The 57,671-nt window shown below is 31.1% G+C and carries 60 protein-coding genes and 2 other annotated features (1 of these 62 running past the window's edge); of the genes, 7 read left to right on the top strand and 53 right to left on the bottom strand.

The genetic code is table 11. The features are described from left to right. The 7 genes from xseA to GC105_RS05045 all read right to left on the bottom strand — a co-directional run. Positions 1-373: the start of an exodeoxyribonuclease VII large subunit gene (gene xseA / locus GC105_RS05075; RefSeq protein ID WP_152802396.1), read on the bottom strand. 833 nt of this gene lie to the left of the window's left edge; 373 of the gene's 1,206 nt are visible here — the first part of the coding sequence; it begins with the start codon at positions 371-373; the stop codon falls past the left edge of the window. A 24-nt stretch (positions 374-397) separates the two neighbouring features. Beyond that, positions 398-808 (bottom strand): transcription antitermination factor NusB, encoded by a 411-nt coding sequence (nusB, locus tag GC105_RS05070; protein WP_152802394.1) that lies wholly within the window; start codon positions 806-808, stop codon positions 398-400. A 72-nt stretch (positions 809-880) separates the two neighbouring features. Further along, complete coding sequence (locus tag GC105_RS05065; RefSeq protein ID WP_152802392.1) at positions 881-1,243, bottom strand: Asp23/Gls24 family envelope stress response protein; 363 nt, start codon at positions 1,241-1,243, stop codon at positions 881-883. Between the two features lie 517 nt (positions 1,244-1,760). After that, positions 1,761-2,993 carry a serine hydroxymethyltransferase gene (locus tag GC105_RS05060; RefSeq protein WP_152802390.1) on the bottom strand — a complete coding sequence of 411 codons (1,233 nt, stop codon included), beginning with the start codon at positions 2,991-2,993 and terminating at the stop codon, positions 1,761-1,763. Between the two features lie 20 nt (positions 2,994-3,013). Beyond that, on the bottom strand, positions 3,014-3,205 hold the full coding sequence (locus GC105_RS05055) for a hypothetical protein (protein WP_152802388.1): 192 nt from the start codon (positions 3,203-3,205) through the stop codon (positions 3,014-3,016). A gap of 186 nt (positions 3,206-3,391) precedes the next feature. After that, positions 3,392-3,652: a hypothetical protein gene (locus tag GC105_RS05050; RefSeq protein WP_152802385.1), complete on the bottom strand. Its 261-nt coding sequence runs from the start codon at positions 3,650-3,652 to the stop codon at positions 3,392-3,394. A gap of 571 nt (positions 3,653-4,223) precedes the next feature. Further along, on the bottom strand, positions 4,224-5,474 hold the full coding sequence (locus GC105_RS05045; RefSeq protein ID WP_152802383.1) for a Y-family DNA polymerase: 1,251 nt from the start codon (positions 5,472-5,474) through the stop codon (positions 4,224-4,226). Between the two features lie 181 nt (positions 5,475-5,655). Between GC105_RS05045 and GC105_RS05040 the strand changes: the two genes are divergently transcribed. Both GC105_RS05040 and GC105_RS05035 read left to right on the top strand, forming a co-directional pair. Further along, entirely contained in the window at positions 5,656-6,210 is a 555-nt protein-coding gene (locus tag GC105_RS05040; RefSeq protein WP_152802381.1) for an RNA polymerase sigma factor, read from the top strand. Next, a complete protein-coding gene (locus tag GC105_RS05035) occupies positions 6,197-6,946 on the top strand; it encodes a hypothetical protein (protein WP_152802379.1) in 750 nt (249 codons plus the stop codon). The genes GC105_RS05040 and GC105_RS05035 overlap by 14 nt, the downstream gene beginning before the upstream one ends. Positions 6,947-7,075: 129 nt before the next feature. On the opposite strand, the gene GC105_RS05030 is transcribed toward GC105_RS05035, so the two are convergent. After that, the gene (locus tag GC105_RS05030) at positions 7,076-8,557 is read right to left on the bottom strand and encodes an MATE family efflux transporter (protein ID WP_152802377.1); all 1,482 of its coding nucleotides are present in this window, start codon (positions 8,555-8,557) and stop codon (positions 7,076-7,078) included. A gap of 1 nt (position 8,558) precedes the next feature. Beyond that, complete coding sequence (locus tag GC105_RS05025) at positions 8,559-9,005, bottom strand: MarR family winged helix-turn-helix transcriptional regulator (RefSeq protein ID WP_152802374.1); 447 nt, start codon at positions 9,003-9,005, stop codon at positions 8,559-8,561. Positions 9,006-9,211: 206 nt separating this feature from the next. On the opposite strand from GC105_RS05025, the gene GC105_RS05020 reads away from it, so the two are divergent. From GC105_RS05020 to GC105_RS05010, 3 genes are read left to right on the top strand one after another with little or no spacing between them, the layout of a single operon-like run. After that, positions 9,212-9,652: a MarR family transcriptional regulator gene (locus GC105_RS05020; protein WP_152802372.1), complete on the top strand. Its 441-nt coding sequence runs from the start codon at positions 9,212-9,214 to the stop codon at positions 9,650-9,652. A gap of 27 nt (positions 9,653-9,679) precedes the next feature. Then, on the top strand, positions 9,680-11,407 hold the full coding sequence (locus GC105_RS05015; RefSeq protein WP_343029956.1) for an ABC transporter ATP-binding protein: 1,728 nt from the start codon (positions 9,680-9,682) through the stop codon (positions 11,405-11,407). Further along, positions 11,404-13,272, top strand: coding sequence for an ABC transporter ATP-binding protein (locus GC105_RS05010; RefSeq protein WP_152802370.1), 1,869 nt, complete (start codon positions 11,404-11,406; stop codon positions 13,270-13,272). The genes GC105_RS05015 and GC105_RS05010 overlap by 4 nt, the downstream gene beginning before the upstream one ends. 88 nt (positions 13,273-13,360) lie before the next feature. Here GC105_RS05010 and GC105_RS05005 read toward each other — a convergent pair whose 3' ends face one another. The 34 genes from GC105_RS05005 to GC105_RS04840 all read right to left on the bottom strand — a co-directional run bounded on the left by GC105_RS05005 (position 13,361) and on the right by GC105_RS04840 (position 43,756). Continuing rightward, a complete protein-coding gene (locus GC105_RS05005; protein ID WP_152802368.1) occupies positions 13,361-14,119 on the bottom strand; it encodes an exodeoxyribonuclease III in 759 nt (252 codons plus the stop codon). Between the two features lie 63 nt (positions 14,120-14,182). Beyond that, the gene (locus GC105_RS05000) at positions 14,183-15,595 is read right to left on the bottom strand and encodes a peptidoglycan D,D-transpeptidase FtsI family protein (RefSeq protein WP_152802366.1); all 1,413 of its coding nucleotides are present in this window, start codon (positions 15,593-15,595) and stop codon (positions 14,183-14,185) included. Next, entirely contained in the window at positions 15,588-16,847 is a 1,260-nt protein-coding gene (locus GC105_RS04995; protein WP_152802364.1) for an FtsW/RodA/SpoVE family cell cycle protein, read from the bottom strand. Before GC105_RS04995 ends, GC105_RS05000 begins: the two co-directional genes overlap by 8 nt. Before the next feature lie 3 nt (positions 16,848-16,850). Continuing rightward, on the bottom strand, positions 16,851-17,303 hold the full coding sequence (locus GC105_RS04990; protein WP_152802362.1) for an FHA domain-containing protein: 453 nt from the start codon (positions 17,301-17,303) through the stop codon (positions 16,851-16,853). Positions 17,304-17,577: 274 nt separating this feature from the next. After that, complete coding sequence (locus GC105_RS04985) at positions 17,578-18,132, bottom strand: SpoIIIAH-like family protein (RefSeq protein ID WP_152802360.1); 555 nt, start codon at positions 18,130-18,132, stop codon at positions 17,578-17,580. Between the two features lie 21 nt (positions 18,133-18,153). Next, positions 18,154-18,777, bottom strand: a complete 624-nt coding sequence (gene spoIIIAG, locus GC105_RS04980; RefSeq protein ID WP_152802358.1) for a stage III sporulation protein AG — start codon at positions 18,775-18,777, stop codon at positions 18,154-18,156. Between the two features lie 18 nt (positions 18,778-18,795). Then, positions 18,796-19,386 (bottom strand): stage III sporulation protein AF, encoded by a 591-nt coding sequence (locus tag GC105_RS04975; protein WP_152802351.1) that lies wholly within the window; start codon positions 19,384-19,386, stop codon positions 18,796-18,798. 11 nt (positions 19,387-19,397) lie between these two features. Continuing rightward, on the bottom strand, positions 19,398-20,591 hold the full coding sequence (gene spoIIIAE, locus GC105_RS04970; protein WP_152802350.1) for a stage III sporulation protein AE: 1,194 nt from the start codon (positions 20,589-20,591) through the stop codon (positions 19,398-19,400). A gap of 9 nt (positions 20,592-20,600) precedes the next feature. Then, complete coding sequence (gene spoIIIAD, locus GC105_RS04965; protein WP_207706938.1) at positions 20,601-20,993, bottom strand: stage III sporulation protein AD; 393 nt, start codon at positions 20,991-20,993, stop codon at positions 20,601-20,603. Positions 20,994-21,005: 12 nt separating this feature from the next. Next, the gene (gene spoIIIAC, locus GC105_RS04960; RefSeq protein WP_152802340.1) at positions 21,006-21,203 is read right to left on the bottom strand and encodes a stage III sporulation protein AC; all 198 of its coding nucleotides are present in this window, start codon (positions 21,201-21,203) and stop codon (positions 21,006-21,008) included. Between the two features lie 14 nt (positions 21,204-21,217). Further along, a complete protein-coding gene (locus tag GC105_RS04955; protein ID WP_152802331.1) occupies positions 21,218-21,739 on the bottom strand; it encodes a stage III sporulation protein AB in 522 nt (173 codons plus the stop codon). Then, positions 21,729-22,718 (bottom strand): stage III sporulation protein AA, encoded by a 990-nt coding sequence (gene spoIIIAA, locus GC105_RS04950; protein WP_246169729.1) that lies wholly within the window; start codon positions 22,716-22,718, stop codon positions 21,729-21,731. Before spoIIIAA ends, GC105_RS04955 begins: the two co-directional genes overlap by 11 nt. A gap of 167 nt (positions 22,719-22,885) precedes the next feature. Further along, positions 22,886-23,305 carry a CD1247 N-terminal domain-containing protein gene (locus GC105_RS04945; protein ID WP_152802329.1) on the bottom strand — a complete coding sequence of 140 codons (420 nt, stop codon included), beginning with the start codon at positions 23,303-23,305 and terminating at the stop codon, positions 22,886-22,888. A 157-nt stretch (positions 23,306-23,462) separates the two neighbouring features. Then, a complete protein-coding gene (gene efp / locus GC105_RS04940; RefSeq protein WP_152802327.1) occupies positions 23,463-24,020 on the bottom strand; it encodes an elongation factor P in 558 nt (185 codons plus the stop codon). A 247-nt stretch (positions 24,021-24,267) separates the two neighbouring features. Beyond that, the gene (locus GC105_RS04935; protein ID WP_152802325.1) at positions 24,268-25,131 is read right to left on the bottom strand and encodes a TIM barrel protein; all 864 of its coding nucleotides are present in this window, start codon (positions 25,129-25,131) and stop codon (positions 24,268-24,270) included. Further along, positions 25,131-25,676, bottom strand: a complete 546-nt coding sequence (locus tag GC105_RS04930) for a shikimate kinase (protein ID WP_152802323.1) — start codon at positions 25,674-25,676, stop codon at positions 25,131-25,133. Before GC105_RS04930 ends, GC105_RS04935 begins: the two co-directional genes overlap by 1 nt. Before the next feature lie 53 nt (positions 25,677-25,729). Continuing rightward, the gene (aroD, locus tag GC105_RS04925) at positions 25,730-26,482 is read right to left on the bottom strand and encodes a type I 3-dehydroquinate dehydratase (protein ID WP_152802321.1); all 753 of its coding nucleotides are present in this window, start codon (positions 26,480-26,482) and stop codon (positions 25,730-25,732) included. Positions 26,483-26,614: 132 nt separating this feature from the next. Beyond that, a complete protein-coding gene (locus tag GC105_RS04920) occupies positions 26,615-27,217 on the bottom strand; it encodes a hypothetical protein (RefSeq protein ID WP_152802319.1) in 603 nt (200 codons plus the stop codon). After that, the gene (locus tag GC105_RS04915) at positions 27,204-27,749 is read right to left on the bottom strand and encodes a PilN domain-containing protein (RefSeq protein WP_152802317.1); all 546 of its coding nucleotides are present in this window, start codon (positions 27,747-27,749) and stop codon (positions 27,204-27,206) included. Before GC105_RS04915 ends, GC105_RS04920 begins: the two co-directional genes overlap by 14 nt. A gap of 4 nt (positions 27,750-27,753) precedes the next feature. Further along, positions 27,754-28,836 carry a pilus assembly protein PilM gene (gene pilM, locus GC105_RS04910; protein WP_152802315.1) on the bottom strand — a complete coding sequence of 361 codons (1,083 nt, stop codon included), beginning with the start codon at positions 28,834-28,836 and terminating at the stop codon, positions 27,754-27,756. A 21-nt stretch (positions 28,837-28,857) separates the two neighbouring features. Further along, a complete protein-coding gene (locus tag GC105_RS04905) occupies positions 28,858-29,952 on the bottom strand; it encodes a type IV pilus modification PilV family protein (RefSeq protein WP_152802313.1) in 1,095 nt (364 codons plus the stop codon). A gap of 56 nt (positions 29,953-30,008) precedes the next feature. After that, entirely contained in the window at positions 30,009-30,509 is a 501-nt protein-coding gene (locus GC105_RS04900) for a prepilin-type N-terminal cleavage/methylation domain-containing protein (protein ID WP_152802311.1), read from the bottom strand. Next, a complete protein-coding gene (locus GC105_RS04895; RefSeq protein WP_152802309.1) occupies positions 30,485-30,856 on the bottom strand; it encodes a PulJ/GspJ family protein in 372 nt (123 codons plus the stop codon). The genes GC105_RS04900 and GC105_RS04895 overlap by 25 nt, the downstream gene beginning before the upstream one ends. Further along, on the bottom strand, positions 30,853-31,302 hold the full coding sequence (locus GC105_RS04890) for a pilus assembly FimT family protein (RefSeq protein ID WP_152802307.1): 450 nt from the start codon (positions 31,300-31,302) through the stop codon (positions 30,853-30,855). The genes GC105_RS04895 and GC105_RS04890 overlap by 4 nt, the downstream gene beginning before the upstream one ends. A 78-nt stretch (positions 31,303-31,380) precedes the next feature. Beyond that, entirely contained in the window at positions 31,381-32,133 is a 753-nt protein-coding gene (locus GC105_RS04885) for a prepilin peptidase (protein ID WP_152802305.1), read from the bottom strand. 226 nt (positions 32,134-32,359) lie between these two features. After that, the gene (locus tag GC105_RS04880) at positions 32,360-33,553 is read right to left on the bottom strand and encodes a sn-glycerol-1-phosphate dehydrogenase (RefSeq protein WP_152802303.1); all 1,194 of its coding nucleotides are present in this window, start codon (positions 33,551-33,553) and stop codon (positions 32,360-32,362) included. A gap of 13 nt (positions 33,554-33,566) precedes the next feature. Beyond that, positions 33,567-34,355 carry an HAD-IIA family hydrolase gene (locus tag GC105_RS04875; protein WP_152802301.1) on the bottom strand — a complete coding sequence of 263 codons (789 nt, stop codon included), beginning with the start codon at positions 34,353-34,355 and terminating at the stop codon, positions 33,567-33,569. A gap of 137 nt (positions 34,356-34,492) precedes the next feature. After that, a complete protein-coding gene (locus GC105_RS04870; protein ID WP_152802299.1) occupies positions 34,493-35,788 on the bottom strand; it encodes an NAD(P)H-dependent oxidoreductase in 1,296 nt (431 codons plus the stop codon). 1 nt (position 35,789) lies between these two features. After that, on the bottom strand, positions 35,790-36,155 hold the full coding sequence (locus tag GC105_RS04865) for a PTS glucitol/sorbitol transporter subunit IIA (RefSeq protein ID WP_152802297.1): 366 nt from the start codon (positions 36,153-36,155) through the stop codon (positions 35,790-35,792). Between the two features lie 123 nt (positions 36,156-36,278). After that, on the bottom strand, positions 36,279-37,250 hold the full coding sequence (gene srlE, locus GC105_RS04860) for a PTS glucitol/sorbitol transporter subunit IIB (RefSeq protein ID WP_152802296.1): 972 nt from the start codon (positions 37,248-37,250) through the stop codon (positions 36,279-36,281). Next, entirely contained in the window at positions 37,251-37,775 is a 525-nt protein-coding gene (srlA, locus tag GC105_RS04855; protein WP_152802294.1) for a PTS glucitol/sorbitol transporter subunit IIC, read from the bottom strand. A gap of 46 nt (positions 37,776-37,821) precedes the next feature. Further along, entirely contained in the window at positions 37,822-38,214 is a 393-nt protein-coding gene (locus GC105_RS04850; protein ID WP_152802292.1) for a transcriptional regulator GutM, read from the bottom strand. After that, complete coding sequence (locus GC105_RS04845) at positions 38,211-39,170, bottom strand: sugar-binding transcriptional regulator (RefSeq protein WP_193708285.1); 960 nt, start codon at positions 39,168-39,170, stop codon at positions 38,211-38,213. The genes GC105_RS04850 and GC105_RS04845 overlap by 4 nt, the downstream gene beginning before the upstream one ends. A 299-nt stretch (positions 39,171-39,469) precedes the next feature. Then, on the bottom strand, positions 39,470-43,756 hold the full coding sequence (locus tag GC105_RS04840) for a 2-hydroxyacyl-CoA dehydratase (protein ID WP_246169727.1): 4,287 nt from the start codon (positions 43,754-43,756) through the stop codon (positions 39,470-39,472). A gap of 159 nt (positions 43,757-43,915) precedes the next feature. Here GC105_RS04840 and GC105_RS04835 point away from each other — a divergent pair, with 159 nt between their 5' ends. After that, the gene (locus GC105_RS04835; RefSeq protein ID WP_152802286.1) at positions 43,916-44,692 is read left to right on the top strand and encodes a DUF7847 domain-containing protein; all 777 of its coding nucleotides are present in this window, start codon (positions 43,916-43,918) and stop codon (positions 44,690-44,692) included. Positions 44,693-44,777: 85 nt separating this feature from the next. On the opposite strand, the gene pheT is transcribed toward GC105_RS04835, so the two are convergent. From pheT to infC, 9 genes are all read right to left on the bottom strand, one after another. Further along, positions 44,778-47,171 (bottom strand): phenylalanine--tRNA ligase subunit beta, encoded by a 2,394-nt coding sequence (gene pheT / locus GC105_RS04830; RefSeq protein ID WP_152802284.1) that lies wholly within the window; start codon positions 47,169-47,171, stop codon positions 44,778-44,780. A 14-nt stretch (positions 47,172-47,185) separates the two neighbouring features. Continuing rightward, positions 47,186-48,208, bottom strand: coding sequence for a phenylalanine--tRNA ligase subunit alpha (gene pheS, locus GC105_RS04825; protein WP_152802282.1), 1,023 nt, complete (start codon positions 48,206-48,208; stop codon positions 47,186-47,188). 108 nt (positions 48,209-48,316) lie between these two features. Then, positions 48,317-48,525 (bottom strand) — a binding site (T-box leader). A gap of 111 nt (positions 48,526-48,636) precedes the next feature. Further along, the gene (locus tag GC105_RS04820; protein ID WP_152802280.1) at positions 48,637-49,404 is read right to left on the bottom strand and encodes a TrmH family RNA methyltransferase; all 768 of its coding nucleotides are present in this window, start codon (positions 49,402-49,404) and stop codon (positions 48,637-48,639) included. A 1-nt stretch (position 49,405) separates the two neighbouring features. Next, positions 49,406-50,062: a potassium channel family protein gene (locus tag GC105_RS04815; RefSeq protein ID WP_152802278.1), complete on the bottom strand. Its 657-nt coding sequence runs from the start codon at positions 50,060-50,062 to the stop codon at positions 49,406-49,408. Between the two features lie 13 nt (positions 50,063-50,075). Beyond that, positions 50,076-51,452 (bottom strand): TrkH family potassium uptake protein, encoded by a 1,377-nt coding sequence (locus GC105_RS04810; RefSeq protein WP_152802276.1) that lies wholly within the window; start codon positions 51,450-51,452, stop codon positions 50,076-50,078. A gap of 170 nt (positions 51,453-51,622) precedes the next feature. Next, a complete protein-coding gene (locus GC105_RS17445) occupies positions 51,623-51,748 on the bottom strand; it encodes a hypothetical protein (protein ID WP_281350077.1) in 126 nt (41 codons plus the stop codon). A 109-nt stretch (positions 51,749-51,857) separates the two neighbouring features. Then, the gene (gene rplT / locus GC105_RS04805; RefSeq protein ID WP_152802274.1) at positions 51,858-52,214 is read right to left on the bottom strand and encodes a 50S ribosomal protein L20; all 357 of its coding nucleotides are present in this window, start codon (positions 52,212-52,214) and stop codon (positions 51,858-51,860) included. Positions 52,215-52,241: 27 nt separating this feature from the next. After that, entirely contained in the window at positions 52,242-52,436 is a 195-nt protein-coding gene (gene rpmI, locus GC105_RS04800; protein ID WP_152802272.1) for a 50S ribosomal protein L35, read from the bottom strand. A gap of 67 nt (positions 52,437-52,503) precedes the next feature. Further along, the gene (infC, locus tag GC105_RS04795; RefSeq protein ID WP_343029961.1) at positions 52,504-53,037 is read right to left on the bottom strand and encodes a translation initiation factor IF-3; all 534 of its coding nucleotides are present in this window, start codon (positions 53,035-53,037) and stop codon (positions 52,504-52,506) included. A gap of 92 nt (positions 53,038-53,129) precedes the next feature. Further along, positions 53,130-53,263 (bottom strand) — a sequence feature (ribosomal protein L20 leader region). Positions 53,264-53,646: 383 nt separating this feature from the next. Here infC and GC105_RS04790 point away from each other — a divergent pair. Then, positions 53,647-55,158: an ATP-dependent metallopeptidase FtsH/Yme1/Tma family protein gene (locus tag GC105_RS04790; RefSeq protein ID WP_246169725.1), complete on the top strand. Its 1,512-nt coding sequence runs from the start codon at positions 53,647-53,649 to the stop codon at positions 55,156-55,158. 100 nt (positions 55,159-55,258) lie between these two features. On the opposite strand, the gene thrS is transcribed toward GC105_RS04790, so the two are convergent. Continuing rightward, complete coding sequence (thrS, locus tag GC105_RS04785; RefSeq protein ID WP_152802270.1) at positions 55,259-57,166, bottom strand: threonine--tRNA ligase; 1,908 nt, start codon at positions 57,164-57,166, stop codon at positions 55,259-55,261. Positions 57,167-57,671 lie beyond the last annotated feature (505 nt).

Here is a 57,671-nt window from a genome sequence, read left to right as displayed (position 1 = left end):
ACCACCCTTGATCATGAAGTTTTCTCTTTAATTCCTCAAATTGCAAGTAAAGACTTCCATCACCTTTAATTTTCATTTGTTGAACGTATAATTGATATTGTCCGCTCTTTTCATACAATGTCACATACCCTTTTATCTCAACTTCTTTTCCATCAACTGGAATAAAGTTTAAAGATGCTACATTACCTTTAAACATTACACATAAAATTCTGCTATCTTTATCCTTTAGGGAAAAATACAAATGACCTGATGTATGGTTTTTAAAATTAGAAATTTCTCCCTCAACTGAAATGTTATTTAATATTGCATCATTATTAAATATATTTTTTATATAATTATTTAATTTACTAACGCTTAAACTTTTAATATTCATATTCGTCACCAAAAATCCTTATATCTATTCTAAGTTCCTCTCAAACTTTGCAATCTTCTCTAAAACAGCATTAATGTATTTTATAGATTCTTGGTCGCTGTATTTAATAGTGAAATTAATTGCCTCATTTATTGAAACTGGTGGCGGAATATCTTTTAAATTCATAATTTCAAAAGATGCCAGACGCAGAATAGCTAACTCTATTAAATTCAACCTTTTTATATCCCAATTTACTAAATATGCATCTATAACATCATCTATTTGATCTTTATTCTTTAGGATTTCTATAATCATATCTTTTGTATATTTTAAATCAGCTTCCTTTAATTCAAATTGCTTAATATAATCTAAGTAAAGATTGTCTTCTTCACCTTCATGAAAACCAATCTGAAATATAGTTTTTAAAACTACTTCCCTTGCATAACTTCTACTCATCAAAATCCTCCTAGGTATAATATCCTAATAATTATACAACCCCTTAAAGTTAATCTCTAAAGGGCTTTCTACTTAACACTGTGCTACTTTTAATTGTACACCTTCTACATTCACATTAATTTGAACTACATTTAATCCTGTCATAATTTCAATAGAGTGTTTTACTTTCTTTTGAACATTATACCCTGTATCTTGAATTTGTACACCATACTTCACAATCAAATATATATCTACTACTAGTTCATTATTGTTTCTGGTTATTTTAACGCCCTTTGCCTGATTTTTTTTACCTAGTTTTTCAGCAATATCCTTAGTTAATCCTCCGACCATTTCGACAACACCATCAACTTCTAGAGTTGCTAAACTAGCAATTGAACCTATTACATCTTCAGATATATCTATTTTCCCTAATTCTTTTTCCGATTGATTCGCCATTATAATCCCTCCAATAATTTATTAGATTATAACAAATTTATCCTTACAATACAATAGTTCTTCATTCTACGCAGGTTATATATATTTAAGAATAACAAATAAATCAATAAAGTACTAAATTTAGAATTTACTATGGCTTTTCTCTTTATTTTCTTGAAAACAATTACAAGTGTTTTTTTTTGTTTAACAGTTGTAATCCTTACTATTGTACCTTATAATAAGACAATCACATACATAACTACTCTTTCTTATAGAAATTATACCCCTTTTATCTATAAGAACCACATCCCCAGTAAAGGCTATTGTAGATAGTCTTTACTTTTTTTATTGTCTGTCAAAGTCCTACTATTCTATACGATATTTTTTTCATTGCTATCTACCACCATAAGAACATGTTTGGCTAGTTTCTCTGTGCTTTTAAATTTTAGGCATCTTCAACATCCGCTTGACTACTATCTTCACCATATAAAAGATGCACTACATATATTAAATTGTAGTACATCTCCATTTTAATTTTTTATTCGTATATTGGAAACTTTTCACACAAAAATTTAACTTTATCTTGAGCAGCTTGTCCGTCTTTTTTGACTAAACAATCGTAGATTGCAGATCCTACTAATTCCATTTCTTCTTCTTTCATTCCCCTAGCAGTTACTGCAGGTGTGCCTATACGTATTCCACTTGTAATAAATGGACTTTGCGTATCAAATGGTATGGCGTTTTTATTGACTGTAATATGCACTTCATCTAGTACTTTTTCTGCTTCTTTTCCAGTTAACGAAATATTTCTTAAATCTACTAACATCAAATGGTTATCAGTTCCACCTGAAAGTAATTTAAAACCTCTCTTATTTAAAGTTTCACTTAAAGCTTTAGCATTTAAGACCACTTGCTTTTGGTAATCAACAAATGTATCTTCTAATGCTTCTTTTAAAGCGACTGCCTTTGCGGCAATAATATGCATTAATGGACCACCTTGGCTCCCTGGAAATACAGCTTTATCAATTGCTTTTGCAAACTCTTTCTTACAGAGTATCGCTCCTCCTCTAGGGCCTTTTAGTGTCTTATGAGTAGTTGTTGTAACTACGTCTGCACAAGCTATAGGGCTAGGATGAACTCCTGCTGCTACTAGTCCTGCAATGTGTGCCATATCTACCATAAATAAGGCACCTACTTCTTTTGCTATTTTACTTATCCTTTCAAAATCAATTGTCCTAGGGTAAGCACTTGCTCCTGCTACAATCATTTTAGGATTTGACTCTTTTGCTATTTTCTCTAACTCTTCGTAATCTAAAAGTTCTGTTTCTTTATTAATACCATAAGACACAAAATTATAATAGACTCCTGACATACTAACAGGACTTCCATGGCTTAAGTGACCTCCATGGGCGAGATTCATTCCTAATACAGTATCTCCTGGTTGTAGTAACGCAAAATATACAGCCATATTAGCTTGAACTCCTGAATGAGGTTGTACATTAGAATGCTCAGCTCCAAATAATTTTTCAATTCTTGCCTTCGCAAGACTTTCTACTATATCTACGTATTCACATCCACCATAGTATCTTTTACCTGGATATCCTTCTGCATATTTATTTGTCAAGTGATTTCCCATCACTTGTATTACTCTTTCTGATACTAAATTCTCTGAAGCAATTAACTCTAAATTTCCTTGTTGCCTTTTTAACTCTTTGTTCATTGCACTGTAAATTTCCGGATCAAAATCCTTGATTACCGTCGAAAAATCCATATAATTTTCTCCCCTTTACCCTAGTCGCGATTAGCTAATTCATTTGATATTTTGTGTAAACTTATAGCAATACTTTTTATATAATCTTCCGTTTTATTTACCTTGTCTCTCAAATTAAATAAAAACAAAGTAGCAGCTAATAGGAAGACAAAAGTCATAAAAGGATTTAAAAGGGTGGTTAAACTCGATATACCTAACATAAAATCATTCAATAAGTAAATCCCTCCTTGCATCGTAAATCCAAAGTAATTTTTAAATATTATCTCATATTAATTAGAATAAAAAAAGGGAAAATGCAGTTTTTTTATTCTATAACCGAATTATTTTAAATTTAATAAGCTCATTATACGTATTTCTTTGATAAAAATATATTTTTAACTAATACATTACTCTAATACTTATATTTTAAATAAATACCATTTACACCTATCTACTTCATACTTTAGTTCATATAATTTTTCGTTTCCACTAATAACACTTTGGCATCTATAAATATACATCTTATTTCCTGCCAATTTTTCTTGATTAGTATGGATAATTTTATCTACTTTTATTATCTGTTTCTCTTCACTATTTATAAGCTTAAATTTAATAGGAATAGGCATATCTACTTTTTTAAACCAAGCTATCATTTCTATTTCCTTTGCCACAACTTTCATAATTTCAACTCCATTTAAGTTTATCGCCCATCAACAGCACTAAGTGCTCCAATTTCAAGATGAAGAAAACCCTACTGAATAAAGCTTCACTTTATCCACGGCAATCGCATGAAAAGATATTTGGTTCTGCGAACCCTTTTTTTAAAAAAACATATTAAAGTAGCTAACTTTATAGAGTATTTTTAAAACATTAGCAAACGATAGCTTCGCTAAATTCAAAGAAGGAGAAGATTAACGTTAAGAATTTTTGACTGTTTGAGCGTAGCGAGTTTCAAAAATTTAGTTTATCCCGCAATAACAGGCACTAAGACTCCCACTTCATGATTTCAATATAAAAAATGATAATTAGGAGATTAATTGCCTGTAAAAGCCCGATTGGTTCAACTAATATTCAGTAGGGGATGAAGAAAACCCCTACTGAATAAAGTTTCACTTTATCTTCGAGTTCTTGTCGTACAGTTTGCGACAGCGTGTTTGCGTTTGTTTTAAACATACTCTTGCTCTCATCATGTATACGAGACAAATTTCTATTCCATCTTTTCTATGTTTTTTGCGATAGCCCTGCACTTTATCATAGAAGGCTTGACATCATTTGATATTCTTCTTCTCCTACTCCTCCGACAATTGGTTTTAAACCTGAATTGAGAAAGGCACCTCTTATAATTGACTCTCTTCCATATCTTTTTCTAATAGAATCTACAGTTTTATCTATTTTCCTATACTGATCTAGTAGATCTTCATCAAAGAATGATGTCTGATAAAATTCTTTCCCACATAGTTCACCTACTCTTACTCCTAAATGCCTAATAGGCTCCAATTTCCAAACTTCATCAAATAATTTTTTCACGTGTTTATATATCACATTAGTTGAATCTGTAGGACTTTGAATTTTACATTGATGAGAATAATGTAAAAAATCAGAATTTTTTATAGAAATGCTTATTAACTTTGCAAGAGCATTCTTGTTTCTTAATCGCATGCACACCATTTCAGCTAGGGATAATAATACTAAATTTGCTTCCCTTCTATCACTTACGTCATAATGCATTGTTGTAGAATTCCCTATACCTTTTTGTACTATATCTTCTTCTCTAACTAAAGTTTCGTCTAAACCATTAGCATAATTCCATATAAGAAACCCATGACTTTTTAAATAACTTTTCATATGGAAACCATCAGCTTTTGCTAAATCTCCTATAGTATTGATCCCTATATTTTTAAGTTTAGGAAGAGTTCTCCTTCCAACCATAAATAATTCATCTATAGGAAGTTTCCACATTTTGTCTTCTATCTCATTAGGAAATAAGGTGTGTATTTTATCTGGCTTTTCCAGTTCGGAAGCCATTTTTGCTAATAATTTGTTATTTGCTATACCTATATTAACAGTGAATCCTAGCTCTTTTTTAATTCTGTTGGATATATTGTATGCTACTTTTAGGGGATCTCCAAATAAATCCTCGCTTTGTGTATAGTCTACAAAGCACTCATCTATAGAATATCTTTGTACTAAGTGCGAATACTCCTTTAGGATAGAGTACATTACATTACTACATTTCATATAAAGTTCGTAGTTAGGAGGAACAATCAATAAATCTGGACATTTTTGTCTTGCACTATATAAAGTCTCACCGGTTTTTATTTCATATTTTTTAGCAGGTATAGATTTTGCTAAAATAATTCCATGTCTACTTTTAGGATCTCCACCCACTACTGAAGGAATATTCCTTAAATCTAATGAACTTCCATGTTGTAATCTCCAAGTAGCTTCCCAACTTAAATAAGCAGAATTCACATCTATATGAAATATAATTCGTTTTTTCATTTTAAGCCCTTCCTTCCTAGTTTATTATATAGAACATGCGTTCTTTTTACAATAGGAAAAAATGTACTTTAAAGATATACCCTTCTTTAGCATTAAATATTAAAATAATTTATTAGAAACGAAAACTATTTCTCTAATACGTGGGTATTAATAGTGAAAGCTAATGATGGAGGTGTACACAATGGATGATCAGATATTGCTTACCAAAATAATTAAACATAATGACAAAGAAGCTTTTGAAGAATTATACAATTTATATGGAGATTATGCACTGAGGGTAGCCACTGCCGTAACTGGGGATAGCTCCAAAGCCTCAGATGCAGTACAAGAAACATTTATTAGAATTTACTTCAATATTAAAAATTTTAAATTAGATAAACCTTTTAAGCCCTGGCTTTACAAAATTTTAATAAATGAGTGCAATCGCATATTAAGAAAAGGAGGTAAGATTACTTATATCAGTGATTATATTGAAAATAACGTTGAACTTTCTGAAGAAGATAAACATAATTTTGAAGAATATGAAGATTTATATGTTGCGATTAAAAACTTAGATTCTATAAATAAAACCCCTATTGTTCTAAAGTACTTAGGAGGTTTTAAAGAAAAAGAAATTTCGCAAATACTAAATATTAATATCAATACTTTAAAATCGAGATTACTAAAGGGTAGACAAAAACTCAAAAAAGTTCTGGAAAAGAATGATGAGAGGAGGAATACAAATGAAAGAAGATAAATTAGATAAAACTATTGTAGATATCCTTCATAAGCAAACTGAAAATACATCATCTCTTAAAGATGAAACCTTTAAAAATATTATAGGTAGAATTGATGAAATTGAAAAAGGGGGAAATAAAATGAAAAGAAAATCTAAAGTTCCTAAAATTGCCAGCTTAATTATAGTATCTTTAATTACCATAACTGCTCTTATAGCGACTACTGAGACCGGGCAAGCTGCTATTGGAAAAGTTAGAGAGCTACTTGCTCCAGAGAAAGAAATACAACAAGAGCTAGAAGGTCAAAAAGAAGAAATAAATCTAGAATTAGAAGAAAAAATGGACTATATCATTTATATAGATAAAAATTACTACTACATGGAATCTAAGGGATCAATAGATAAAATTTTGCCGATAGGATTTCCAGATGATTTACCTGAGGTGTCCATGATTATAGAACAACGTGAAAATGAATCACCTGATCAAATAGCAAATGAGTTGATGAAAAGTCTTACGTCTAAATTTGAAATTTTAGAAAGGCAGGATCTAGCCGAACCTATTCCTAGCGTCCTAGTATTTGGCCATGGAGGCTCAAGTTGGGATAGTGTTATACAAAGATACTATTTAGTAGACAATACCAAAGGAGGCACCTTTGTAATCACTCAAACTTACTTCTTAGAAGCCAGTGAAGGTCATGGAGTAAGATTCGACAATTTGCTTAAAGAATTTAAAATAATACCATCAGAAGAAGATTAGAGAAGGTAATTGAGACCTGTGAAAAAAAGTCTGTAAATATTAATAGCTTTCTAATAGGAAGAAACTCGGCTAAACACCTGACTTTCTTCCTATTCTTATTTCTAATAATTCTTAAAAAATATTCCTAATCTAATTACCACTATAAATTTCTTTTTCATTTATTACTTCTTTTTCATTTATTACTTCTTTTTCATTTATTACTTCTTTTTCATCTATTACTTCAGTTGTATCAGCCATCTCATTGTTTTGTTCTAGTTTTGGTACAACCATCCCTTTCCCTAAGTTTTTAATACAGAAACAAAACATAATCCCAGTTACTATAAAAGAGAAAAAATCTGCAAAAGGTGCAGCATATAATAAACCGTTTAATCCCCATAAGTTTGGAAAAACAATTAACGCTGGTATTAAAAATATTACTTGCCTCGTTAATGTTAAAAACAATGCAGATTTAGACTTGCCAATTGCTTGAAAAAAGTTTGATGCAATAATTTGAAATCCTACAATAGGTAATAATAAAAGCCATCGCTCTGATGCATATAAACTGAATTCTATTAATTCAGGCTCTTGATTAAATAGAGAAATAATTTGTTGTGGGAATAATTTAATTGCAATATATCCTAATGTTGTCATTATAGTAGCTACAGCTATGGCAATTTTAATGGTTGCTTTTACACGATCATATTTCTTAGCTCCAAAATTAAAGCTGATTATTGGCTGAGACCCTTGCCTAATACCAATAACAGGCATAAGAAACATCATCATCAAACTGTTAATAACGCCCATACTAGATACTGCAATATCGCCACCGTATAATATAAGGTTTTTATTTAGAATGATGTTTAATAAACTATTGGCTAACTGCATCCAAAATTCTGGCATACCTAATGTGGTTATTTTTCTCACTATATTGAATTTTAATTTCAGATACTTTCGTTTTAACTTATAATTACTTCGTTTCCCAATAAAATAAGCAACTACCCATATACAAGATATGCCTTGAGCTATTGCAGTAGCTAACGCTGCGCCAGACATACCCATATTTAAACCAAAAATAAATATAGGATCTAGTATAATGTTTATTCCTGCACCTAAAAGCATTGTTAACATAGCCATCTTAGGATTACCATCAGCTCTAATAAAATTATTCATACCCATACCTACTACTTGAAAGATACCACCAAAAAATATTATTCTCATGTATTCAACAGCATAAGGCATAATTGATTCACTAGTTCCAACTAATAATAAAATAGGCCTTAAAAAAATCTGACCTACAATCATAAATGTTAATCCACCAATAACTAGTAAAGTAAGCGCATTTCCAAGCGCCTGCTCTGCTTGATCAGGTTTCCCTTCTCCTAAACGTATAGAGAACAAAGTAGCTCCACCAACACCGAGTAGAATACCCATTGCAATAAGTATAATCATTATAGGAAAAACAATAGTAATAGCCCCTAGACCATACGAACCTAAATCAGCACTATTCCCAATATACATTCTATCTACAATATTATAAAATGCATTTACAAGCATTCCTACAATAGCAGGAACAGAGAACTTCACTAAAAGTTTTGATATTTTTTCTTCTCCTAAAGGATTGACATATTCCATGTTATAATCCCTCCAATTCATTTTTTAAATTTGTCTGTTCGACTTTATCTGACATTTTTTGAAGGACCGTTAACATAGTCTCTACGGTTTCTTTATCTAAATCTTTTGCTAAAAATTCACTCCAACATCTTGTTTTACGTATAATTTCTTCCTCATGAGATCTTGCTTTACTTGTTAGAAATATTCTGTTGATTCTTTTATCTAAACTATCCTTTTTCTTAATAACATAACCTTTTTCTTCTAATGATTTAATTGACCTTGTTGTGGCTGACTTATTTATATATAAATAAGCAGATAGTTCATCTTGTGATATTCCTTCATTTTTATAAAGATACAACAAAAACGGATGCTCAGCAGAAGTAATATTATATTCTTTCATACACTTGTTAATGTATACTTGAGACTGTCTATATAAAATAGATACTAACCGCCCTATACTCTTTTCCATATGTATTCTCCTTTCAAATCAACACAAAAAACAGTATAGTACAATATAGTTTACATGTCAACTAATTAAAGTCGTCAATATGGGGATACTAAATAAATTTTTTTATACTATTTTTTTAAAAATAGTTGACATTAACTATTCAATGAATATATACTTAGGTTGCCTAATAAATTAGTTGCCTACCAATATAAAGTGAGGTTAGTATAATGAATACAACACATGAAGAAATTACTCGTAAAGTAATGGATACTTTTCTTCGTTTCCGAAAACTACATCGACTACAAAAAAGCCCTGTTGAAGGCATGAAACACAGTGAAATCATGATATTATTTAGAATTAAAGAGCATGGAGAACACAATGGAGTCAGAATTTCAGAAATTAGCCATCGTATGCGAGTTACATCCCCAACTGTGACGCAGCTCGTAAATAAACTTGAAGAAGACGGCCTAGTAAAGCGAACTCTTGATCCAAATGATAGACGTTCTATCAGAGTTACTTTAACGCCAAAAGGTGAAGACGTTATTGAAAAATCTCAAAATACCTTCTTCGAAAGATATAGCAGCTTAGTAGATGCCTTAGGTACAGAAAAAAGTATTTTGCTAGCTGATCTTCTTTCTGAAAGCATTGATTACCTTAGTAAAATCTGAAAAATTTTTGAAGGGAGTTAAATATTTGTGTTGAAGTTATTTAATGGTCTTAAACAATATACAATTCCAATAATTATTACATTTACGCTGCTTATTATACGGTCCCTATCTGATTTGTACCTACCAACTATTACAGCAGATATTGTGAATATTGGTATTGTTGAGAGCGATACCCAATATATACTCAAAATGGGTGGTTTTATGATAGCTATTGCAGCATTTGGTTCACTCTGCTCTATTATCGCAAGCTATCTTATAGCTAAAACTTCCAATGGTTTTAGTGAAAAATTACGTGATGAAGTTTTTACAAAAGTGGCGAGCTTTTCTCTACATGAGTTCGATCAATTTGGAACTGCTTCTTTAATTACCCGTACTACCAATGATATTACTCAAATTCGTATGATTATGGATTTTGGACTACGTATGATGGTAATGGCACCAATAATGAGCCTAGGTAGTGTAGCTATGGCATTTTCAAAAGATGCTACTCTCACAATTATATTTATTGTAATCATTCCTATTTTAGGTAGTGTAGTTTATATTATTATGAGAAAGGGACTCCCTTTCTTTGGCGCGATGCAAAAAAAACTGGATTCTTTAAACTTAGTACTTCGGGAAAATTTAATTGGTATACAAGTCATTCGGGCGTCTAATCGTGATCATTCTGAAAAAGAACGTTTTGAAGATATTAATAAAGATTATTCTTCTACTTCTATTCGTGTGAACAGAATTATGGGAACTTTAATGCCATTAGTAACGTTAATTATGAATTTAGCTATTATCAGCATTGTTTGGTTTGGAGGAATTCGTATTAACTTAGGCTATATGCAGGTAGGTGACCTTATCGCTTTTATTCAGTACGCTATGCTTGTCATGACATCAGTTATGGCATTTACACGAGTATTTATTATTTTACCACGTGCTTCTGCCTCTGCAACTAGAATTAATGAAATACTCAATACAGAGGCAAAAATCAAGGATACTCTTGAATTAGAAAAGCCCGATAAAAAACATGGCTATATTGAATTTAAAGATGTCACTTTCAGCTATCCTGGAGCAGAGTGTCCAGCTCTACATAATATATCTTTTTCTACAGGTCCAGGAGAAATCACGGCAATTATAGGTGGCACTGGTTCTGGAAAATCAACATTGGTAAACTTGATCCTGCGTTTTTACGATGTGGACAGTGGTTGTATTTTAGTAAATGATATTGATATTCGTAACACTACACAAGAAAGTTTACGTAAAAAAATTGGGTACGTACCACAAAAATCTTCTCTGTTCTCAGGTACTATCTCAGAAAATATTAAATACGGCAATGACAATGGGAATTTAGATGATATTATACAAGCTGCAGACACAGCTCAGGCAAGTGAGTTTATTAGCCTTATGAAAGAAGGTTTTGATTCTGTAATTTCACAAGGTGGTAAAAATATTTCAGGTGGTCAAAAGCAACGTCTTGCTATAGCAAGAGCTTTAATTAGAAAACCAGAAATTTATATCTTTGACGATTGTTTTTCTGCTCTTGATTATAAAACCGATGTAAATTTGAGAACAGCCCTTTATAAAAACACTACACAATCTACTGTATTAGTCGTTTCACAGCGTGTTAATTCAGTAAAAGAAGCAGACCAAATTATCGTCCTAGAATCAGGCAAAATTGTTGGAATTGGCGTTCATTCAGAACTTTTAGAAAATAATGAAATTTACCAGGAAATCGTCTCTTCACAACTTACAAAGGAGGAAATTGCATGAGTATCCCAGGCAAACAAGATAGTCCCCCTCCAGGCTTAAATACAGGTGGAGGAGGTCGACTAAAAATGGCTTTGCCTCATGAAAAGCCAAAAGATTTTAAAAAGACATTACTACAACTCCTCCAATATATCCGACCTTATCGAATCCAACTAATTATTGTGGTCTTAGCATCTATATTAGGCACAGTTTTTAGTATCTTTAGCCCAGTCATTTTAGGGCAAGCAACAACTATTATCTTTGAAGGAGTAATTGGTAGACTAAATGGTGATCCAAATTTCACTATAGATTTCAATAAAATTATACGCATACTTCAACTCTTAGCTAGTATCTATTTTGTAAGTGCTATGTTCATCTACCTTGAGCAATTTATAATGGCTAGTGTGGCACAGAAAATAGTCTATGATATGCGTAATGATATAAGAGACAAACTTAGCCGACTTCCTTTAAAATATTTTGATTCACATACACATGGCGAGATATTGAGCCGTGCAACAAATGATATGGATACTATTGGTAGCACACTACAACAAAGCATATCACAATTTATTGTCTCAATTATTACTATTATTGGAATCTTAGTTATGATGACCTCTATTAGCGCATGGATGACAGTTATTGCGCTTATAACTCTACCTTTAACATTTATTATCACAAAAAAAATTGCACGTATATCACAAAAGAACTTTGCTTCAAATCAAAGGGAATTAGGCAAACTTAACAGTCACGTCGAAGAAATGTATGGTTCCCATATTATTGTAAAGGCTTTTGGTAATGAAAAAAAATCTATACAAGAGTTTAAAGAAATTAATAAAAACTTAACGGAAGCAGGTTGGCGTTCTCAATTTATTTCTGGATTAATTATGCCATTAGTAGGATTTCTTAACAATATAGGGTATGTTCTCATCTGCGTTGTAGGAAGTATCTTTGTTACTCAAGGACGTATCTCTATTGGTAATATGCAGGCATTTATACAGTATTCAAAGCAATTTTCACAACCTATTTTACAGACGGCTAATATCGCTAATATTATTCAATCTACAATTGCAGCAGCAGAGCGGGTTTTTGAGTTAATGAATGAACCAGAAGAAACTCCTGATAGCTTGCATGCATATACTAAATTCAGACCTAAAGGTGATGTCAAATTTGAAGAAGTGAGCTTTAGTTATTATGAAGATATAGAACTTATTACCAAAATGAACATCGAAGTGAAATCCGGCCAAACAATCGCTATTGTAGGTCCCACCGGTGCAGGAAAAACTACTTTAGTTAAGCTTCTTTTACGTTTTTATGAAATCAAATCTGGAAGTATTACTATTGATGGTGTAGACATCAGGGATATTCAACGTGGTACCTTACGCGAAGTATTCGGAATGGTTTTACAAGACACATGGCTTTTTAAAGGAACAATTAAAGATAATATAGCATATGGTCGAATGGATGCTAGTGATGAAGAAATTATTAAAGCCTCCAAAGCAGCTCACGCTGATCACTTTATACGCACTCTTCCTCACGGTTATGAAACAGTTCTAAATGAAGAAGCATCAAATATCTCACAAGGGCAAAAACAACTGCTCACTATTGCACGAGCTATTCTTTCAAACCCTACTATCCTCATACTCGATGAAGCTACTAGTAGCGTGGATACAAGAACAGAATTACTCATTCAAAAAGCAATGATCCGCTTGATGAAAGGACGTACTAATTTCGTCATTGCTCACAGATTATCTACTATACGTGATGCAGATGTTATTTTAGTCATGAACGAAGGTAAAGTAGTCGAAGTAGGTACTCACCTTCAATTACTTGCAATGAACGGTTTTTATGATAGTTTGTATAATAGTCAATTTAATAGTGAAGTAAGTTAATCATAAGATGATTTAATTAATATACTTAAATCGTAGTGAGAAATTAAATACAGACTTAATATATATTAAGTCTGTATTTATATTAAGTCTACTTATCAGATAGAATCAAACCTACTGGACAATGATCTGAGCCTAAAATTTCAGCGTATATATTAGCATCTGACAATCTATTTTCTAATGATTTTGATGTGCAAAAGTAATCTATTCTCCAGCCTACATTTCTTTCTCTTGCCTTTGTAATATAAGACCACCATGTATACGCTTCTTCTTTTTCTGGGTAGAAATAACGGAAGGTATCTATAAATCCACTTTGTACAATATTATCAAATTTACTTCTCTCTTCATCTGTAAAGCCGGCGCTTCTTTTATTAGAGGCTGGATTTTTAATATCTATTTCCTTATGTGCTACGTTAAGATCTCCACAAAAAATAATTGGTTTAATATTTTCTAGTTCCTTAAAATATGTAAATAACGAGTCTTCCCATTCCATTCTATAATCAAGTCGTGCAAGTCCTCTTTGAGAATTAGGCGTATATATAGTAAGTAAAAAGAAATCTTCATACTCTAGAGTAATAACTCTTCCCTCTTTATCGTGTTCTTCTACTCCAATACCATATTTTACAGAGAGAGGTTCAATTTTTGTAAAAACTGCCGTGCCAGAGTATCCTTTTTTTTGTGCATAATTCCAGTATTGATGATATCCATCTAATTTTAAATCCAATTGACCTTCTTGTAACTTTGTCTCTTGTAGACAAAATATATCTGCACCTACTTGATCAAAAAATCCCATAAAATCTTTTTTTAAAGCTGCCCTTATTCCATTCACATTCCAAGATACTAATTTCATTATAATGTCCCCCCATTTTAGTTGTATAAGACGAGCTTAATCCTGCCCTTGATTACAATATCCCTATTTAATCCATTGCCTCATTATCTGTTGTGCTATTGGCGCTGCTACTTCGCCTCCTGTTGAACCACTATATTCTATAATCACTGATACTGCAATTTGAGGATTTTCAGCAGGTGCAAAGCCTATAAACCATGCATGTTCTTTACTATTATCTCCATTAGACAATTCATTTTCTGCTGTACCTGTTTTTCCTGCAACTTCAATACCCGCTATTTTAGCTTTTGTCCCAGTTCCTTTATTAACTACTTGCTGCATCATTTCATTTATTTGTGATGATGTTTGCTCATTCATAGTTTGATACAAAACTGTTGGATTATTTTTAATCATATGGTTTCCTGTTATACCAGTTACTTTCTGCACTAAAAGTGGCTCTACCATCATACCTCTATTTGCTATACTCGAAGTAATCATAGCCATGTGCAGAGGTGTAACAAGTAATTTACCTTGTCCCATTCCTACAGCAGCCATATCAGTTTTGTTCATTTTTTTGTAGTCAAAACTACTTTGTTTTAAAGGTATACCAAAGCCTATAGATTTATTAAATCCTAAACCAGCTGATAAATTTCTTAAATTTTGTTCTCCTAAAGATACTCCAATTTGAGCAAATGCAGTATTACTAGAATAAGCCAAGGCATCTTTCATATCTATTGTTCCAAATTCTTTGCCACCAAAGTTTCTTATCTCTTTTCCATCTATAACAATAGTTCCTTTATCATCAAATGTTTCATCCCCTAAGCCATTTTCTATGGCACTACTTGCAATTGCTACTTTAAATGTTGAACCTGGTACGTAGAGTCCTTGAGTTGCTCTTGGAAGAAAAGGAGACTCTTCAGATTCTACAAGTTGGGACCAATTTTCTTTTAATTTATCCTCATTAGGGTTATAGTCTGGCTTGCTAACCATAGCTAGCACTTCACCTGTAGTGGGGTTCATGGCTACTACGGAACCTGATTTGCCCTTTAAAAGTTTTTCGGCTAAACTTTGCAATTCATGATCTATAGTTAAGTATACATCGTTACCCTTAGTTTTTTGTCCTGTGATTTCATTTTTCAAATCTACAACTACTTTAAGCTCGTTAATTCCAAGCAACTCATTATTGTATTTAGCTTCTAATAAAATTTTTCCATAAGTTCTTGTGCTATAACCTATTATATGACTATATAGATTATTATGTGGATAAATTCTCTTTTGATTTTCTCCTTCTCCTTCTGAGTAAGCTAATAAAGTGCCATTTCTATCGTATATATTACCACGGACGACACTCTCTTCATATTCGTAAAGCCTTTGATTATAACTATTAGCTAGAATATTGTCTTTTTGAAAAAACTCAAAATAAGTGAGGTATGCCATTAAAGAGAAAAAAAGCAAACTCATTATTATTAACGAAAAGATGATCCTTTTATTATTATTCATATTTACCTCCCATACCGCTATATGCATCCTTGGAAATTGCTTGCAATATTGCTAAAGCGATAAAATTAGTAGTCAAAGAGCTACCTCCATAACTAATAAAGGGCAAGGTTATTCCTGTCAGTGGAATCAATTTAATAACTCCTCCTATAATAATAAATGTTTGAAAGCCAAACATAGCTGTTATACCAAGAGCTATTGCCTTATAAAAAGTATTTTCTACAGATAATGCTATTTTAAACCCTCTATATACTAATATAAAGTACAATAATATAATAGCTACTCCACCAAATATACCAAATTCTTCACAAATTGCAGAAAAGATAAAATCTGTCTCCACCTCGGGAATATACTTTGGACTTCCTAAACCTAATCCTCTTCCAAAAAAACCTCCTGATCCAATAGCAAACATAGATTGTGTAATTTGATAACCTTTTCCTGCAATATCTGCCCATGGATCTATCCATACATCTATTCTAACTTTTATATGATATACAAACAATGCTCCACCTAATGCGCCTACAATGGCAAATGCTATATTCATCAGTATTACCTTGATATCTTCTTCAAAGACAAATAGAAGAGTAATGTGTATGAGAAACATAAGAAGTGCTCCTCCCCACTCTCTCTGTAATACTAAGAACCCCATATATCCATAAGCAACAATTGTTAAAATTATATTATTCTTAATTTCAATGGTTTTATCAGAAATCTTTATAGGAGGAATCTTTAGTTTATCTGGTGTATTATAATAACTTGCTAAAAAAAATATAAAAATAATTTTGATAAACTCTGACGGTTGTATACTAATACCATAAAATGAAATCCAATTAGTAGCTCCACCTATAGTTCGTCCAAATGCTAATGTTATAATGAAGAGCAGTAATGAACTTCCAATATAAAAATAGGTTAATTTATGCCAAAACTTTAATGAATTAAATATTAAATAACTTAATAAGAAAAGAACCATTCCACCAGAAAACAACATAACTTGTCTTATACCTAGATCTTCATCTAATCTAAATATCATAATAAGACCTATGCTAATGAGCATAGTTACAATTATAAATAAGTAAACATCCCCCCATTGTCTCCACTGTAAAAAAAAGTACACAAAACAAATAATACCTATTACTGTCAGACCATAATAAATAATTTCTACATTTTGATTCCTAAAAAACAATAGTCCAAAAGCCATTATATTAAAAAGTACTACTAGTGTAATTGGTTTAGAGTTATTAAATAATGTTCTCATTAATTATTCCTCTTCATCTTTACTAACAAATATAAAATCTAGTTGTCCAATATGGATTCTATCACCATCGTTAAGTACAACTGATTCTTCCTCTATTTGCTCATCATTTAAAAATGTACCATTTGTGCTACCTAAATCTTTTATAAGGCAAATATCTTCCTCTATATATATACGAACATGTTCGCTAGAAAGATAAGGATCCTGTATAGAAATTTCATTTCTATTAGAGCGCCCAATACTCTTATCTTCGTCTAAGATATAGCTTTCAAATAATTTAAAATCAAATTTTTCTCTTCTATTAATAAGCTTTAAATAAGGGTAAGCTTCAATACCCTTTTTTGAATAACCCTTCATGGATCGAATATCTAAATATATCATACGTATAATAGAAAAAATAAACACATAAATGATAAGAGTAAAGATATACTTAAATATTGTGGCAATTAGCTCGTACATATTCTGGCTACCTCTTTTACATTATTTAGCTTTATTATAATATAGTATCTTTAATATAACAACAATATCATTAGCGCCTAATATGGTATATGATAAACCTCAAGAAATAGCTTCACTCGTTTCCCTATGATTTCGCGGGTAGTTACTAAATATCTGCAGGAATCTGTTTGATTCATTGTCTTAATAATAAAAAACAGGAACAAAGATTATATTTCTTTATTCCTGACAGTATTTCATATGAGATTAAACTCGTCATATTCGTAGTTCTTATGTACTAAGATTGATCATTATTGTTAGTAGCTATTGATATTTTTTCAATATCAACTCCACTTTCTTTATTTACTATATTTTGAATCTGTGCAGCTTGTGATGTTGTTAATTGCTGTGCATCTACTACCACATTTACATATCCATCGTGAATGAACACAATAGCATCATTAAATCCTTTAGCTCTAATTAAGTTTTCTATGATCATCTCTTGTTCGCTTATTTTAACTAGATTAATAACTTCTTGTTGCGCCATAGTCTTTGTGTCTTTATCTCCATCTTCTTCTTTTGATATATCCTCTAACATAGCAACGCTTTGGCTTCTACTCTTATCTCTTTCAATTTTATAATCTACAAAAAAACCATCTGTTAAAGTAGTTGTTCCTGTCATAACTTCATTTTCTGTTTCTATGTTTACTAGTTCCGCATTTATTGGAGCTTTTTCATTTTCAGCAGTAGTGACACCATCATTAAACAACATATGGTAATTCAAATATCCTACTAATGCTAAGACACCTACTAAACTAAATACTACTAAATTTTTCTTTTTAAAAATATTCACTCTTAAAACCTCCTCTATATTCTATTTCTTTTTAGGATATACCATTACTTTAAACGAAGGTAAATCTAATGCGTTTTCTACACCCTTCATAATCTTATATTTAATATTAGGGTCCCAAACACCTTCGGCTACTACTATAACACCCTTAATCTCAGGATAATTTTCTGTGATAACAAGAGGTTCATTAGCACCATCTTTATTCACCATAATAGCATTTTGATCTTTGTTAATTTGTTCTGTAACTCGTTCACCTCCTTGACTATCATTTTCGCTTGTAATGCTATTTGATTCCTTGGTATTATACGCTATCTCCTTTTGCCCTACACTATAAAATGTAATCATCACATCAACTTGCCCCACACCATCAATTTGTCCTAAAATATACTTTAAATCACCCTGTAATGTTTTTTGATAATCATTATATGCATTTGCTTGAGTATTACTTTGTTGCACTTGCTGTAATTGTTGTAATTGTTTCTGTTCTTGTTCATCAACCACCTGAGGTGTAGAACTTTTAAAAAAATTTGATGCAAAAACCATGGCAATACCTATTAAACATATAAAAGAAATATTAATTATTTTTTCCTTATCATTCATTTTTTTAATTTTTTGAATAATTTCTCTTATGTTTTTACTTAGATTCAACTTTATCCCTCCATATTTTTATTCATTTTTACTAATAGTTATATTCTCATCTTTTAAGTTATAGAAGTTTAAAAAGAAATTATTTATCTTATTTACTGATTTTTCACTCACCATCTCTTCAATCTGATCATCTTTCTTCCCAATATTGATCTTTTTAATGTTTACAATACTACTCTGTGGTTCTTCAATTACAATTACATAAGCTTTATTTATAGTACCAAAACTATCATCGTTCATATCTTCATTTACATCTAACTTAACTTCAACTTTCATGTCTAAGGTTTGATCTATCCTGTTTACTATACTGTCGGTAAGTTTATCTTTATAAACCCTAACCGTTATACTTTCTTGCTTACTAGCCATATCTTGTTCTTCTCCAAAAGTCGTAATATTCTCTTCCATTATGGAAGAATGCTTTAGGTGAAAATCGTCAAGGTATACTTCTCCACCTAACAAGCTAGCAATTGGCTGAACTATTACTAACATTACAATAAATCCTGTAATAACCTTTACATATTTAGCCATCTTATCAGGTAATATCATATTTACTAAAGTTATGGTTATCGTAATAAAAACTATGTTTTTTAACCAAGAAGAAAAGAACTGCATATTTATCCCCCTTATCTATACATTACTGTCATATCACCAAGTAGTACAATTATGCTAATTATCAAAAAGAACATCATAGCAATAACCATTACACAGCCCATGATCAAAAGTATATACGATGACATATCAGAAAGACATTTTACAATTCTTTCATCAGATATTGGCTGTATAATTGCTGCAGCAACTCTAAACATTATTACTAGAACAAACATTTTTATTATAGGAAAAAGGATAATTCCTACTATTATAAGTAATCCAACTATACCCACACCATTTTTAATTATATTAGAAGCACTTATAATAGTATCCATAGAATCAGCCAAAAAACCACCTACAAAAGGAATAAAATTATCAATAGCATATTTCGCAGTTTTAGCACTTAAACCATCTAGTGTTGCCATAGCTACTCCTTGTATAGAAACAAGCCCTAAAAATATAACAAACAAAAACCCTAGAATGTAAAGGGCAGCATCTTTTAATAACTTTGCAAGATTTGACAACTTTATTTCACTAGATATATGGTCTATTAAACTTACTACTGCCGCTCCAATAATTAAAGGATATACTACATTGTTTACTACAGTTCCAATAAATGCTACAATATATAGTACTAATGGACTAAGCATGCTACTACTAGCAATAGCACCAACTGAAGCTAATAGAATAAACATAGTGGGTAAAATAGCTTGAATAAATGTAACCATGGTATCGATTGTCGTAGACGCAAGAGTGACAACTGTAAAAAAACTATTTGCTATCATACCAATAAGTACAAAATAAACTACGTAAAACGCAATATCTCCTACTTGACTTTTGCCAAATGAAGCTGAAATATTTTTAAGAATAGCAGCCATGATTGAAAGAAAGATAATCCGTGCTAACAAATTAAGTGTCAATGTCAGTTCATTAAATAGTAAAGATTTTATACCATCAAGCATAGCTTGTACATCCCAATTTATCTCACCTTTTACTAAACCAAATACAAAATCTTTGATACTTGGATAACTAATTACTCCTTCTAACCCACTCTCTTGATAGTATTCTTCTAATTCTTCTATATTGTAGTGTTCATAAAATTCACCTGTTATATTTTCTAAGATATTAGGATTTTCATTTTCATTTTCGTTTGTGTTTTCACTTGCACATATCTCAACTGAACTTACAAACATAACAAATATCATTATTAAAATAATTTTTTTTATCATAAGCTACTCCTATGGTATCAGTTTGATAATAAAATCTATTAACGATAATACAATGGGTACAGATAAATATATAATTATGACTTTACCTGCTAATTCTATTTTCATCCCGATAGATTTTTCTCCAGCATCTTGACATATTTGCGATCCAAATTCTGTTACATACGCTATTACAATTACTTTCATTAGAATTTCAAAATATCTACTATCCATATCAACTCTACTCCATAACTGCTGAAAACTTGCTAGAATAGGGCCTAAATAAGAGTAGATAAAAAGCAAGATAATTACTCCCGTAGCAATGGAGATAAACACTTGATATTCAGGGTTGTACTTTTTTATAAGCACGATGAACACGGTTCCCATTATTCCAATAATTACGATTTTAAATATATCCATATCCATATCAACCACCATCTAATATAACTGAAACATAGTTTGAATAGCATTAAACAAATCAGCAATCATCGAAATAACCATCATAAGAACTACCACTACACCAGTTAAAGTAACCATAGTAGCCATTTCTTCTCTCTGAGCATTTTTTAATAATTGATTTAAAACTGCTACGACAATTCCTATCGCCGCAATTTTGAATATCATTTGTACATCCATACCATCATCACCCTCTAGATTATTAAGATAACAATAAATAAACCTATGATTATACCAAGTTCCTTAAATAGTTTTGTATACTTCAACTTTTTTTCATAAGCTTGTGTCAATTGAACCTGTAACCTTGACTTTATTACTGTAAAATACTTCTTCTGATTCTCCATATCAGTAGTACCAAGTATATTTCCAAAGTAAATAAGCAACTCTAAATCTTCTTGACTAAGTGATAACTTATTTTTGTTATTGTATAAATTTTCTTCCCATACAGTACATAAAGGTCTATATCCATAACTAGTTAATTCTTCTGAAACACCAATTATAATTTCTTTAAAAGGTGATTTAATTTTATCCGTCAAAGAATCTAATATTTCTATAACTGGAGTAGATGTATAGGATATCTCAGTTTCAAAGTAGTCAATAAAATTAATAAAAGTAAGTAATTCTATGTAGCGTTTTTCATAACTACTAGCCATAAACTTTCCAATATACACACAACTGATAAATATTATCATCAAACCTAATATTTTAAGATACATTTTCTATACCTATTCTAATAATATCTTTTACATCTACCACACTAGAAATAGTTCCTACTCCTTTTGAATTATCTAAAAAGATTATCTTTTCAAACAATCTATCTCTAATCATTTGAGAAATATACGGTCGATTTAATAACTCTTCTATATTTGCACCGTGAACCGTTGTGATAATTTTAATTCCAGCACTTAGCGCTTCATGGATAGAGACTAAATCCTCTTTTGATCCTATTTCATCTGTAACGATCACCTCTGGTGACATAGACCTTATTAAATTTATAATACCTTGAGCTTTTGGACAGCAGTCTAAGACATCAGTTCGAATACCTACGTCATTTTGAGGTATTCCTCTATGACATCCTGCAATCTCACTTCTCTCATCGACAACACCAATCTTAAGTCCAGGGTACTGTTCATCACCAGTACTAAATCTTCTCACTAAATCTCTAAGTATTGTCGTCTTACCCGTCTTAGGAGGACCAGCTATGAGAGTATGAAAAAGATCTTTAGAATCTTTTCGAATTATTTTTGATATCTTTTGCGAGCATCCTTTCACTTCTCTCATAATCCTATAATTTAAACCATTGACATACTTAATAGTCTTGATATTTCCTTTTTCAATAATCGCTTTACCAGTTATACCTACTCGGTGACCACCCTTCAATGTAATAAAACCCTTAGACAGTTCTTCTTCAATAGAATATAAGGAGTATTGACTAAGTAACTGCAGGGAATTATAAATTTCACATTCTCTTACGATAAATGCTTGATCTACACTTTTGACGATCTTTCCATTTTTGTTAATTAAAAAGTCTTCATTACTTCTACATACCATAAGCGGTTTATTTACTCGAAGTCTAATTTCATCAATCTCTAATAGAAACTTTAGCTCTAAACTACCTAGAATATTTTTAATATTTAGATCCATACCTTTAAAAATAATTTCATGAACATCATTGAGTAATCTTTGGTTTGACATTTTAACTATCCCCCTTGTCCTAATTATATTTATTAGAACGGTACTAGAAATATACCAAAAAGTTGCAAGTTATCAATTCTTATATTTAATACTTATTAATCTTCTCTATAAAAAAAAAGGTCAATCCTTTAGGGATTGACCTTTTTTGCTTAATACTTACTTATTTATTATTCTTGACAACCGCATTCGCAATCGTCATCATCACAATCGCATGTTTCAATTTCAACTACTTGTCCACAACTAGGACACTCAATTTCAAATTCTTCATCTTCCATCTCTTCGAAATTGGTTATGAAATCTTCTCCACAATTTGGACACTCTACTTCATAATAGTCATCATCATCATCATCTTCATCTAAGTCTAGGCTATAAACTTCATCTTCTACTTCCATGAGATCTTCATCGATTAACTCTACATAATCTTCTAAATCATCGTAAGCATCGCCGATCCCAGCAAGAGCATCTGTCATATCCTCTAGAATATCGACAATTTTGATAAGTACTTTTCCTTCTTTAGAAGATTCATCGACACCAAGTCCATCACATAAACCCTTTAAATAAGATACTTTTTCATTAATATATTCCATTCCAATTCCTCCTTTACAATTTAATTATACCCAACTGTACACTTTTATAATACATTATATTAAATAAAAAATCTACCCTTAATTTGGAAAACTAGATTAGTTGTAAATAATTGTAATGTTACAGTTACAGTAGGTATTAGCTTCTGCTATAGGCTATTTAAACTCTCTCCATATAGTCACCAGTTCTCGTATCTATTCTAATTACATCCCCTTGCTCTACAAACAATGGTACCGTAACTGATGCACCAGTTTCTAATATAGCTGGTTTGTTTGCTCCTGTAGTAGTATCTCCTTTAAAACCTGGTTCAGTTTCAGTAATTTGGAGTTCAACGAAATTAGGTGGAGTGACTGAAAAAGCCTTATCTTTATAAAACTTAATAGTAGCATTCATATTATCTTTTAAATATTTAATAGCATCTTCAACTTGACTATAATTTAATGGAACTTGCTCATAAGTTTCCGAGTCCATAAAATAATATAAATCTCCATCATTATAAAGATATTGCATTTCCTTTGTTTCAATATGAGCTTTTGGGAACTTTTCACTAGGATTAAAAGTTCTTTCTGTTGTAGATCCACTTATAACATTTTTTATCTTTGTTCTTACAAATGCAGCACCTTTACCTGGTTTAACATGTTGAAAATCAACAATAGTAAATACATTCCCGTCTATTTCAAATGTAATACCTTTTCTAAAATCACTAGCAGATATCATAATACCCCTCCAAAATAATTTTTCCAATTTTTTATAATAATAAACATTAAACACTTAACTAAATATAAAGTGCGTAAACACACTTGTTCTTGAATAATTTAATCCAATATATTATTATGTTTACTACTAGTATACCTAGAATGCAACTTGATAAATCACTTATTAATATTAACATAAACTACCTGTATAATCTATATTAAATACATAATATTCAAACTCTATCTTTAATTAATAGATAGCTAATATACTATTTCTTTATACTTAATTTTTTATACTTTTCATATATACTTCTCAATGTAATAGCATCCTCTAACATAGTTCCCCTAGATTCATTTATAACCCTTCCAGACAATTTATACTCCACAAGTAGTTTTGCTAAAGGTTCAAAATCAGGACCATATGCCTTTTCATGGTAACTTCTATGTCTTTTTTCACCATTTATACCGTATTCAACTCGGGTAAAGTGAATGTGAAGTTTATTTAGCTTATCTTTACTTAAGTTATTTACAATAAAGTCAACAACTTTACGGTAATCCTCGTCTTCTTTAAAAAGACCTCTATATCTAGCATGTATATGTGCAAAATCAAATGTAGGAATAATCTCAGGTGCCATTTTAGACAATGAAATAATTTCGTCAATAGTGCCTAGATGATTTGCTTTTCCCATTACTTCTGGGCACAAGAAAATACCTTTAAAATTGAATTTATAGTAATTGTCTAGTATTAACTCCATGCTTTGTCTCACTCTTATTAAATCCGCATCTTTACCTTCATCAGATATACTCCCTGGATGAAATACTACTCGATCTGCTCCCATCCATTGGCAGTATAACATAGATTTAAATATATCTTGAACAGACTTACTTCTGATTTCTTCGTCTGGATGAGACAAAGAGATAGAGTACGGCCCATGTAAACTCAATTTAATATTGTTCTTTTTTACCTCTTCACCCATTTCTTCAGCCTTTTTCTGGCTAATATTCAGTACCTTAGTAAATGGATACTCATAGGCATCTAAACCATTTTCATTTAACCACTTAGGAATCTCACTTGCTCCCTTGTATTTATTATAAAAGTCTTCATTTCTACCTGAAGGACCAAAACAAAACATCAAAACACCTCTTTATGACCAGATAACTGTGTACTATTATTATAGTTTTCAGCAATATTATTTACTATACTTGTAATATTCCCAACATCTGTTTTAATCGTATAATGGCACACTCTATAGTATTTATATCTTTTATGCAACAACTGTCTAATTGTCCTTTCGGGATGAGCAGTATTAAGCAATGGTCGTTCTTTATTATTCTTAATTCTAAAATATATATTACGAGGTTTAGCAGTGAGATGAACAACAAAACAATTTGCCATCAATATTTTTCTATTCTTCGCGTTTAGTATTATACCCCCACCTGTGGAAATAACTTGATGAGTATTTTGAACTATTTTTGTTAATGCTTCTGTTTCTTTCTCTCTAAAATGTGACTCACCATATTTTGAAAAGATTTCTTTTATGCTGGTATCTTCGTATTCTTCAATAAACTTATCTGTATCAATAAACTCATAGCCTAGCTTAGTAGCTAATTTTTTTCCAATGGTTGATTTACCTGTCCCCATAAAACCAATTAGCGCTATGTTGTGACGTTTTTCCATTTGTTATCTCCTTTATTATACCCTAACCAAAAAAGTGCTAACACAAACTGTAATTAATCTCTAAGTGAGCAAAGTATTTTTTTAAGCTTTGAAATCTCCAATTGACCAGGAGCAGATGAAGAGTTTTTAAGAGATGCAAATGTAATTATGGACCCAAAAAAACCTCCACTTATTCTACTAATTTTTCCTAATTCACCCATAGACATAGATATTATAGGTATATCTAACTTTTCATAAGCTTTTGCCGTAGTAGATAGCACCTTAATTACATCAAATTTACTACTTGGCATAGTAGCTATCTTGGCCACATCCCCACCTAGATCTTGCGCTAGCTTTAGTTTGTCCATTAAAAAATTTTCATCTGGAGTTTCTATAAAATTATGATAAGAAAGTACGCTTTTTATTTTATTTTCTTTTAATTTATCAAGTATTGGAATTATTAGTTCGTCTCCTATAGAAAGTTCTATGTCTATCATATCTACTTCATCACACGAAGAAATAACATGGTATAAATCTACCATCTCATTAACAGTATAGCTCCCTTGACCACCTTCTGCACAACTTCTATATGTAATAAGTAAAGGAATATTCTTTACTCTATTTCGTATATCAACTAAGATACTAGATAAATTGTATAACATCTGCTCTTGCCATAAGTCAATTCTCAATTCAATAATATCTGGCTCACTTAATATAGCTTCGTCTAATTGTTTTGTAATATTCTTGAGTTCATTGCCTGTTATAGGGATACAGATAGCTGGATTGTTTTTTCCTAAAATTTTGCCGCGAATATCGATAATTTTCATATAAATACCTCCTAAAACTAACCTTAGTGTATTATTCCATATAAAAAAGAAAACTACAAGATAAATTAGTTTTCTTATGTTGTGCCTGAAATGATTATCATATCTAATATAATCAAAAAATAATATCTTTTCTTAATCAAAAGTATCATTACTATCCACAAAATTGTACTCTCTAAATGGCTCTTTCCCTTCTTTTACTAAAGCAAATACATTAGCAACAAGGTTTACTTCAATTTTTTCATTTGCATACCTATAGCTAATTTCATCAACTACAAGTTTTCTTTGATTGCTATATAATAATTCTAAATAATTCTTAATTTGTTGATAATTACCCTCTAAAGCTATATTAACACTAACTTTTTCTAAATATGTTCCGTCTTCATATTGATCAGATACTCTTTCTGGCAGCATAAATTCCATGGAAGTATATTTAGTATTAGCCTCATCTCTTATGCTCAATAACTCTAAATAAACTAATGGTAATTTCATATCCAAAGGTATCTTTTGATCTAACTGTCCCTTTTTATAGTTTACTTCTTGCTCTTGATTTACTAATTCACCAGCATCCTTTAAATGCTTTAGTTCTATTAGTATATTTTTATTTTCTTTAAGTTCTTGGCTATTAGCTATATATTCTTCATATTTAGGTATGAATAAGTAGAAGATATAAAGACCTAAAACAACTATTATAGCTAAGGCGTAAAGTAGTAATTTCTCTCTTCTACTCAACTTCACTTAGAACACCTCCATCAACAGCATATATAAAGGATACTTTAAATTTAATTTGATCTGTATATTCCGCGGACTCTATCCAGATTTGTGTTATTCCGTTTAATTTATAGAGATTAGCTGCAAAATCAGCTACTTCTCGATCATCATTTGCTATTCCATTGATGACCATACGACCGCCTTCACTTACTTGTTCAATAAATTGAATTCCTACAGGTACTAATTTTTCAATATCTTGCATTAATAAATAATGGTTTGTACTTGATTTATCAATTTCTAGAATTATTTCGTCTTTAAATTGTATTTCCTTTTCCATTTTTTCAATATTCGTTTTTGCACTTAAGATATCCTCAACACCTTGAATATCTTGTCTTAAAACATAGCTCTCACGCCTATTAATGTAATCTAAAACATATATACTCAAATATGATATGATAAGTAACAATATAAAAACAAATACAATATATAAAAATTTAGTTTTTTCTGTTGATTTATTACCCTTAATCATATGCTCAGGAAGTAAATTAATATCTCTCATTGTCCTACCGCCTTCTAATAAAAGCACCTAATGCATTAACTATTATACTTAAGTCATTTGGTGATTTTAATTTACTTATATTAACGTTATTTAGCGTATCAATAATCTGTGTATTTACGTTTACATATTGTTGAATATACGTATCTATCGTTGGAATGAGTGAACTACCACCTGATATTAAAATACGATCTATTTTCTTTTTAGTAGACATTGAAACAAAAAACTCAATTACCTGATAAATATCTAAAGTTATATTATGAAAGATCTTGTTTATTTCATTATATAAGATGCTTTCGACTTCATTCTTTGATTCTTTAAAAAGAAATTCAAAATCATTTTTATGTTTCCACTGTTCAGCAGTTTTTAAATCTAAATCTAATGTTTGTGATATTACTTTTGTAATATCTTTACCTCCATGATCTAAAAACCTATGAAAAAGTATCTTGCGATCTTCTATAAACGTAACTGCAGTTTTTTCATGTCCCATATCGATTATAGCTAGGTTTTCCTCAGCTATTGTTTCTCCTTTTTTTGTCATTATGTAATTATTTTCACTACTAAACAGCTTGAAAATACAATTAGATTGAATATCTAGTACATTTATTTTATAGTTTGCTTGACTAAAACAATCTAAGTAATCATTAACTATACTACGATCAATAGCTACTCCTTGAACTTTTAACATAACAATCTCTATATTTTCTTCATTATCTATAGAAAATTCATCAATAATATTAGCGTCTACTATATACCCATCTATTTGTTCAGGTAGTAATACAGACATTTCAAATTTTATTGCTTCTTTTATTTCATGATATTCCATTTTAGGTAAATCAAAATTTCTTAAAACTATATTATTTGAAGATAATACAACTCGAATATCTTTTGATTTTACTTTAACTGTCGTTAGTGTATCTATTAATTTCTCTTTGTTAACTATCTTTCCATCGTATATAGCATTTTCAGGAGTAGGTATAATCTCATAATTTTCAATTGAAATAGACTTGTCCTTAATATATCCAGTAAGAATTTTAATATTTTTGCTACCTATATCAAAGACAGCGATTTTATCTTCCTTTGCAAACAAGGTAATACCCCCAATAGCATTTTACTCAACTTCATTCCATTTTATCATATCTAAATAACTAGAGGGGATATTATTCACAAGGTCTTTAGATAAAAATTGTCTAAGTCGCTCTAATACCTCTTTATCATAAGTTAACACACCATTAAAATACGATACATGGCTATGGCTTATAATAGAAATATTACCAGTTATACTGGCTTTTATATTTATATTCTCAGTATTATGACCAAATATCAAGATCATTCCTTTAATGGTTGTACTCTCTCTAAATAGTACTTTATCTACATTGTCAATAATTATGAGACCTTCAAAATTTAAGTTTTCTACGATAAGATTTTGAACATTACTAATAATAAGAACATCCCAAACTCCTTCTTGTGTAGGATTTAACCTAAAATCTAGATTTATATCTTGTTTTTTTCCATCTATAGTATATACTATATCTTTATACTCGTTTCTTAGCCAGTCAGTATAATCACTTACATCATCAACTAAACAATACATTAAATCGGTATCTACTTGATTATAATTTTTAAAGTAATTATTCTTATCACCATTTCTTATATCTATATTACCTTTAACATCCATATCTAAATTACCATTTGTTAAATAATTTATCTGTAGATTTTTAGTTACTCCAATAGTACCAGGGTATATAGAATCCTTTAACTTTATATTATGTAAGTCTTCTATAATGAGATTTCCATTATTATATATGGAATAATTAATAAGTTTGTTAAGATCTACTTTACTTGAATTAGTCACTAAAACACACTCGAATTTTCTAGTTATATTAGAAGATTTACCTTGGGCAATAATCTTTTTACTTGTAGGACTAAGTACAATCACTTCGTATTTATACTCTCCAGTATCTAATTTAATCCAAGACGTATTGTACACCGAATTCCAATTAGATGATAACAATGACAACGCTTCTTCCTGAGCTGAAAGTGCTAGAAAATACGCACGTTGGTAATGAGAATAATTTAATATTGATTGAAACTCATAAAAGGATAAAAACACCATGGAAAAAACTACTATGCTAATTAATATCATCACTATAATAGTAAAAAAAATAGTAGTGAAACCTCTTTGCCTTTGTAATTTTTTTATCATTATATCACCAGCCTAAGTTTCTTCAGACTCTAAAAACTTACTTTTACTACACTATATCAATTATTAATTGTCACTGTTTTATTCATTAATCTTACAACTTTTACAATCTCATAGTTTTTTTTATTATAATTAGTTTCTAAACATATAATAATATTGCCTTCAGTATAATATAGAGCAAAGAAATCTATATCAGCAGCAATTTGAGATGTGCTACCTTGACCTATACTATTTAGAGCTTTATCTGTTTTAGTCTTAAAAAGAATACTATTGTTTAAACTATAATAATTGAAGTATTCTGGAGATTCTAGATCCTTTAAATAAATTCGATCGTTGACTATAAATATAATAGGTGTAGCTCTAATCTGCCTTTCAAGAGTAATTGACAAGTACCTTAGATTTTCTGCATTATAAGTATCCGTGTACAATTTGTCATAGGTATCATACTGAAATTTAAAGGTAAATAAGAGTGTAGTCAATACAATTATTAAAAGAGCTAAACTAATTATAAGTTCAACAAGCGTAAAACCTTTCCTTAATTTATGTAAATCTGAGTACATAGGCTTTCATACCGACTTTCTTTATAAATTATTTTTATAATGTATAAATTGTCATGAGAGATTTGTGTAATACTTACATAATAATCCCCACTATCATCTTTGTACTTTGTTGATATATCCCATATTATTTCAGGTGTAATTTCAGATATATCATCATAACTTTTCATTTCGTCAATTACATTTTCTAATGTGCCTTGGCCATTTTGTACTAATCTGTAGCGCTCTACTGAAATACTATGAGCATCTAATGCAAATTTTAGGCTAATAAACATACTAATACTTAGTATTGAAAAAATAAATACAGATACTACTACTTCTAATAAGGTAAAAGCCCTATGTTTATTCATGATCCTTCCTTTAGATAAATTCTACCGCTTGCTATTTGCACCACAATAGTCATTTTATCTCCCATTTGATTTTCAAAGGTAAAGTGACCTCCAAGGTTTACAGTGCCTATCGGCCTAAGTTCAAGACGCTTTGCATTGTATGTATTAGACGTAATAAAGATAGAATCTCTAAATTCTATCTTTTCTGTCTCAATAGTCTCTTTTATTGTCTGAATATAGATTTTATCCTTATATATTATAATTTTTCTAGTATAACCATCTATTACAGCATTGTTTTTACCTACAAGTAGTGCCTGTAGTACTTCCCTTGATTGAGTCTTTAAATTTTGTCTTTGAACAAAATTTCTAAGTGTATCACTACTGATAAAAGTAATACATATTAGTAAAGAGAATATTGCAAGAGCAACTACTATCTCTACTAAAGTAAAGCCTTTGTTCCTTTTCATAATTCATCGCCTCACAATAATTATTACTATAGTTTAGCTTGTCTGTATAAATATTTTTACAAATCTAACTTCTTATATTTAAATCATAATGATACTTATATACCACTTTATAATAGAATCTCCCCAGTGCATAGATATTAATGTTGCTATTGCAATCCATGGTCCAAATGGCATTGGTTCTTTTCTCCCTTTTACTTTGGTAATTAGCAATACTACTCCCAAAAAACCTCCTAATATAAAAGATAAAAATAATGATAGTAGTGCTAACTCCCATCCCAAGAATAGCCCTAACATAGCCATGAGCTTTACATCTCCTAATCCCATGCCATTACCTCGAGTTAGTAATACGAGAACTAGAAGTGGAACCATTCCAACTGTAGCTCCTAATACCGCATCTAACCAAGGTATAAAGGAGAATACTAAGTTTAAAATTATAAAAAGGATTAAACCAAATATATTTAATTGATCTGGAATAATAAAATGATCTATATCAATAAATATTATGGGAATAAGCAAGCTAGTGATTAACAAGAATCTTATTAATTCAGAACCAATTCCTACTTGTATATATGTAAAAACAAATAACACACCTACTATAAACTCTACGAAAGCGTATCTATATGACACACTTGTCCCACAGTAACGACATCTTCCCTTAAGTATAATCCAACTAACAATTGGTATTAAATCTTGAGGTTTTAACCTAGAATTACACGTTTGACAATGTGATGGTGGTAACACAATAGATTCTTTCATAGGAACTCTGTAAATAACTACATTTAAAAAGCTGCCCACAACTATCCCTAGTACAAACATGAATAATATGAACAAAGTAAATCCTCCTTAATCCTTTAACATTAAAGATTACATTATCGCGGTTCAATAACAGTTGATTATTTAATGGTAATTATATCCTATTTATTATTGTTTGTATACGCACAATTTATAGTTCATGTAAATAAAACTCACATAAGCATAAATTAAATCTGTACTCTTGTAAGATCTAATTAAAATGTTAGGTGAGTTTTATAATATTAAGATTTCACTGTATTATGTCTTACTTTTTATAGAAATATTGAATCAAATATTCGCCAGCATCGTCTAATACATCTAAAGAATGTAAAAGGCTAAATATTGTATATCTCTCCCTTATAAAACCAGCTTTATTAACTATTTCTCTTAGAAGATCTTCGTTTAAATTGTAGTCTTTTGGATTAATTGATAATCCTATTGTTTCTAGCCACTTAATCACATCTTCTTTTCGTGGTAAATATTTTTTAACTGCGTCATTAATTACACTAGCATTATCTAGATTTTTAAACGGTTCACATTGTAGCAAGTACTCGTAAAGAACTGTTGCAACTAATGTGCCAAACCCTACAGTAATGCCATGTGAAGGTGGCAAGTCTCCATTTTCAATTGCTTTCATTACCATATAGTGGGACACTAAATGCTCTGATCCTGAAGCAGGTCTAGTATCATCTACTAGTGCCATGCATATCCCAGATAAAACTAATGCGTCTATTAAATTTTTAATAGCTATGGGATCTCTATGTGTAATTTTGCTTGCATCTCTTATACATAAATCAGCAGATTCTTCAACGAGCTTAACAGTAGCATCACACCAATATTCATCGTTAATATGTTTAGATAAAACCCAATCTGCAAGTGCTGTCTTTTTACCAATAATATCACCAAAACCTGCTTGTATTAATTCATATGGGCAATCTTTTATTACATCAACTTTACCGTATATAGCTGTAACTGTTGATCCCTTAATGGTTTTTTTTACTCCTTTATACATGAGTGATGATCCTGCTGCAGCATAACCATCCATAGAAGGAGCTGTCGCAATAGTCACTACTGGAACCTTAACTCTATCACCAACCAATCTGCTTAAATCATTAATCGTTCCAGATCCAATAGATATAATACCACAAATACTTCTATCTGTAGTCATAAGTATAGTTCCCACTGCCTTCTCATCTGGTATTAGCTTTTTATCGTCAAATTCCAATATAGATATAATAAAATCACTTTTTTCCATAATTTCATATATGCTTTTATTTATTTGTTCATAAGTATGTTTATCTGCAACAATAAGTACATGTTTGCCTTTAAAATGCTTATCGCAAATATGGACAATATCTTCTGGCTTAAATTCAAAATCAACTTCTTTTATTTCTACTTGATGAGTCTTCCCACAATCACATAAAATTTCTTTATTAAGTAATGTATTTAAATCAGTCAAAACTTCATCTCCTTTATAAAGTGTCTATTATTTCTTTTACTGAAGGAAAAATATAATCTGCATTTATTGGAGATTTTTCATAATCATCTATATTAGTTTCTCCAGATAAAACTAATATAGATGTAAAGCCTAAATCTACCCCCATCTTAATATCTGTATATAACCTGTCTCCTACCATAGCTAATTCTTGTTTTTCAAAACCACAATTATCCATTATTGCATCAAGCATATAACTTTTTGGTTTACCAATAATAATAGGCTCTTTTCCAGTAGCTGCTTTAATGAAGGCAATCATAGCACCTACATCTGGCATGACCTTATTATCCTCTAGAGGACAATTCAAATCAGGATGAGTGGCTATATAGGGTACTTTTCTTACATAGTCACAAGCTGCCCATAACTTATTGTAGGTTAATGTAGTGTCAAAACCTAAAACGACACAATCTACATCAACATCTTTATCCGATATCACTTCAAATCCTTCTTTTTCAAACGAACGAGTTAAAGCATCTGTACCAAGCATAAATATTTTTTTATAATTAGTATGTTTTTTAAGGTAATGAATAGTTGCATCCCCAGAAGAGAATACATCATTTTCTTCTGCATCAATACCTAATCCTTTAAGTTTTTTTATATATGCTAGTTTATCTTTTGATGAGTTATTTGTCAGGAAGAAGTACTTTATTTTTTTTTCCTGTAAAGTATCTAAAAATTCCTTTGCACCATCTATTAACTTATCTCCTAAATATATAGTACCATCCATATCAAGCAAAAAACATTTTATATCCTGAATTCTATTCATTTTAAACCTCCCGTCTTAGAAACAAAATTTGGCGTATTTTATGAATTAAATATACAGAATTTAAATAACTTTAACCTCAGTAATAATTCTTTTATTAGAATCATTACTGAGGTTTAGTTAACAAAATTTTAAATTATTTATCCAATTAGTTTTTCTTGAAGTTCTCTTAACTTGTAGATCAAAGTAGATGTATCTAGTTCTATATCGTCGTATGTAATTACTTCACCTGGCTTTTTAGAATTTTTTAATTTTGTATTTTTGGTAATTAACCCTAATGGAACTGCTTTTTCAATTTTTGAGTTTTCATAAGTTTCAAAGCTTCCATATACTGTAAACCCGCCTAATCCATCTAACATATCTCCAGCATTAAGGTCTTTTTTTGCCAATGTAATTGTTTCTGATATTGGTTTTCCTGGAAGTGGTACAATTGTTGGCTCATTATATATTACAGCTCTTGCTGCTGTTAATGGAGTTTCTAAGCTACATAAGTGATATGGTCTAAATAGAACGTAATTAGGACCTGAACCCATACTCAAATATTGCATTTCATGGTGAATTTGTGGAAGATCTGTCGTTACAATAACAAATACTCCAGGAGCTACACCATTAATATAATCGACAATTTTAGTATTGTTTAAAATACCACCATTTTCTTTTAATTGGAAAATACCTGGTAAGTCGCTTACTGTAGCAGTAACTGCATGACCACCTCTTACATCCGGTAAAAAACCTGTAGCATTTGACATGGCTGTCATTTCTACCATAGTCTTTGTACCATCTTTAAATGCAGTTAACATTTTAGGGCTTACACCGGAAGCGATTGCTTGTTCGTAAACAGTGTCAGGGTTGCATCCTAGAACTACCGGATTGTTTTTCCCCTTACCAATAGCAACAATATCCATACCCATTGCATCTGCAAAATCATAAATTTCTTTTACAGCTCCAGGTTCATCACCTGCAGATCCAGTATAAATAACACCAGCATTATCAGCTAGTTTTTTTAATATAGGTCCAACTACTACATCTGTTTCTACATTTAACATAACAATATGCTTTTTATTCATAATAGCGTCTAATGCAACTTTAGCTCCAACATCAGGTACACCAGTGGCATCTACTACCACATCTATTAAATTCGCTTGTGCAGGTATATCAGCATTATCAGATGCAACCCATTTCCCTTGCTCTATAGCAGAGTTTGCTTCAGAAAGTTTTGACGTAACGACGATATCTTCTCTTCTAATTCCAGTTAGAGTATAAGATTCAATTGCATTTTCTACATTAATATCTACTACTATGGCAGGAATCATACCTTTCATGAGCATTACTTGACTTACCATGCCCTTTCCCATTTGACCTGCTCCAACAAGACCCATTCTTATAGTTTTTCCACTTTCTTGATACTCTCTTAATTTTGTATTTAAGTTAAGCATTTTAAAAGCCTCCTTTTTCTATAGTTATATTTTTGCCCACTTTAATATTGGGATTATTCTCACCTTTTAAATGAATACAACCTGGTAACTGTGGCGCATCTGCCCCATCAAACTTCAAACTACAATGTCCCATTTTCTTAAGTGTTTGATTCGCTTCATATCCTACTGCTGTAACTGTATACACATCGTCACCTAGAGTAAATTTATCTCCCACTACTACTTCTTCTTTTAGTTCACTAATTTCATGTAATACAGAAATTTCGGCTAATTCTTCTGGTGCATTATTATTAAAAATAATCAACATATCTTCTGATAAAAAATCTAAAGCCATGTCTCCAATTTTAGTTATTTTTACATTGTATTTCATGTTTGCCTCCTACAATAAAGATCAGTTATATTCCAATCCAGTATGTTTAAAATACTCAATATTTTTTTTATAGATGGAGTTTCATATATTAATGAAACATCCATCTATAACTAATAAATCAATCTAAAATAATCCAATACTAAAGAAGTAAGCAATTACAACAGAAATTGGTCCTGTAATTAGTCTAGAAAACAGTACTGCTGGAACTCCGATTTCTACAGTTTCAGGTTCTGCTTCACCTAAACTTAAACCTACTGGTACAAAATCACAACCTACTTGAGGATCTATTGCAAATAAAGCTGGTAGTGCATATTGTGGTGGAATATTGCCTTTACCTATTTCAACACCAATAAATACTCCAACTACTTGAGCGATTACTGCTCCAGGTCCTAATATAGGTGATAGTAGTGGTAAAGAACAAATCACACATACGATTAGAAGACCTGGTAAACTTCCTGATGCTGGAGCAATTGCTTTTGCAATAAGATCACCTAATCCTGATTGAGATATGATACCAATTAGCATTGCTACAAAAGCCATGAAAGGTAATATATTATTCATTACCATAGATATAGTCATTTTTCCTGCTGCATAGAACTTTCCAACAACACCACCAATTGCTTTACCAAAATTAGCTATAAAACTTCCTTTTGGTGCGTTTTTATTTGTATTACTATAAGTTTTCTTTTCTTCAGTTTTTACTGTCTCTGTAACTTGTGAACCTTCTTCAGCTAAAGTTATATTCTCTGGTTTTACTCCTGAAACATAGATATCTTCTTTTATGTATTGTGCTAATGGTCCCGATTGACCTACTGGAGTTAAATTGACAGTATAAATTCCTTTTTTAGGATAAACTCCACATCTTGCTGTACCACCACAATCTACAATGGCTACGAAAACTTCATCATCAGGGATTGATGTTGCGAATCCATCTACTGTAGTACACCCAGTCATATCAGCTATTAATTGAGCAATTGGGTCTATACCTCCACCAGTAACAGATAATACCTTGTTTCTCTTTTCATCTGGCATAATAACTAAAGGTCCACCCCAACCAGCTTTTCCTTTTACTATACGAATAGCTTTATAAGTCATTTAGTTTGCCCCCTTTTTTGACATCATCATTACTGTAATTCTTTCAGTTACAATACCTCTAATAAGTATTACAATAACTCCAACTATAAAGTACCTAACCGCTAATCCTGATATAGGTAGTCCTAGCTTTGTTATTCCATCTGCAATTCCATAGAATACGAATAACTCTCCAGCATTTGCGTGAGGAAAAAGTCCTGTTATCGGATGAACAAATGAAACTGCCGCATCGTAAAAAGCTGGCTTATGTTTTTCTTGTAGAAACTTTCCAAAAGAATAACACATAGGGTTAGTTAAGAAAAATACAGCTAATATTGGGAAAATAGTATAACGAGTAATGAAATTGCCTGTCATCTTCCTGGCGAATGCCTCAACCTTATCCTCTCCAACTAACATAGTAATAGAGTTTACAAAAGTAATTAGTACAATTAGTGTTGGCAATATGCCTGTCACTAATCCCATAAATGTTGCTCCACCAGCCTGAAATAGACCGATGAATCCTTCAGCTAAACTAGCTAAAAATTCCATAAAAACTCCTCCTTATTTTTATATTTAACAGAGATTAATACAGAAATTAATCTCTGCTATTATCATCTTCAACTTCCAACTTACTCTCTATAGCTTCTATTCCAACTTTTATCGCTTTAGCCATTTGTTTATTTTTTATATTTTTAATCCATAATTCACTTTTATAAATATTTTCATTTGTTAACTCTGTAATAGTTTTAAATCTATGAAAAACTGTAATACCAGTCATAGCCCTTGCCTCAATTATATTTCCGTCAGAACCAATTGCCATTATCACAATACTACCTGCTCTTATTTTTCCTTTTGTTTGGCCGACAAACAGACTTCCTTTTTTGTTTAACTCAGAGACATTTGTTCTATAATTTTTCACTTGAAAAAAAGTGAGTATCCCTTGTAAAATAAACATGCAAACAAATATTATTCCTAATCTTAACATCATTTCACCTCGTTAGTTAGCATTGCTTGTGCAGTTATTTTATCTGTAATTAGAACATTTATTAGTTTTGCATTTATAACTCCCCATATAGCCTGCGCTTTTTCAATATTTCCAGCAATTGCAATAGTTATAGGTGTACTTTTTAATTGAGATATATCAATACCAATTACCCTTTTATTTGTCTCAAATATATCACTTTTACCATTTTCATCAATGAAAATATTGCAAACGTCGGCAACAGCGCCTTGTTCTTTCATTTCAACTAACTCACTAGGCTTAATAAATTCTGCAACCATATTTACTGTGGACTTAGATGTTGAAGAACCAATTCCAATCAACGCAACATCGAGATTTTTAGATAAACTAAGTACAGATTTAATACCTGGATCATCTATAAATGCACACTTGCTCTCTAATTTTTCTACCATTGCCGGAGCATGAAGTATTTTATAATCTGCATTAAAAGCTTTAGCAAACCTGACAGCGATATTATTTGATTGTATCTCAGCTCGGCTCTGACCGCTTCCTCCAACTATAGGTACAAATGTAAACTTATTCATTCTATTGTTTTGTATATACTTAGGTATTTCTGCTAAGGTAGTTCCACTAGCTATTCCAATTAGAGTATCTTGTTTTAATATTCTTTGTAGGTACTTTGCAGCTTCTCTAGCTATTTCTCTCTTAACTTCTGATTCATCATTACTATTAACATCAGCAATAATAACCTCTTGAAGACCAAATTTGTCTTCGAGACTTTTTTCTAATTCGATGGATTCTTTTGAGTATGGATTTTCTACAGTTATTTTTACAATGCCTAATTCTTTCGCCAAATTTAATAATCTTGATACAGTAGCTTTAGATATTTCTAATTTACCACCTATTTCCTCTTGCTTCATACCTTCCTCATAATACATCTTTGAACATCTAACTATAAGCCTAATATCTTTAATTGACGCCATATCATTCTCCTTGAAATTTTTCTCATGGTATAATATTTTTTTCATTACCGTTATTATAATGCCTTTGAAAACGTATGTCAATACACATTTAAGAAAATTTATAGTTTTATTTTTTTAAATTATAATCGAATTACAATTGTTATTATAGTTTACTATTTGTACCTTTCAATATTCCACCCTTTAAATCTTTCTTAAATAAAAAAACTTCTAAAATTTTTAGAAGTTTTTTTAATCTCAAATATGAAACATATGTTGTTTTATTAAAATTTCTATTCAGGAGTCGTTGTCCAAAGCTTTAGCTATTTAATATTGTCTTCCGTAGAAATTATATGATAATTTTTATTTCTTTTTTCTATATTTTTATAAGCTACAGCGAGCATTAATTTAATTCTATTTAATTGATTTACTTCACTTGCTCCTGGGTCATAATCTATAGCCGCGATATTTGCCATTGGATATTTCTTGCGAATTGGTTTTATCATGCCTTTACCCATTACGTGATTTGGCAAACACCCAAAGGGTTGAACACAAACGATGTTTTCTACGCCATCTTCAATTAATTCCATCATTTCGGCGGTTAAGAACCATCCTTCTCCACCTTGATTTCCAAGTGATATAAGTTCTTGGGCTTTCTTAGCTTTGTTCTCAATAGCTGTCGGTGGCTGGAATCTTTTGCTAGTTTTTAGCCATTTAACCATAGGTTTTCTATACCATTCCATAATTTTAATAAATCTCAAACTATTCTGGGAAGTTTTTTTGCTACCAGCTAATTTTTCGTATTTAAAAACACTATTATAAGCACAGTACAAGAAGAAATCCATTAAATCTGGAACTACTACTTCTACGCCTTCTTCTTCTAGTACTTTTAAAAGATTGTTATTTGCTGTAGGATGATATTTTACTAATATCTCACCTACTATTGCAACCTTTGGCTTACTAATATCTTTAAGTGGTATTTTGTCAAATTGATTTATAATAGCTTTTATGTTATTTCTAAAAGTTAATAGGTTGCCAGATTTAATATTTAGTTTAGCTTTTTTTCTCCAATAATTATAGAGTTCATCAACAGACCCTTTAGTCTGTTCATAAGGTCTAGTAGCGTTAGTAACTCTTTGAAAAAGGTCTCCATAGACTAAAGACATTATCCCTCTATTAATTAAAGGTAATGTAACTTTAAATCCAGGATTACTTTCTAAGCCTGATACATTTGCAGATATAACTGGAATATGTTCTAAACCACAATCTATTAAAGCTTTTCTAATGAATGCTACATAATTAGAAGCTCTACAAGGTCCACCAGTCTGACTCATAACTAGGCCTATTTTGTTTACATCGTATTTTCCTGATTTTACTGCAGCCACTAATTGACCTACTGCGATAATAGATGGATAACATGCATCGTTGTTTACATATGTTAAACCCGCTTCAATAGCTTTGTTGTCTACACTTGGGAGCACCACTACATTATAACCCGATTTAACCATCGCATCTTCAATAAAATCAAAATGTATCGGCGACATCTGAGGTATTAATAAAGTATGGGTCTTTTTCATCTCTTTAGTAAAAACTACTCTATTTTTTTTGTCATCATGTATTATTTTACAAGCACTAATATCCCTTTCATCTAATGCAGCTTTTAAAGACCTAAGACGTATTTTTACTGCTCCTAGATTACTAACCTCGTCAATCTTAATGAGTGTATATATCTTGCCAGCATCATTGAGAATCTCTTGGATTTGTTCACTAGTAACTGCATCTAATCCACATCCAAATGATGTCAACTGAACCATTTCAAGATTTTCGTTATCGGTAACATAGGCCGCTGCAGTATACATTCTAGATTGGTATTTCCATTGGTTTAATACCCTCAGAGGTTTTTTAATTTCGCCAAAATCAGATAATCCATCTTCAGATAATACAGCCATACCAAGTTCAGTGATTATATTTGGCAAGCCATGATTAATTTCTGGATCAATATGATATGGTCTACCACTTAAAACTATGCCTTTTAATTTATTTTTTTCGAGGTATTGTAATATTTCTTTTGATTTATTTTTTACATCATTTCTGTATGTATTTTTTTCTTCCCATGCTAACTGACACGCTACTCTAATTTCTGTTTCAGAAATATTATGTATAGCAAATTCTTCAATTAGTCTTTCTACTAATCTATCATAGTCGTTAAAAGGAACAAATGGATTCATATATTGTATATCAGATTCCATTACTGAATCTACATTGTATTTTATGGTTTCGGGATATGACATTACTATTGGACAATTATAACAATTATCTGCATATGAAATATCATCTTCTTCATATGATATACATGGATAGAATATAAATTTAATTCCTTTATCTAATAAACTTTCAATATGCCCATGTACAATTTTTGCAGGATAACATACTGATTCAGAAGGTATAGATTCTATGCCCTTCTCGTAAATATTTTTACTAGAATGAGGAGACAAAACAACTCTATACTTTAGTTCAGTAAAAAACCTATACCAAAAAGGATAATTTTCATAAATATTTAGTACTCGGGGGATACCTACTTCCCCTCGCAAGGCTTCACCTTTATCTAATGGCTTATAGCTAAAAAGTCTTTTGTATTTATAATCATACATATTAGGTAGTTCTTCGCGAGTTTCGAAATCGTCATTCATACCACCTTTTTCGCAACGATTCCCCGATACAAAACTTCTGCCATCAGAAAACTGATTAATAGTAAGCATGCAATTATTACCACATTTACCGCATCTTTCAATATGTGTATCTACATTAAATTCTTTTAATTGCTTTCTATTTAATATAGTGCTTATATTTCCTTCTTTATTTCTTTCTCTTGCTATTAAAGCAGCTCCAAATGCGCCCATTATTCCAGAAATATCAGGTCGTATAACTTCTTTTCCTAAAATATTTTCGAAAGCTTTTAAAACTGCATTCGAATAGAAAGTGCCTCCCTGAACTACTATATTTTCTCCTAATTCTTCAATGTTTCGAACTTTTATTACTTTTTGCAAGGCATTTCGTATAACAGAATAAGATAATCCTGCCGATATATCTCCAACGCTGGCCCCTTCTTTTTGGGCTTGCTTAACTCGTGAATTCATAAATACTGTACAACGAGTACCTAGATCTACAGGTGCATTAGATAGTAATGCTTCATTTGCAAAATCTTCTACAGACATGTTCAAAGAGTGAGCAAAAGTCTCTAAAAATGATCCGCACCCTGATGAACAAGCTTCATTCAATACAATACTATCGATGATCCCATCCTTAATTTTCATACATTTCATATCTTGACCACCAATGTCAAGAATAAAGTTCACATTAGGCAAAAAATGCTGTGCACCTCTAAAGTGAGCCATGGTCTCTATTTCTCCAATGTCAATCTTTAATGCAGATTTTATTAATCCTTCACCGTATCCTGTGACTGTACTTTTAGTTATTGTAAGACCTTCAGGTATAACTTGGTAGACATCATCAAGAATCTTTATGGCTTGAGTAAGAGGGCTCCCTAAATTACTATTATAATATGTATATAATAATTCGCCTTGTTCTCCAATGAGGGCAGCCTTTGATGTGGTAGAACCAGCATCAATTCCTAAATACAACTTGCCTTTATATGTATTTAAATCCCTTCTATTTACTTTGTACTTATTATGACGTTTATGAAATTCATTAATTTCTTCCTCATTATTAAATAATGGCTGTAGTCTTTGTATTTCTTCATACTTAAACTCTTTATCTCTATCTAGTTTTTCATTAACCTCAGAAAGCGAAATAATTAATTGTGAATCTATTGAATTTAAGGCTGCCCCTATTGCAACATAAAGCTGAGAATGTTTAGGATAAATAATTTCTTCATCTTTTAATTTCAGCGTAACAACAAATCTCTCTCTAAGCTCAGATAAAAAATATAAAGGTCCACCAAGAAATGCTATATTTCCTCTTATAGGTTTACCACATGCAAGGCCACTTATAGTTTGGTTTACAACTGCCTGAAACACTGAGGCAGCAATATCTTCTTTACTTGCTCCTTCATTTAGTAATGGCTGTACATCAGTCTTTGCAAAAACTCCACATCTAGAAGCTATTGGATATATCATTTTATGGCTTTTTGCAAGTTCATTTAATCCAGCTGCATCAGTTTGTAACAATGTAGCCATCTGATCTATAAAAGCTCCTGTACCTCCAGCACATGTTCCATTCATTCTTTGTTCTAATGATTGTCCAAAATAGGTAATCTTTGCATCTTCTCCACCTAGCTCAATTGCAACATCTGTTTGTGGAATCATGATTTCTACAGTTTTTGTTGAAGCTATAACCTCTTGGACGAAGTCAATATTTAACCATTTTGAAATAGATAGACCTCCTGAACCTGTTACAGAGGCGCTAATCATGATATTACCCATCTCTTCATAACATTGATTTAAAATAGTTTTGATAGTTGTCTTAATATTTGATAGATGTCTTATGTATTTACTATAAACTATATTATGATTATTATCTAAAATCACCAACTTTATTGTAGTCGAACCTACATCTAAGCCAAGGTGAAAGCTACTAGTTTTGTTACTCAAAAACATTCTCCTTTCAAAAAACTATTACATAAATAATATATATATTATTCTTATTAGATTATAATGTCAACAGAGGATATTAAAACAAAATATATAAAGTATATGGTAATTAGTCAGTTAGATGTTATAATATTGAGTATACATAAAGGAGGAGCTTACGTGAATGAACAAAATAAAAATGAATTATCACTGAAATATCAAATTACAAAGAGTTTTCAGATATTTAAAAACCATCTATATGAAATATTATTCTTATCTGCAATACCCTTTTTAGCATACACATTATTGTATATTTATGCAGGAGACGGTTCTATAGAAGCCATATTAAATATCCCTATGGAAATCATTTCAATAATATATACCTTATTTTTTTCTATGTTTTTAGTATCATTTCCAATAATAATAAATATAACACAGTCTAGTCTACTTGGAAAATCTATAACATTAGGAGACTCCTTTTTAGCAATTCGCAGTAAACTTTTCAAATTATTTATTGGTATCTTTATGCTATTTTTACTTCTTATATTTATTATTTCCTTTATTTTAGTAGTACTTAATTTTACATCTAGCTCAACTGTCTTGATGAATATTATAATAATATTATTTATGAGCGTGGCTATTAAACTATTTGTAGATTATATTTTTTATTTCCACTCGATAGTTTTAGTAAATCTTAACCCTATAAAAGCTCTAAAATACAGTTCTAAAATTACAAGAAGAAATTGGTGGCGAGTTTTTAGAGCATATTTCATATTTAATATATGTGTCTTTATAGCTACTAATATCATATCTTTATTAATATATACTTTAATTCCATTACCTATATTATACAACGTGTTGATTGCATTTGTCCAAAGCTTAGTAGCTATGCTACTTCAGATATTTTTAACAGTGATGTTTTTATCCCTAGATAAGAAACTAGAAGATTTAAACTGATTTTATTAAATATTGTTACCTTCTGGGATTATTAAAATCCCAGAAGTGTTTAATTTAGCAGTATTAATCATGATAAAGTGAAACTTTATTCTCTCAATTGAGCTCCTAAGTTCACTTGTGCTTGGGCGATAATCTTATCAAAGATTTCATTTATTTCAATGTCTGTTAGTGTTTTCTCTTTTGATCTAAATATTAGTGAATAGGCCATACTCTTATAACCTTCATCTATTTGAGCACCCCTGTATACATCAAAGAGTTTTAAATCTTCTAAAAGACCTTTTCCATTTACTCTAATTATATCTTCAACTTCTTTAGCACTTACTTTCTCTTCTACTATTAACGCTACATCTCTACTGATTTCTGGATATTTTGGAAGTTCTGTAAAAGCAATATTATTATTCGATAGTTTTAACAATTCCTCTAAACGTAATTCACATACATAAGTTCTTCTAGGCAGTTCATAATTCTCGACTACTATAGGGTGAATTTCTCCAAGTATACCTACATCTACTCCTTTGATTATAATTTTTGCCACCCTTTTTGGATGAAATGTTGGATGGTTTGAATTGATATATTCTACTTTTTCTTCAATCATAAGTTTTTTAATGAGCAGCTCTACATATCCCTTTAAATGAAAAAAGTTTTTTTCTCCGTATATACCCATTGAAATATTTTTTTCTTCTGTAGGTAACTTCTCACCAATATCAATAGTATTTTTATAAGTAACTGCTACTTCATAGAACATACCTTCTACAATATTACGATTGTAATTATGAGATATTCCCTGAAGCAAACCTGGTATTAAAGTTGGTCTCATTATACTATTTTCTTCACCTAATGGATTTATAACTTTAACTCCATTATAAAAATCTTTATTTTTATTTATATTTAAATCTTCTAGTTGCCCTTCTCCAGTAAAAGAAGTCGTGAGTATCTCATAGAATCCTTTTGAACTTAGGAAAGTCTTCATGTCTTTAATTAGTGTTTGACTCTTCGTTCTTCCGCCTTTTGTGGTAACACCACTCATAATCGTATTGGGAATATTATTGTAACCGTATAATCTGACAATCTCTTCTGCAATATCTTCTTTAATCTCAAGATCTTGTCTATAAGTTGGTATACCAATAATTAACTGGTCCCCTTCAACTTCAACAGTCAAAAATAGCCTTTCAAGATATTCTTTCATTTGCAGTATAGATAGGTCAATACCAATAAACTTATTAAACCACACGCTATTAATATTTATGGTTTTCTTACATACTACTTTAGGATACACATCAATTCTTCCGTGTAGCACTTCTCCTACTCCTAATTCATGTAATAATTGTACTGCTCTATCTGCGGCCAAATCAGCTAAATCTGGATCTACACCTTTTTCAAACCGGTTGGCAGCTTCACTTCTTAGTCCAAGCTTTCTTCCTGTATGTCTAACACTTTTTTTATTAAAATTAGCGGATTCAATAACTATCATTTTAGTAGAGTTATCTATTTCCGAATTTTCTCCGCCCATTGCACCTGCAATTGCCATAGGATCTTTACCATTTGATATTACAATCATATTTTCATCTAATACTCTTTTTACACCATCTAATGTAGTAAACACTTCATCTTTTTTTGCTTTTCTAACAAATATTTCCTTAGACTCTAATTTATCGTAATCGAAAGCATGAAGCGGTTGACCCATTTCAAGCATTACATAATTAGTAACATCTACTATATTATTAATTGGTCTTACGCCGCTATTTAACAATCTTCTTTGCATCCAATCAGGTGATGGCCCAATTTTATTGATTCTCATCATTCTAGTCACGTAACGTGGGCACAATTGTTCATCTTCAATCGAAACTTTTAAATAATCATTGATATCTTCTTTTATCTCTTTAACTTCTATAATAGGCAAAATTAGATGTTTATTAAAGGTAGCGGAAACCTCTCTAGCAATTCCTATTACAGACAAACAATCCGAACGATTAGAAGTTAGCTCAAAGTCTACAACAGTGTCATCTAGCCCTAGTATAGATTTAATATCTTTACCTAGTTCATACTCATTATTTAAGATATAAATCCCATCTACCTGCTCTTTAGGTAGTAAGGATGTATTCATACCAAGCTCTCCTGCTGAACACATCATTCCCTGTGACTCAATACCTCTAAGTTTAGATTTTTTTATCTTTAAATCTTTTAATTTTGCACCTATTAAGGCAGTAGGGATAACATCACCCACATTGATATTTTTAGCACCAGTTACGATTTGTATAACTTCTTCTCCAATATCAACTTTAGTTATTACTAATTTATCTGCATCAGGATGCTTTTCTATAGATAAGATTTTCCCAACAACTACTTTAGTAACTTCAGAGCCTAGCTCTTCAACGCCTTCTACTTTAGTTCCTGACATGGTCATTTTTTCTGTAAATTCGTTTAATTCTATATTATTTATTTCTACGAAATCTTTTAACCAATTTATTGATACTAGCATCAATCATTACCTCCCTATTTAAACTGCTTTAAGAATCTTATATCATTTTCAAACATTAACCTTAAATCGCTAATCCCATACTTAATCATAGTAATTCGATCTAGACCCATACCAAAAGCAAACCCGGTATATTTATTAGGATCTATATTACAATCTAGCAAGACATTAGGGTGAACCATACCACAACCTAAAATCTCAATCCAACCTGTATTTTGACATACTCTACAGCCTTTTCCACCACACATAAAACAAGTAACATCCATTTCAGCACTAGGTTCAGTAAAATAGAATTGGTGAGGCCTAAATTTTGTCTTTGTTTGTGACCCAAACAGATTCTTAGCAAACATATCAAGTGTTCCCTTTAAATCGCTCATAGTTATCCCCTCATCTATAACCAATCCTTCAACTTGATGAAAAACTGGAGAATGAGTTGCGTCTATTTCATCACTACGGTACACTCTACCAGGCGCTAACATTTTAATAGGCGGCTGTTGATTCAACATTGTTCTTACTTGTATAGGAGAAGTTTGAGTTCTTAGTACAATATCATTGTGAACATAAAAAGTATCCTGTAAATCCCGAGCAGAATGATCTTTAGGAACATTTAACATATCGAAGTTGTACTTAGCCCATTCTAATTCCGGACCTTCTTCAATAGTAAAACCCATACCTATAAACACATCAGATAATTCCTCTATAACCATATTTAATGGATGAAGTCCACCAAATTCTTCCTTTATTCCTGGCAGTGTTATATCTATAGCCTCAGTATCAAACTCTTTACTTTGTTCAATTTCTTTTATTATATTTTTTTGTTTTACCATTTTATCTTCTATAGCTTCTCTTACATCATTGGCAATTTTGCCCATAACAGGTCTTTCTTCTTTACTAAGTACACCCATTTCCTTCAAAACACCGGTTAATTCACCTTTTTTTCCTAAAAGTCTAATGCGAATTTCCTCTAATCCTTTAGTACTACTTGCACTATTTATTTCTTCTAATGCTACTACTTTAATTTTTTCTAACTTTTCTTTCATAATTATACTCCCTTCATAACCAGTTATCTGGTTTAATTCATAACTCCAATTCCTTCTCTTTTATAAACTTTAAGAACTATGCGAAAAAAAATTCATCCCTTGCCTATAGCAAGGGACGAATTTTTTCCGCGGTACCACCCTAATTGATTTTTAAATCCACTTTAAATATATCGGTTAAACCGTTGAAATGTACTATTATTTCCACTTCAATGCTCAAGAGCGAACTTCAATGGTCTCTTATAATAAATGCTTTCAGCTTATGCATTTACTCTCTAATATAAAAATTTCCACATACTTTTCTCTATCATAGCGTTTATGTTATTTTATTTTAATAATACTTAATGGTACATTAATTCAAAATAAAAGTCAATTTCTTTAGAGTTAAATATACAAGCTAACTAATAATTGATTACTAATAGTACTTTTTACTATAGGCTAGCTATATAATACATTAAAATACCAGCTGCTACAGAAGCATTTAATGATTCTGCCTGTCCGTAGATTGGGATTTTTATTCTTTCATCACATATATTTAAAATTTCCTCTTTAATTCCATTTGATTCGTTACCTATAACCAGTACGTACTTTTTCTTTTCACAAAGATCTGTGTAATAATAATCTGTTCCTAAATCTGATCCTATCACTATATAACCTGCTTGTTTTAGATTAACTATTTCATTTAAAATGTCTACATCTTTTCGTAGGTTAACATGAAATAAGGAACCCATTGAAGCGCGAATAGTCTTTTCATTGTAGATATCAACACAGCCTTCTCCACAAATAATATTATTAAATCCTGCTGCATCACCTGTTCTAATTATTGTACCAAGATTACCCGGATCTTGTACTCTGTCCAATATAATTACATTAGAGTCATCTAGCTCTCTTTCATCTTGAAATCTATTTATTGCAAGTACCCCTTCCGAGTTTTGCATTGATGTTAGCTTTTTAAATATGTTTTCCTCAACTATAAAAATAGGATACATCTCTTTATAATTCTCTATTTCAACCTTTAAATCATTGATATTTGAAGATGACACGTATATGGCACGTATATTTTCTTTAGCTATTATTGCTTCATCTATCAGCTTTAAACCTTCTAAAATAAATTCTTTGTATTGTTCACGATATTTTTTTGCTTTCAATTTTAATATGTGTTTTACATGCTTATTACTATTGCTTTCTATAATATTCATCTTAACCTTCAGCCTTTTGAATTGCTGCTAGAGATTTATTATTTCCAATTACTACCATCACGTCTTTTGTCAGTATTTGTTCCGTCGGCTTAGGAGAAATAATTATTTCTGTTCCCCTTTTAATAGCAATTACATTTATTCCATATTTTGCCCTTAAATCTAGTCTACGTAAATCTTTATCATGCCATCCACTAAATGCATTTATTTCTATAACACTATGGTCAGGATCTAGCTCGATCATATCTAATATATTGGTAGATACGATATTATGTGCAAGTCTTCTACCCATATCTCTCTCAGGTAAAAACACCTTATCTGCACCAATCTTATATAATACTTTTGCATGTTGTTCATTTGGAGCCTTAGCAAACACTTCACTTATTTCTAATTCTTTAGCATTCAATGTAGCCATTAAACTGGCGTTAAGATCTGACCCGATAGAGATTATAACGCAGTCCACATTTTTAAGACCAATGGTCTTTAAAACGTCAATATCAGAGGCATCTGCCTGTACTGAATAAGTAACAAGGTCAGCAATTTTTTGTACTATCTTTTCATTGTTATCAATTGCTATTACATCAAAACCTAACTGGTATAATTTTGTAGCTAAACTATAACCAAATCTACCTATACCTATTACAGCAAATTGTTTTTTCATTTTATCACCCTTCTTACCCTACTAGAATATTCCCTTTAGGATATTTTAACCTATCACTGTCGTTAGTTGCTTGTATTTCATTTATGGCAATGGCAATAGTTAGAGGTCCTAATCTACCTATAAACATAATTACCATTATAATTACTCTCCCTATCATTGAAAGATCTGGAGTTAAACCTAAACTCAAACCAACTGTACCAAAGGCAGAAAAAACTTCAAATACGATATCAATAAAAGGTGCCTGTTCTGTAACTGATAGTAAAATTATTCCTACACAGATAATAAATACGGCAATTGTAATAATAGATAACGCCTTCTTAATAACATTAAAAGGAATATTGCGTTTAAAGACTTCGGTCTGACTATCACCCTTTAAAACTGATCTTACTGTTAAGATAACCGCTCCAATAGTTGTAGTTTTAACACCACCTGCTGTTGAACCAGGTGACCCCCCAATAAACATCAATATTATTGTTATGAATATGGATGCATTTGTTAGAGTATTTAATTGCATTGTATTGAATCCTGCCGTCCTAGGGGTAACTGATTGAAACCAAGCAGCTATTATTTTCCCATGCCAAGGCAAATCTTTCAAAGTGTTTGGATTATTGTATTCAAATAGAAGTATTAATACAGTACCAAATAAAATTAAGAATCCTGAAATAAACAGTACCATCTTTGTGTGCATAGAGAATCTTTTAAATTTCCTAATTTCATATATATCGCTTATTACTGAAAATCCTAGTCCCCCTATGATTATAAGAAACCCTAATGTTAGATTAATAATCACATCATTTAAATAAGGAGTAAAACTTCTAAATTCTCCTATAATATCGAAACCTGCATTGCAAAAAGCAGAAATTGCATGAAATACGCTCATGCTTATTCCTTTTCCTATTCCAAATTCAGGTATAAATCTAGTTGAAAGAAATATCGCACCTATTAATTCTACTAACAGTGTAAACAGTATTAAAGATTTTGTGTACTTTACAATGCCTCCAAGTTGCTTAGTATTTAAAGACTCACTAATAACTTGTCTTTCCTTAAATGAAATTTTTTTACGTGCTATTAGAAATAATAAAGTAGCAATAGACATAAATCCTAATCCACCAATTTGAACTAAGATAATAATAATTGTTTGACCAAAAGCTGACCAATAGGTAGCCGTATCTACAACGACAAGACCTGTTACGCATACTGCAGAAGTTGCAGTAAATAGTGTAGTAATAAAGTCAGTACTATTTCCTGAAGCAGAAGCTATCGGTAATGTTAGAAGAATAGCGCCTATTAAAATCATAGATGCAAAACCCATTATTAGTATCTGTGTTGGTTTAATGCTCCCTCTTTTAATTGCTAAATGATTTTTCAATATTTTGAAAAAGCTTGACATACCAGAACTTACTCCCATTGATAAAATACCCACATCCAATGTCAGTATTTTAATTAATTTAAAACTACAGTAACACGCTTCGCATGTTTCTCTTGGTTACGCGGACAGTCGCCAAATGAAAGCTAGCTTTCATTTGCGCATTCTATAGCCACTTCAGTCAAATTAGCAAGCTATTTGACTTTCTTAGCTATCTTAGCTACTATCCAACCAAAAGTAACACGCTTCGCATGTTTCTCTTGGTTACGCGGACAGTCGCCAAATGAAAGCATGCTTTCATTTGCGCATTCTATAGCCACTTCAGTCAAATTAGCAAGCTATTTGACTTTCTTAGCTATAGAATGCTAGCGAAAACAAGTTTTCGCTTGGCTCATTGTCTTCGCGATAAAGAAAAGACCTCGATGAGGTCTATGCTAGTTTGCTCTTTGCAACATCTACTAATTGCTTAAATGCATTTGGATCACTTACTGCAATTTCAGCAAGAATTTTTCTATCTATTTGAACATCAGCTTTTTTAAGTCCGTTCATAAATCTACTGTAGTTAATATCGTGAATTCTAGCTGCAGCATTTATTCTTGATATCCATAAACTTCTGTAATCTCTTTTCTTTTGTTTTCTTCCCACATATGCCGATCTTAATGCTCTCATTACCGCTTCATTAGCCGGTCTAAATTGTTTGCTTTTAGAACCGTAATACCCTTTTGCTAATTTAAGTACTTTCTTGTGTTTTTTCTTAGCATTCATTGCTTTTTTTACTCTTGCCATGTTATTAACCTCCTACCAGTCTATATATTAATAAGGTAATATTTTCTTTATATTTTCTGCATCTGCACCAACTAAAAAGCCAGTTTGTCTTAAATTTCTTTTTCTTTTAGAGCTTTTTTTAGTTAAAATATGGCTTTTATACGCCTTTGCTCTTTTAACTTTTCCTGATTTTGTTACTTTAAATCTTTTAGCAGCTCCTCTATGGGATTTCATTTTTGGCATTATTGTTCCTCCTTATAACTAATACTATAATCTATATAATCAAACAAAGTTTGATACAAGCTTTACATTAACTTTCTTTTTTAGGCACAAGATGTAAAACCATACTTCTACCTTCTAGCTTAGGTGGCTTTTCAATCTTTCCAACTTCAGAGACTTTTTCAGCAAATTTCAATAATAACACTTTACCTCCATCTGTATACGCCATTTCTCTACCTCTAAAACGTACAGACGCTTTGACCCTATCACCATTTTCTAAAAACTTATGCGCATTCTTGGCTTTCACATTTAAATCATGTTCTTGAACATTAGCAGACATTCGAATTTCTTTGATGTTTATAACTTTTTGATTCTTCTTAGCTTCTTTCTCTTTTCTACTTTGTTCGTATTTAAACTTACCATAATCTAAAATTCTGCAAACTGGTGGATTGGCATTAGGTGAAATTTTTACTAAATCCATTTCCTTTTCATCCGCTAACTTCTGAGCATCTCTAGAACTCATAACTCCTAACTGATTGCCATCGGCATCAACTACTCGTAGTTCTCTGTCTCTGATTTGTTCATTAATCTGGAATTCTTTACTAATATTAACACACCTCCATATAAAATAGCAGCAAGCTGCTTCGCTATCGTCAGCAAACTCTAGTTCCCTACGATGGCCAACCTTAGACTCTAATCCACTTGGTTCATTACCTAGCCATAAATAAAGAGCAGATAGAAATTCTATCTGCTCATAAATATACACGTATAATAAATTACAATTAAATCACGTAATATTTACCTGTGCTCAGATGAACTCCAAGGTGAGAAGCGAACTTCTACTTTCTTTTATTTATAAAGTTTACCACTTATCTTAGTAATAGTCAACAAATATTATTATTTATACTATCAGAAATTATAAAACCGACTTTTCCCTAGTTATAGTAATTACAGCAGCTATTTTAGTGTCTATTATATCTGTTACTAAATATATCAAACTAGAAATATTTATTCTTATTTATAAACTATACATTGATTCGCTATAAAAGTACATACTATTATTCTAAAAACTTTTACTTAACGCAATTACTATTAACTATTGTAGTAGCCCTAAAAAATGATCAGAAAATAATTTTTGTAATCATTTACCAATATTTCATTAATTTCTCTTTCATTTTATTTCGAATACAGTAAAAGATAGTATTAACAATTTTTATGGAGAGTGAGATAATATATGATGAAAAATAAAGAAAATTTAATAACAGCATTTATCATAGCGCTGTTAGCACTATCAATGTTTGATATACGAGCATTAAGTTTTTTAAACGAGCCTATAATTAGATTAACTCTACTTTTTAGTTTAATCTCTCTATGGGCATATAGAAAAAGGTCATCCTATATACCTCAGTTAATACAGACATCTTCAGCTAAGGATGATAAAAAAGAATTAACTGAAAATAGTAATATTACTTTTTCAGATGTTGCAGGTTTAGATGAAATAAAAGATGAAATGAACGAATTATGTGATTTTTTAGTAGATCCTACTAAGTATATGAAAATCGGAGCAAAAATACCAAAGGGTGTTTTATTTTATGGCCCTCCAGGCACAGGAAAAACCCTAATGGCAAAAGCATTGGCTGGAGAAACAAAAGCTTCATTCATATATGCTAGTGGATCTGAATTTGTAGAGAAGTTTGTGGGTATTGGAGCAAGCCGTATCCGTTCTTTATTCGAAAAAGCTAAAAAAAGCTCGCCTAGTATTATTTTCATAGATGAATTGGATGCTATCGGGATTTCTAGAAGTGTAGATAATAATAGTGAAAGAGATCAAACTTTAAACCAACTTTTAGTTGAACTAGATGGCTTCAATAATTACGATAATGTAATTGTAATTGCAGCAACAAATAGAATGGATATCTTGGATAAAGCCTTACTTCGCCCTGGTAGATTTGATAGGCATGTATACGTAGGAAACCCAAGTGTAAAAGCTCGTGAGGATATATTAAAGGTACATTTTAAGAACAAGCCTATGAACAGAGATATAAATTTAAACTCATTAGCCAAAAAAACACATGGTATGTCAGGTGCCCATCTAGCAAATGTAATTAATGAAGCAGCACTATTAACTGTAAGAAAAAATTTGCCTCAAATTGGTAATGATGAAATCAACCAAGCATTAGTTAAGACTGTCGCTGGATTGAAAAATAAAACTACAATACTAAACGATAAAGAAAGAGATATTATTGCGTTTCATGAAGGTGGCCACGCACTAGTTGGCAGTATACTAAATAATGACCTTATAGAAAAAATATCGATTGTTCCACATGGTAAAGCATTAGGATTTGTATTAAATGCATCTAGTGAAGATAGTTTTATTTTAACTAAAGAAGATCTTCTTAATAAAATCAGTGTTTTACTGGCAGGAAGAGCTGCAGAAGAGATCATCTTTCATGAAATTTCTACAGGTGCACAAAATGATTTAGTAAAAGCTAATGAAATAGCATCACTTATGGTCTGCGAATATGGCATGAGTCAGTATAAAAACAAGACTTTTAATCTTAGAGAAGATTTTACATCTTCGGGACTAATTAATGAAGAGATTAACAGCATTTTAAGTATATGCTATAGTAAGGCTAATGACTTAATATATAAAAATATGGATAAATTAAATAGATTAGCAGCGGTTCTAATTCAAAAAGAAACTATCAATGGAGTAGAACTAGAAACAATATTAAAGTCAGCGTAAATATATTCATTTGTGTGGAATTCACCTTATTAAAAGAGCACCTCAAAGTCGAAAATTTGAGATGCTCTATTTTAATGTTTCCCATTTTATTTAGATGTTTTTATAATGATTTTTCTATTATCTTTTTTTCTATTATTCCTAAAAATTCATTATAATTTTTGGACCCTTCATCTCCATCTTTTCTGGATCTTATAGAAACTGATTCACTTTCCACTTCTTTATCTCCAACTACAAGCATATAAGGGATTTTTTGCAATTGTGCTTCTCTAATCTTGTAACCAATTTTTTCATCTCTATAATCTACGTTTACTCTTATATTGTGTTCTTCGTAGAGTTTTTTTACTTTTTCACAATAATCATGATGTGAGGGAGCAATTGGTAGTATTATAATTTGTTCAGGAGACAGCCATAAAGGAAATGCTCCTGCAAAATGTTCAGTTAAAATCGCGATAAATCTTTCGATACTTCCAAATACAGTTCTATGAATCATTACTGGTCTATGCTTTTCTCCATCAGGACCTATATATGTTAAATCAAATCTTTCTGGCATTTGAAAGTCTAATTGGATAGTTCCGCATTGCCAAGTTCTACCTATAGTATCTTCTAAATGAAAATCTATTTTAGGTCCGTAAAATGCACCATCGCCTTCGTTAAGCTTATAATCTTTTCCTAGAAATTCTAATGCTTCCCTTAACACGTCAGTAGCACGATCCCACTGTTCATCTGTACCTATGGCTTTTTCTGGCTTTGTGGATAATTCCATATGATATTTAAAACCAAATATATTATAAATATTATCTGTTAGTTCTATAACCTTAATAATTTCATCTTTCATCTGATCTGGTGTCAAATATATGTGAGCATCATCTTGAGTAAAGTTTCTCACTCTCATCAAACCATGTAACGCTCCAGAAAGTTCGTGTCTGTGAACTAAACCCAATTCACCCATACGTAGTGGTAAATCTCTGTATGAATGCATATTCCCTTTATACACGATCATACCGCCTGGACAGTTCATAGGTTTCACTGCAAATTGTCTATCGTCAACGTCGGTAAAATACATATTATCTTTATAATTCTCCCAATGTCCTGACCTTTTCCATAATTCAACATCTAACATAATTGGAGTTTTTATTTCTTTGTAGCCTCTTTTTACGTGTTCTTCTCTCCAAAAATTTTCTAAAGCATTTCTAAGAACCATGCCTTTAGGATGAAAAAATGGAAATCCAGGACCTTCTTCATGTATAGAAAATAAATCTAATTCTTTTCCTAACTTTCTATGATCACGTTTTTTTGCTTCTTCTATTTTTATTACATATTCTTCTACTTGGCTATTCTTTGGAAAAGAAATCCCATAAATTCTTTGCAACATTTTATTTTTTTCGTCGCCTCTCCAATAAGCACCTGCAATACTCATAAGTTTAAATGCTTTTAAACTACCTGTATTCATGAGATGAGGACCTGCACATAAATCAATAAAATCTCCTTGTGAATAAAAACTAATCACTGCATCCTCTGGTAAATTTTCAATTAATTCTACTTTATAGTCTTCAGAAATATCTTTCATTTTAGATATAGCTTCCTTACGACTCAGTGTAAATCTGACAATTTCATTTTTTTCTTTTACAATCTTTTTCATTTCAGCTTCAATCTTAACTAAATCCTCTGGAGTAAATGGTTTATCTAAGTCAAAATCATAGTAGAATCCATTATCAATAGCTGGTCCAATGGCCAACTTAGCAGTTTTAAACAATCTTTTAACTGCTTGAGCCATTACATGAGTAGATGTATGCCAGTATGCATGTTTACCTCCCTCACTATCAAAAGTAAGAATATTTAAATCAGAGTCTTCTGTAATCTCTTCCCTTAAATCTACTAATTTCCCATTGATTTCACCAGCGCATGCTACTCTAGCTAAACCTTCACTTAAATCTTTTGCTACTTCATAAACGCTAATATTATCCTTATATTCTTTAATACTTCCATCTTTTAGTTTGACTTTTACCATTGTTTATTCCTCCTTCTACTGCTACTTGTTCTTCAAATAATTTTCGAACTTACAATCTAAAAATTGATTATATCAATTTGACGATAGGCTGCAACCACCCCTGCTAATTGCTTCACAATTCCCTGGGGTCGCGGTCGTCGCCTTATGAAAATTTGTTGTTCCGTTGTTTCGCGACTTTCAAATTGATTATATCAATTTGATGATAGGCTGCAACCACCCCTGCTAATTGCTTCGCAATTCCCTGGGGTCGCGGTCGTCGCCTTATGAAAAAATTCTGCTCCGTTGTTACGCGACTTTCAAATTGATTACATCAATTTAACGATTGTTTGGTTTATCCTCAATCCCCCCTGCTAATTGCTTCGCAATTCGCTAGGGTCGCGGTCGTCGCCTTATGAAAAAACTCTGTTCCGTTGTTACGCGACTTTCAAATTGATTACATCAATTTAACGATTGTTTGGTTTATCCTCAATCCCCCCTGCTAATTGCTTCGCAATTCGCTAGGGTC

Source organism: Alkalibaculum sporogenes, assembly GCF_009362815.1.
Lineage (GTDB): Bacteria > Bacillota > Clostridia > Eubacteriales > Alkalibacteraceae > Alkalibaculum_A > Alkalibaculum_A sporogenes.
The sequence above is the reverse complement of the archived record's forward strand: the minus strand, read 5'-3'. Positions and strand labels throughout refer to the sequence as shown.

Excerpts from the sequence above, each read along its gene's own strand:
- nusB (WP_152802394.1), bottom strand. The coding sequence starts at position 808 with ATGAGTAGAAGTTATGCAAGGGAAGTAGTTTTAAAAACTATATTTCAG.
- GC105_RS05065 (WP_152802392.1), bottom strand. The coding sequence starts at position 1,243 with ATGGCGAATCAATCGGAAAAAGAATTAGGGAAAATAGATATATCTGAA.
- GC105_RS05060 (WP_152802390.1), bottom strand. The coding sequence starts at position 2,993 with ATGGATTTTTCGACGGTAATCAAGGATTTTGATCCGGAAATTTACAGT.
- GC105_RS05050 (WP_152802385.1), bottom strand. The coding sequence starts at position 3,652 with ATGAAAGTTGTGGCAAAGGAAATAGAAATGATAGCTTGGTTTAAAAAA.
- GC105_RS05045 (WP_152802383.1), bottom strand. The coding sequence starts at position 5,474 with ATGAAAAAACGAATTATATTTCATATAGATGTGAATTCTGCTTATTTA.
- GC105_RS05040 (WP_152802381.1), top strand. The coding sequence starts at position 5,656 with ATGGATGATCAGATATTGCTTACCAAAATAATTAAACATAATGACAAA.
- GC105_RS05035 (WP_152802379.1), top strand. The coding sequence starts at position 6,197 with ATGAAAGAAGATAAATTAGATAAAACTATTGTAGATATCCTTCATAAG.
- GC105_RS05030 (WP_152802377.1), bottom strand. The coding sequence starts at position 8,557 with ATGGAATATGTCAATCCTTTAGGAGAAGAAAAAATATCAAAACTTTTA.
- GC105_RS05025 (WP_152802374.1), bottom strand. The coding sequence starts at position 9,005 with ATGGAAAAGAGTATAGGGCGGTTAGTATCTATTTTATATAGACAGTCT.
- GC105_RS05020 (WP_152802372.1), top strand. The coding sequence starts at position 9,212 with ATGAATACAACACATGAAGAAATTACTCGTAAAGTAATGGATACTTTT.
- GC105_RS05010 (WP_152802370.1), top strand. The coding sequence starts at position 11,404 with ATGAGTATCCCAGGCAAACAAGATAGTCCCCCTCCAGGCTTAAATACA.
- GC105_RS05005 (WP_152802368.1), bottom strand. The coding sequence starts at position 14,119 with ATGAAATTAGTATCTTGGAATGTGAATGGAATAAGGGCAGCTTTAAAA.
- GC105_RS05000 (WP_152802366.1), bottom strand. The coding sequence starts at position 15,595 with ATGAATAATAATAAAAGGATCATCTTTTCGTTAATAATAATGAGTTTG.
- GC105_RS04995 (WP_152802364.1), bottom strand. The coding sequence starts at position 16,847 with ATGAGAACATTATTTAATAACTCTAAACCAATTACACTAGTAGTACTT.
- GC105_RS04990 (WP_152802362.1), bottom strand. The coding sequence starts at position 17,303 with ATGTACGAGCTAATTGCCACAATATTTAAGTATATCTTTACTCTTATC.
- GC105_RS04975 (WP_152802351.1), bottom strand. The coding sequence starts at position 19,386 with ATGCAGTTCTTTTCTTCTTGGTTAAAAAACATAGTTTTTATTACGATA.
- spoIIIAE (WP_152802350.1), bottom strand. The coding sequence starts at position 20,591 with ATGATAAAAAAAATTATTTTAATAATGATATTTGTTATGTTTGTAAGT.
- spoIIIAD (WP_207706938.1), bottom strand. The coding sequence starts at position 20,993 with ATGGATATGGATATATTTAAAATCGTAATTATTGGAATAATGGGAACC.
- spoIIIAC (WP_152802340.1), bottom strand. The coding sequence starts at position 21,203 with ATGGATGTACAAATGATATTCAAAATTGCGGCGATAGGAATTGTCGTA.
- GC105_RS04955 (WP_152802331.1), bottom strand. The coding sequence starts at position 21,739 with ATGTATCTTAAAATATTAGGTTTGATGATAATATTTATCAGTTGTGTG.
- spoIIIAA (WP_246169729.1), bottom strand. The coding sequence starts at position 22,718 with ATGTCAAACCAAAGATTACTCAATGATGTTCATGAAATTATTTTTAAA.
- GC105_RS04945 (WP_152802329.1), bottom strand. The coding sequence starts at position 23,305 with ATGGAATATATTAATGAAAAAGTATCTTATTTAAAGGGTTTATGTGAT.
- efp (WP_152802327.1), bottom strand. The coding sequence starts at position 24,020 with ATGATATCTGCTAGTGATTTTAGAAAAGGTATTACATTTGAAATAGAC.
- GC105_RS04935 (WP_152802325.1), bottom strand. The coding sequence starts at position 25,131 with ATGTTTTGTTTTGGTCCTTCAGGTAGAAATGAAGACTTTTATAATAAA.
- GC105_RS04930 (WP_152802323.1), bottom strand. The coding sequence starts at position 25,676 with ATGGAAAAACGTCACAACATAGCGCTAATTGGTTTTATGGGGACAGGT.
- aroD (WP_152802321.1), bottom strand. The coding sequence starts at position 26,482 with ATGAAAATTATCGATATTCGCGGCAAAATTTTAGGAAAAAACAATCCA.
- GC105_RS04915 (WP_152802317.1), bottom strand. The coding sequence starts at position 27,749 with ATGAGAGATATTAATTTACTTCCTGAGCATATGATTAAGGGTAATAAA.
- GC105_RS04905 (WP_152802313.1), bottom strand. The coding sequence starts at position 29,952 with ATGATAAAAAAATTACAAAGGCAAAGAGGTTTCACTACTATTTTTTTT.
- GC105_RS04900 (WP_152802311.1), bottom strand. The coding sequence starts at position 30,509 with ATGTACTCAGATTTACATAAATTAAGGAAAGGTTTTACGCTTGTTGAA.
- GC105_RS04895 (WP_152802309.1), bottom strand. The coding sequence starts at position 30,856 with ATGAATAAACATAGGGCTTTTACCTTATTAGAAGTAGTAGTATCTGTA.
- GC105_RS04890 (WP_152802307.1), bottom strand. The coding sequence starts at position 31,302 with ATGAAAAGGAACAAAGGCTTTACTTTAGTAGAGATAGTAGTTGCTCTT.
- GC105_RS04875 (WP_152802301.1), bottom strand. The coding sequence starts at position 34,355 with ATGAATAGAATTCAGGATATAAAATGTTTTTTGCTTGATATGGATGGT.
- GC105_RS04870 (WP_152802299.1), bottom strand. The coding sequence starts at position 35,788 with ATGCTTAACTTAAATACAAAATTAAGAGAGTATCAAGAAAGTGGAAAA.
- GC105_RS04865 (WP_152802297.1), bottom strand. The coding sequence starts at position 36,155 with ATGAAATACAATGTAAAAATAACTAAAATTGGAGACATGGCTTTAGAT.
- srlE (WP_152802296.1), bottom strand. The coding sequence starts at position 37,250 with ATGACTTATAAAGCTATTCGTATAGTAAAAGGAAAAGCTGGTTGGGGT.
- srlA (WP_152802294.1), bottom strand. The coding sequence starts at position 37,775 with ATGGAATTTTTAGCTAGTTTAGCTGAAGGATTCATCGGTCTATTTCAG.
- GC105_RS04850 (WP_152802292.1), bottom strand. The coding sequence starts at position 38,214 with ATGATGTTAAGATTAGGAATAATATTTGTTTGCATGTTTATTTTACAA.
- GC105_RS04845 (WP_193708285.1), bottom strand. The coding sequence starts at position 39,170 with ATGGCGTCAATTAAAGATATTAGGCTTATAGTTAGATGTTCAAAGATG.
- pheT (WP_152802284.1), bottom strand. The coding sequence starts at position 47,171 with ATGCTAGTATCAATAAATTGGTTAAAAGATTTCGTAGAAATAAATAAT.
- pheS (WP_152802282.1), bottom strand. The coding sequence starts at position 48,208 with ATGAAAGAAAAGTTAGAAAAAATTAAAGTAGTAGCATTAGAAGAAATA.
- GC105_RS04820 (WP_152802280.1), bottom strand. The coding sequence starts at position 49,404 with ATGAATATTATAGAAAGCAATAGTAATAAGCATGTAAAACACATATTA.
- GC105_RS04815 (WP_152802278.1), bottom strand. The coding sequence starts at position 50,062 with ATGAAAAAACAATTTGCTGTAATAGGTATAGGTAGATTTGGTTATAGT.
- GC105_RS04810 (WP_152802276.1), bottom strand. The coding sequence starts at position 51,452 with ATGTCAAGCTTTTTCAAAATATTGAAAAATCATTTAGCAATTAAAAGA.
- rplT (WP_152802274.1), bottom strand. The coding sequence starts at position 52,214 with ATGGCAAGAGTAAAAAAAGCAATGAATGCTAAGAAAAAACACAAGAAA.
- rpmI (WP_152802272.1), bottom strand. The coding sequence starts at position 52,436 with ATGCCAAAAATGAAATCCCATAGAGGAGCTGCTAAAAGATTTAAAGTA.
- GC105_RS04790 (WP_246169725.1), top strand. The coding sequence starts at position 53,647 with ATGATGAAAAATAAAGAAAATTTAATAACAGCATTTATCATAGCGCTG.
- thrS (WP_152802270.1), bottom strand. The coding sequence starts at position 57,166 with ATGGTAAAAGTCAAACTAAAAGATGGAAGTATTAAAGAATATAAGGAT.